Raw genomic sequence first — 54,465 nt, forward strand, 5'->3', positions numbered from 1 at the left:
CGCGAATGTCAGCCTGACACTGCAGTCGGAAAAACGACTCGCCCGCACAACACCACAACCGGCCGGTACACGATGAGCGGCCTCCGGAACAAAACCCAGGAGCCGCTCATCCATGCACTCTTGACAACCAGACCTACATATCAGTGCGTCAGGTCCTTGCCTTTGGTTTCCGGGATCGTGAAGGCGAACGCGATTCCGATGGCCAGCAGGATTACGGCGTAGACGTTGAACATGTTGGCCTGGCCGATGCTGCCGAGCCAGGTCTGCAGGTACGGGGCCGTCCCGCCGAAGACCGCGACGCAGATGGAATACGGGACGCCGACACCCACGGTCCGGATCTTGGTCGGGAACAGCTCGGCGTACACGGCAGGGACAATCGAGGCGCTGCCGGCAATGAAGAACAACATCACGGACATCGAAACGGCCAGCTGCCAGGGTGAATCCTTCAAGAGCCACGTCATGGGGAAGTGCAGCAACGCCGCACCTGCAGAGCTCACGATCAGCACGGGCTTGCGGCCGATGCGGTCGGACAGCTTGCCCCAGAACGGCAGCGACGCAATGAAAGCGATGTTGCCGATAACCCCGGCCCACAGGGCTGCTCCACGGTCCATCTTGAGTGTGCTGGCCGCGTAGCTCGGCGCCACGACGCCCCAGATGTAGTAGACAACAGTGAGGCCAACGGTCAGCCCGATAACCTGCAGGGCCTGCTTGCGGTACTTGACGATCTGCGGCCACATGGGCTCGCGCTTTTCCTTGGGCACCTCGGCTTCGAATGCCTCGGTCTCCTTCATCTTGGCCCGCATGACCAAGGCGTAGACGCCCAGGGCGCCGCCCACCAGGAACGGGACGCGCCAGCCCCAGGCGTTCATGTCGGCCTTGCTCAGCACACCGGTCAGGATGGCGCCCAGCAGGGTTCCGGCCAGGATTCCGGCGGTGCCGGAGGTGTAGATGAGCGTTGCCCAGAAGCCGCGCTTTTCCTTGGGTGCCATTTCGGACAGGTACGTTTGCGACGACGGCAGCTCGCCACCGTGGGCGAGGCCCTGGATGAGGCGGGCGACCAGGAGCATGACGGAAGCCAAGGCTCCGACCGCTTGGAATGTCGGAGCGATACCGATCAGCAGGCTGCCGACAGCCGCGAGGCCGACGGCGAACGTCATGGACGTCTTGCGGCCGATCCTGTCGCCGATCCAACCGAAGACGAAGCCGCCGAACGGCCGGGCCACGAATCCGACGGCGAAGATCGCCAGAGTGGAGAGAACCGCGGAGGTGGGGTCGGCACTGCTGAAGAGCGCGCTGGCGATGAAAGGCGAGAATGTGGCGTAGATGGCCCAGTCGTACCATTCGACGGCGTTGCCGATGCCGGTGCCGATGAGGGTTCGCAGATGGGATTTGTGAACCTGGACTGTGGCTGAAGTGCCAACGGTGGCGGTCATATCTTGCTCCAAGGCTGGGTTGATGGTTAGTTGCCGGCGGCGAGGGTGGCGATGCGGGAGACCGCGAGCTCTGCGTACAGCGCCGCACCATCGGACAGGACGCCGTCGTCGAACGTGGCGTACGGGGAGTGGTTGAACGCTGAGGTGGTGTGGTCCACGCCCCGCGGTACGGCGCTGAGGCCCACGAAGGTTCCCGGAACTTCGGCCAGGACCCGGGAGAAATCCTCCGAGCCACTGATGGGCGTGGCCCAGCGGGAGAGCCGCGAATCGCCGAACATGCCGGAGATGACGTTCTCGGCGGTGTGGGTCTCGTCCTCGTCAGTGACGGTCATGGGGTATTCGCCGCGGTAGTCGACGTCCACCTCCAGGCCGTGTGCGGAGGCGATGCCCTTGAGGAGCTGCGGGATGGCGGTCATCATCCGCTCGCGGGAGGCTTCCGAGAAAGTGCGGATGGTGGCTTCGAATCGGGCAGATTCGGGGATGATGTTGCGCTTGGTGCCGGCCTGCAGCACGCCCACGGTCAGGACTACGGGATCGAACATGTTGAACTGCCGCGTGATCATGACCTGCAGCGCAGTCACCATTTCTGCCGCTGCCGTGACGGGATCCTTGGCGGAATGGGGCGCCGAACCGTGCCCACCGGCACCCAGGATGGTGACGAAAAGCCCGTCTGAGGCGCTCATCATCACTCCAGGTTTGGTGCAGAACTGGCCATACGGTTCCAGGGAGGAGAAGACATGCATGCCGTAGGCGGCGTCAACACGGCGGCCTGCGGCGTCCAACACGCCTTCGCGGATCATGTGGCCCGCGCCGTCGAAGCCTTCTTCGCCAGGCTGGAACATCAGCACGACGTCGCCCGCTAGCTGATCGCGTCGCTCGGCCAGCAGGGTTGCAGCTCCGGCGAGCATGGACGTGTGGAGGTCGTGGCCGCAGGCATGCATCGCGCCGTCGATCTTCGAGGAGAACTCGACGCCGGTGCGCTCCTGGACGGGAAGTCCGTCCATGTCGGCGCGGAGCAACACAGCCGGCTTCCGGGCCGAAGCATGAGGCGCGCTGCCGCGCAAGACGGCAGTGACCGACGTCGTGCTCTCGCCAAGGGTGATTTCGTACGGGAGTCCGTCGAGCGCCTTGAGCACCTTTTCCTGGGTGCGCGGGAGGTCCAGGCCGATTTCCGGTTCCTGGTGGAGCTCGTGACGGAACCGGGCGATTTCTCCCTGCATCTCTTTGGCGTCTGAGGCGATCGACATCTGTTCTCCTGTTTCCTGAACGTTTGGTAGGTATCCATAGCCATTGTGAAGTGACTAGCCTCACAATCTTCAAAAGCACTGAAAAAATTCAGGAATATGCCAGAATTAACAGGAATCATGCATCACTTAGGAGAGGGTCGCTGATGGAACTCAGTGAAGAGGACCTCCGGTTGATCAATGCCCTCCAGATCTCGCCGCGGATCAGTTGGTCCGACGCCGCCGAGGTCCTGGACGTCCACGCCACCACTTTGGCCTCCCGATGGGACCGCCTGCGCGAGTCCGGAGCGGCCTGGACCACGGCGCACCTCATGGGCGACCCCAAGCATGCCTGCCTTGCCCTGTTGGACGTGGACTGCGAAATGCACCTCAGGCCCGAGGTCACGGCCGCGCTCGCAGCGATTCCGGAGATCATCACGGTTGAGGAGGCGGCCAGCAACCGTGACCTCATGCTCACCGTGATCACCCAAGACCTGAGTGAGTTCAGCAGCCGGCTATTGCCCCAGCTCAAGGAAATCCGGGGGCTCACCAAGTACCGGACCTCGCTCTGCACCCGCATCCACACAAGCGGCTACGCGTGGCGGCTCAACGTCCTCAGCCGGGCGGAGCAGCAGGCGCTGCGCGCCCTCGCCGGGCCGGAGGCGCTCAATCCGTCCGCCCCTTACGCGCAGGTCACCCCATTGCCGGAGAGCCATATGGCACTCTTTCCCTTCCTTGCCCGGGACGGGCGGGCGTCCGCAGCGGAAATCGCACGCGCCCTGGGACGGCACCCTGCTACGGTGCAGAGGCAGCTCGGACGCGTGCTCGCGAGCCGGATGCTGTCCTTCCGCTGCGAAATCGCCCAACAATTCTCCGGCTACCCCATGACGTGCCAGTGGTTCGCGAATGTTCCGGCAGGCCAGCACGAGGCCGCGGCTGCGGAGCTTCGGGCCGTCAGGAACGTCAGGTTCACGGCCTCCACCACCGGCAGCACCAACTTTGTGATCATCATGTGGCTGCGCTCGCTGGCCGAGGTCATGGAGATGGAACTCGCCATCCAGCAGCGCATTCCCGGGATCGAACTCGTCGAAAGCGTCGTGATGCTGAGCACGGCCAAGCGCGTCGGCTGGATGCTGAACCCCGACTCGACGGCGACTGGCGCCGTCGTGCCGACCGGCGCCGTCGTGCCGACTGGCGCCGTCGTTCCGACCGCCGCCGCTGTGCCGACCGCCGCCGCGAGCCCGGCCTAGAGGCCGGCGTTGTAGACGTCGAGTCCGAAGCGGTTCAGACCAGGGGTGCCTGCGTAGCCGAGGTACGGAAGGCCGAAGGTGTCTTCGATGCTGGCCAGCAGGCTGTAGTGGTTATAGGGCGTGGTGGACCAGGTGCCGCCCTTGGTGAACGGGGAGATGACCAAAGCGCCGACCCGGCCGCCGCCCTGTCCGACGATCCCGGGAAGCGGGGAGTTGGGTCCAGGGCCTTCGCCGCAGCAGGCGGAGGCATCCGATTGGGGGCTGTCGGATTCGTCGAAGGTGATCACCAGGACACCGTCTTGGCGGAATGCGGGAGACGAAGTGATCAGCGGAACGTACTGCTTCAGCCAAGCATCCGCGCTGGTCAGGCCGCCGGGCTGTCCGTCCACGCAAGGGGAGTCGTGCCCGTCGTGGCAGAGGTTCGGCGTGATCATCGACAGATTGGGCGTGGTGGAGACCGAAGCAAGATCGGTCTTGAGGGCTCCGAGGTCCACGTCGTTCTTGGCACAGTCCGGTGATCCAGTGATCCCTGCGAAATAGACAAAGGGATTGTGGCGGGCAGCGTACTGGTCCCCGACCTTGGCTTTCTGGGTGTCGTCGGGGGCGCCGAGGGCCGGGTGGCGGCACGACGTGCCCATGTCCTCCATGTAGCCCTTCCAGGTCTTCCCCGCTGCCGTTAATTGGCCGGCCACCGTAGGCACATCGGCGGGGAAGACGCAGCCATCTCCAACGGCCTGGCCAGGAGCTGCCGTGCCGGTCTTCACGAACGGAGAGTACGTCTGGCAATCTGCCTGCATCTGCGGATTGGGGCCTTGGCCGGAGATCTGGGCGACGTAGTTCGGTTGCGAGTTGTGTGCCGTGCCGAAGTATTGGTTCAACAGGACGCCTTGGTTGCGCAGCGTGGTGGAAAGGTACGGTGCCGCCGAACCGGGTCCCCACGTGGTGTCGTACCCCTTGTTTTCAAGGTTGATCACGAACACGTGCTTGGCTCCCGGGAGATATCCGGTGCTCTGGACGGTCTGGGGTTCGCTCGCTTGTGCTTCCGTCTGCTGCAATCCGAAGGCGATGAAGGAGGCGCCGAGCAGGACGACCAGCAGCGCAGCTAATCCGAGCCGCATCCTGGAAATGGCGAAGGTTTTGAAGGTCACGGCAGGATCCATCCGTCCGCAAGTGCTTTCTGTTTCAATCCGGCCCACTCTTCCTCGGCGGGGGGACCGACCGGGGAGCATGCCGGTCCGGCGGCATAAGGCGGCACGAGGTACGTCGGAGCGGTCAGGTTGGGCGCTGCTTGGAAATCGAGCACCTCGGCGATGTTGCGGGCGGCGTTGTCCCGCGGGGTCAGGGGTTGAAGCCCCCAGCGCCACTCGATGGCCTTCAAGATTGAGGTGTGGTCGTAGGTATTGTGAGCCACGTATTGCCTTCGGGCGCGCGGAGAAATGACCATGGACGGTACGCGGAAGCCGCGCCGGGCAGTGTCTGGATTGCTGTCCGCTGCTGTTTCCGGTGGCACGTGGTCGTAGAACCCGCCCCACTCGTCGTAGTTGACCACGAGCATCGTGTTCGCCCAGTTGGGGCTCTTGGTCACGGCGTTGTAGACCTCCGCCAGGAAAAGCTCACCGGAGCGGATCTCCGCATGCGGGTGGTCATCGCCGGAGGTTCCGCTGGACTCGTCCGTGAAGCGGGGATCCACGAAGGAAACCGAGGGGAGTTTGCCGGAACTGCAATCGCTGAGGAACTCAGCGTAGGGCCTGGAGATTCCGAGGTACTTTGTTCCCCATAGGGCGGTGAAGGGAATGTCGCCGTAGTAGTACTTTCCCTGCACCCCGGCTGCTGCCAGGCGGTCCCAAATCGTGGGCATGGTGCTGGTGACGGTCGAGTTATGGAGCCTGTCGGTGGCCGCCGAGTGCTGATAGAAGCGGTTTGGATACGTTTCGGCCAAGGTGGCTGCGAAGTAACGGTCGCAGACAGTCCAGTCGGGACCCGCTTGGCGCCAAAAGTCGAGGTCGCTCGAAGCGTAGTATCCGACGGCGAATTCATCATTCTCGCCTGCCCGCAGCCAGCCATCGTTCTTGCCGTTGTTGTACTGGATCCGGCCGCCCTCATAGGAATGATCGGGGTCGGGATGCCCGCAGCCCTGGTAGTCCGTCAGGTGGTGCGTTGTGTGGGGGATCCCGTAGCGGTCAACGAACGTCAGCCCGGCCTGCTTTCCGTCCGCGCCAGGCATCCACCCAAGGAAGTGGTCGAACGAGCGGTTTTCCATCATCACCACAATGATGTGGTCGATGCCCGAGGAACCGGGTTGGGGGAGGGCGGTCGTCGCAGCAGGCGCGGTCCCCGCGGAGGCGCCGCTGATAAGCGTCGCGGCCGTGGCAGATCCGGCAACTGACAGGAAGTTGCGTCTTGTGAAGTTCACGCCAAGCAGTGCATCACGGAATGATTACGGGAACAACCGATAGTTGGCTATTTAGTTCAGTGTTTGCCCAGAGTTAATTTCAGGTGAATGTTAATCACTTGAATGGATTTTATGGGTGGCCCCAAACTCGTTTGGCCTTCTAGGCTGGGATGATGACAAGCCACGACGCAACAGCAGGCATACTGCAACGCCCCTATCTCCTGGCGACAGCGGGTGCCTGCGCGTTGGTCTTCCTTGCAGCTTTCGAGTCCATGGCCGTCACCACCATCATGCCGCTGGTGAGCCGCGAGCTCGACGGTGCCGGACTCTATGCTTTGGCGTTTGCCGGGCCGCTCGCCACTGGCGTGATTGGGATGGTGGCCGCAGGGAACTGGGCGGACAGGCGTGGTCCCTCCGCCCCGCTGTACGCCTCCGTGGCGCTGTTCGCGGCGGGGCTGCTCATCGCCGGTACTGCGGTTTCCATGCCGATTCTCGTGGCCGGCAGGCTGGTCCAAGGCCTCGGCGGCGGCGCAATGACCGTGGCGCTGTATGTGGTGATCGCCCGGGTGTACCCCGCGAGATTACATGCCCAAGTCTTTGCCGCGTTCTCGGCGGCCTGGGTCGTTCCGTCGATGATCGGTCCCTTCGCCGCCGGCGTGGTTGCCCAGTTGAGCAGCTGGCACTGGGTGTTCCTCGGCGTCGTGGGCCTCGTGGTTCCGGCCTTGGCAATGATCCTCCCCGCGATGCGGGGCATGCGTTCCTCACCGGACGCGCGGGACGCAGGCTCCCGGAAGGCGGCCTCCCCGAAGGCGGCCGCCGGCGAGGCAAAGCCCAAAGGCGCCGGCGTTCCCTGGGCCTTCGGCCGCATGGGGTGGGCCGCGCTCGCAGCCGCTGCGGTTCTCGGCCTGAACCTCTCCGGCCAGGTGCCCGGCGTCGGCTGGGTGATTGCCGGCGTCGCGCTAGTCGTCGCAATGCTGGCGGTGCGGCCGCTGGTTCCGCGCGGCACGCTCGGCGCGCACCGCGGACTGCCGAGCGTCATCCTCATGCGCGGAGTCGCTTCTGCCGCGTTCTTCGGTACCGAGGTTTACGTGCCGTACCTCCTCACGGAGCGGTACTTGTTCACCCCGGCATTCGCCGGACTTGCGTTGACGGGATCGGCGATTGCCTGGGCGGCGGCGTCCGCCGTACAGGGTCGGATGGGTTCCCGGCTTGGCAATGCCCCGGCGGTCAGGATCGGGTCGGCGCTCGTGCTCGGTTCGGTGGTAATTGTCCTCGTGACCACGGTGTTTTCGTGGCCCGCCGCGGTGGCGATTGCGGGCTGGCTGTTCGCGGGCGCCGGGATGGGCCTGATGTACCCGCGGCTGAGTGTTATGACCCTGGCCCTATCCAAACCGGAGGACCAAGGCTTCAACAGTTCGGCAATGTCTATCTCCGATTCCCTTGGCGGAGCTCTCTCGCTCGCCGTGACGGGCCTCGTCTTCAGCGCGCTGACGACGACGGCGGGCTCCTTCGCGGGGGTGTTCGCGCTGACGTCGGTGATCGCCGCCGTCGGACTCATCATTGCGCCGCGGGTTGCGGCCCGGCGGCCTTCGGGTGCTGAACGTGCGGACGACGCCGAGCGGCACCGCGCCGCGGAAGCGGACGACGTGCGGGCCTGACCTCGATCCTTTTCACGAAGGGCTTGAATCTTGTTTATTCCTAGGAATATAGTTCCTGGGAATGAAAGGAGGCGCCATGTGCCGCTACACCACTTTCCTCGATGCCTTGGTTGGCTATGAGACCGAGCTGTGGAACACCGTTGACGCCCGGCTGCTGGCAGAGCACGGGATCAGCCTGGCCCGCCTGGACGCACTCCGCGTGGTCCGCGTCCATGCCGGTGCCTGCCGTGTGCAGGAGGTGGCCAACGATTTGGCCATCACGATCGGGGCTGCGAGCAAGCTCGTGGACCGCCTGGAGCGCGACGGCCTGGCGCACAGGGTTGCCCATCCCAACGACCGCCGTTCTTCCCTCGTCGCCCTGACGGAGCAGGGGGACGAAATGCATGACCAAGGATGCGTGGCCCTCGAGGATCAATTGGGTTCCCTGTTGTCGGGAAGGTTCAGCGAGAACGAACTGCCCGAGCTGACCGGCCGCCTTAACGTCCTTCGCGACGACCTTCGTGTTTCTGCGACTATCAACTAGCAAGGAGACCTTGATGAATTCCTCCCCCGTTATTGCCTCATTTAGCCTCGCCGAACTTCCGGAACGGGCAACGCTTCACTCGGTCACGGCCGCCCCGGTTGAAATCGCCGGCCGCACTGCGCTGCGTGTCGAACTGACAGATGCCGTGACGTTGACCGGGACGCCCGGCGTTGACTACATCGACATGCCTACCTTCGTGGCCATCCCGGCGGACTTCACGAACGGCATCATCGAGGTGGACATCCTCAGCCGCCTCAACGGCAAAGGTCCCGCCGACGCCCGCGCGTTTGCCGGCGTCGCCTACCGGATCGCCGACCCCATCGTCAGCTTCGAGGCCGTTTACCTGCGTCCCCTCAACGGGCGCAAGACGAATCCGTCCAGCCCCCGAGACCAGCGGGCAGCGCAGTACTTCGCCAACCCTTGCTGGAACTTCGAGAACCTGCGCGAACAATACCCGGACGGACGCTACGAAGCCGGCGCGGACATCGGGCCCGACGAATGGATGAGCCTGAAACTCGACATCGACGGCACCAAGGTGGTTGCGTACGTCAACGACGAGGAAACGCTCACAGTCACCGAGACCCTTGCGGCACCGTTTGGCGGCAGCCTTGGCCTGTTCGTCGACATCGGTACCGAGGCCTTCTTCTCCAGGCTCACTGTCATTTCGCGCTGACGGCTCCAGTGGGGTGCTTGCGCCGCGGGCACCCTCAGTGACCTCGGGTGGCCCGGAGCACGCTGTCGATGGTGGTGGCGTGTTGGCCCTCAGGACTCGTCACGGCGCGTTCCCGGGAATCGGCAACATTGATCCTCCACGAGCCCGGGCCGCGCGTGAGCGCCTCGACCAAGTCCTCGGGAGTGAAGAACTTGTCCTTCATATCCTTGTGCCCGCTCCACGGAGTCAAGCCATCCGGGTGATGCCCGACCACGAGCAAAGCGCCGTCGGGAGCCACGGCGGCCGCGGCCGAAGCGAGCGAATCGCGCCACGGAACAAGCGGAGAATGAAGGAATTGGGAAGACACGAGGTCGAATCCCTCTCCAGGGTGCCACGCGCCGAAGTTCCGCTGCAGCCAAGCGATCCGGTCCTGCAGTCCGACGTCGGCGGCATGGGCTTCTGCCCGTTCAAGCGCGACGGCGGAAACATCCACCGCGGTCACCGTCCAGCCGTGCTGGGCGAGCCAGATGGCGTCCGCGCCCTCCCCGCAGCCGAGATCCAGTGCGGTGCCGGGAGCCAGGCCCTTGGCTTCCGCGATCAGCTGCGGATTGGGATTGCCGCTCCACCGCTTCGCCTTTTCCAGGTACACCTCGTCCCAAAACTGCGCCGGGTCGGCGTCGTGGTCAGGTTCGTTGTGAAGGTGGGCTCCGCCGTCGTGGTCAGGTTCGTCGTGAAGGTGGGCTCCGCCGTCGTGCTGGTGCGTCATGGCTCAAGCGTGCCCTGACGTGCCCCCGCGAGGCAACGGCCGCCCACCAAACTAACTCGCAGTTGTTGTCATTATGAGCCGTCAAAGCGACAACAACTGCGAGTTAGTTGGGGGACGTCGGCTGCGTGAACCTGCCCTGTGGAAAGGCCGGCGGCCCGCGGATGCTAGAATGGGTTTACTTGATGTGCAGTGATGCCCGCTTAGTCCCCGAATTTGGCTTTGTTCCAGACTTGGGAAGTGGGCTTTTTTCATGTGAGAGGCACATCCTGCGTCGATGAACGCGTTTTCTCTGGTCCCGGCCACGGCTTATTGCCTACCGGTTGATCACTGACTTTTTCCTCGGCGAACCCTTGGCCCAACCGGCGTCGGGGGACGATGTCCGTTGGACACCGCCAGAAAGACCCTTGAAACACATGACTACTTTTGCTGCCCTTGGCACGCCCAAGGCCATCGCCGAGTCCCTCGCTGCAGATGGCATCGAAGAAGCTTTCCCCATCCAGGTCAAGACCCTCCCGGATACGCTCGCAGGCCGCGACGTCCTGGGCCGTGGCCGCACGGGCTCCGGCAAGACCATCGCTTTCGCTATCCCGCTTGTGGCACGTCTCGCCGAGCGCGAAGCCAAGCACTTCCGCAAGCCCGGCCGCCCGATGGGTCTGGTCCTCGCACCGACCCGCGAGCTGGCCACCCAGATCAACGCCACCATCGAGCCGCTGGCCAAGGCCATGGGCCTGAACACCACGGTCATCTACGGTGGCATCTCCCAGGCCCGCCAGGAAAAGGCGCTGCGCGCCGGCGTCGACATTGTCATCGCCTGCCCGGGCCGCCTGGAGGACCTCATCCGCCAGCGCATCCTGACTCTCGAAGCCGTCGAGATCACCGTCCTGGACGAGGCCGACCACATGGCCGATCTCGGCTTCCTCCCGGTGGTCAAGAAGCTCATGGACATGACTCCTACCCAGGGTCAGCGCCTGCTCTTCTCCGCGACGTTGGACAACGGTGTTGACAAACTGGTCAACCGTTACCTGTCCAACCCGCTGACCCACTCAGTGGACGACCCCCAGGCCGCCGTCACCACCATGGAGCACCACGTCCTGGTGGTCAACGACCAGACCGTCAAGAAGCAGCTGATCGTGGAGCTGGCCTCCGGTGCCGGCCGCCGACTCCTCTTCATGCGGACCAAGCACCACGCACGCAAGCTGGCCAAGACCCTGACCGATTGCGGCATCCCCGCCGTCGATCTCCACGGCAACCTGTCGCAGAATGCCCGTGACCGTAACCTCGCCGAGTTTGCCAGCGGCGAGGTCCGGGTCCTGGTGGCCACCGACGTCGCTGCCCGCGGCGTGCACGTCGACGACGTCGAACTCGTCATCCACGTCGACCCGCCCACAGAGCACAAGGCTTACCTGCACCGCTCCGGCCGTACGGCCCGTGCAGGTTCAGACGGCACCGTGGTCACACTGACGCTCCCCGAGCAGCAGTCCGACGTCAAGAAGCTCATGAAGGCTGCCGGCGTCGAGGTCTCGTTCGAGCGCGTCACGGCCAACTCCCCGTTGATCGCCGAGCTCGTGGGCCAGGTTGCCGACAAGGTTGATCCCCGCACCCGTGCGGCACTGCTCGCAGCGAAGACCCAGCAGACGGGCGGCGGTACCTCCACCGGTGCCAACGCCCAGCGCAAGCGCAACCGCCGTTCCACCCAGGCTGCACCCACTGCGGGTGGCCGTGGTGGTCGCGGTGGCCGTGGCAAGGTTGCCTCCGAGCCCGTGCGCACCGACATCAACCGCGCCGATCGCCGCGCAGCAGCGAACGACGACGTCGCCCGCAGCTCACGTGGACGCAGCAACGCTGCTTCCGCTCACCGCAACGACGTTCCTGGTGCACAGGGCCAGGGTGGTCGCAGCGGACGCCCGGCAACCGGTCAGCGTGCTGCCGCCGGCAACCGCTCGGCGTCCGCTCCGCGCACGGAATCCGCTACTTCCACGCGTACCAGCGGCAACAAGTCCGTATGGTCCTCGAACACGGGTGGCAACTCCGGTGGTTCCTACGGCTCCGGCTCAGGCAACTCGGCTTCCGGCCGTCCGGCCCGCGGCGGCCCGCGCCGTGCCTCGGCTCCGGCGTCGAACGAGCGCCGCAGCCGCTAGGCCACTTGTGGTCTAGTAACTCCACCGGACATGCTCAACGTTGGTGTCGGGGAGTGGACATATTCCTGATATGTCCACTCCTAGGCACGAAGAATGAGCATGTCCCTAGGGATTACCAGCCGCGCTCGCGCCATTCCGCAAGGTGTGGACGCTCTGCACCGAGTGTGGTCGGGTCTCCGTGGCCCGGATGCACCACGGTGTCGTCCGGGTAGGCCTCGAACAGCCGTTCGCTCACGTCGTTCAACAGTGAAGTGAAGCGGGCGGCATCGTTCTGCGTGTTGCCAACACCGCCGGGGAACAACGAGTCGCCGCTGAAAATGTGCGCGGGCCCTTCCGGGTCCAGGTACACGTAGGCGATCGAACCGGGAGTGTGGCCGCGCAAGTGCACCGCGGTGATGTCGAAACCGTCGAAGTTTCCCACATCGCCATGGCGCAGCTGCACGTCCACGGGAACCGGCAGCGCGTCGGCGTCGTCCACTCCGGCCGAGGTCTTCGCGCCCGTAGCTTCCACCAACCCGGGAAGCGCGCGGACGTGGTCCCAATGCTGGTGCGTCGTGGCGATCAGGGCCAGTTTCGGCGTGGCCGTGGTGTCCGCGGCCGAGTCTTCGATCATCTGTTGGATGGCCGGAAGGTCGTCCGCGGCGTCGATCAAGAGCTGCGCGCCGCTTCCCTTGGCGGTGAGCAGGTACACGTTGTTGTTCATCTCGCTGACCGAGATTCGCCGGATGGTGATGTCACGCAGTGAATGAATGAGTGAGTCCATTCGTCCACTCTACGGAAGCCGCCTGCGGCTTACCGCCTATTCGCGGCCCTGCGAAACCCAGGTGGGATCCGCGGACCGTGAGCCGACGACGGCGTCCGCGGCGCCGTAGAGCACGTCCAGTTGGTCGGCACTCAACTCGAGCGCCAAGGCGTCCAGGTTCTCATCGATCCGGTGCGCTTTGCGCGTACCGGGGATGGGGACCACGCTGAGCTGGAGGCGGCGGCCCTGGGCGAATAGCCAGGCCAAAGCCACCTGGGCGGGAGTTGCATCCCGGCCGGTGCTTTCGGACAGCTCGGCAGCCACGGTGCGCACTGCGGCAACACCCGCCTGGTTGGCGTCGAGTGCGCCGTCCGCAAAACGGGGAATGCGGTGCCGGAAATCGTTTTCGCCGAGTTGATCGGCGCTGACGGTTCCGGTGAGGAAACCCCGGCCAAGCGGCGAATAAGGTACGAAACCCACGCCCAGCTCTGCCGCGGTCGGGACGACGTTGCGCTCAACGTCCCGGCTCCAAATGGACCACTCGCTCTGCACTGCGGATATCGGGTGTACCGCGTTGGCTTCCCTCAGCTCCTCGGCTGTCACTTCAGACAGCCCAAGGTGCCGGACTTTGCCTGCCCGGACAAGCTCTGCCATGGCCTCCACGGTTTCCACAATCGGAACGCGGAGGTCGCGGCGGTGCATGTAGTAGAGGTCGATGACGTCGGTGCCCAGGCGGCGGAGGCTTGCTTCCGCCGCCTGGCCCACGTACGCGGTATCTCCCCGGACATCGGTGTAGCCTTCGCGCGGGTTGCCGACGATTCCGAACTTGGTGGCCAACTGGACCTCGTCGCGGCGATGCTTCAGCAGCTTCGCGATCAGTTCCTCGTTGTCGCCCGCGCCGTAAATATCCGCGGTGTCAATGAAGCTGATGCCGGCATCCACGGCGTGATGCAGCGTCTTGAGGGATTCGGCGGGATCCACCTCGCCGTATACCGGCGTCAATGCCATCCCGCCGAAGCCGAGGGGGCTCACGGTCAGGCCATCGCCGAGCGGGACGTTCGTGGTTTCCGGGCTCATGGTGCTTCTCCTTCGCCGAGGGTTTGTCTCATTGCTCGCAACTCCGAGGGGCGAGGGAGTATTCCGCGCATATGATTGGGCCGGTTCCGTCACTTCTTCACGCTTCTCCGTGGGAAGGGCCTTCAACCCGGCCGCGCAACCGACGATTCCCGCGATGAACAGCAGCTTGAGCGGGCTGGCCGGTTCGACGCCGGTGGCCATCGCCCAGCCGACCGTCAGCGCAGCGCCGATCCCGACCCAGACGGCGTAGGCCGTGCCCAGGGGAATCCGTTTTACTGCGATGCCGAGTCCGATCATGCTGAGGCTTGCCGTGATTGCGAAGACCACGGTGGGGAGGGCTTGGCTGAAGCCGTCGGAAAGTCCGAGGGCCGTCGCCCACACAGCTTCGAGCACGGCAGAGGCCAGCAGAACGGCCCATGCGAACTTGGCGGTCATGGCTACGCCACCACCTTCAAGCCGACCACGCACACGCCGATCTCGGCCAGCAGGAGCAGCCGGGCCGACGTCGGGCGCTCAACTTTGGTGATCATCGCGTAAGCCGCCGTGAGGACGACGCCGACTCCCACCCACACCGCATACGCGGTCCCGGTGGGAATGGATTGCATCGCGAAAGCCAGCCCCGCGGTGCTCGCGATGACGGTCACCAGGAAGATGGCGGAGGGGACCGGTTTGCGGAAGCCGTTGGAACGGTGGAGCGCTGCGGCCCAGACGGCCTCGAGCGCGCCGGACAGAATGAGGATTAACCACGACATGACAGATCCTTTGGCCAGTCTTGTCGCGTGCCGGGTACTGAACCGTCGTCCGGAGGTCCCTCTGCGGGCCTTCCTTCGAGGCTAGCAAATCCCGACGCCGGGTGGCCAGCCTTGGTGGCGAGCCTCACCAAGGGACATGCGCTGCTGCGGGCTTAACCAAGGGACATGTCCATTGGTGGGCTCAGCGAGTGGGCATATTGCTGTTGTGTCCAGTCCTAGGACCTAGGAGTGCGCATGCTCCACGCGGTCGATCGAGATGACGGCGAGGAATCCACGGCCCAGGATTTCCGGGCTGCGGGTGTCGGAACCCACTACCGCGTCGTAGCGGGCGAGTTCGATGGGCTCGGCGGTCGGCGCGGCAGCCTCCCCATCCGAGCTGCCCGAGCCGTCCGCGGGTGCTGTTTCCGTGGGCTCCGCGCCGGAACTAACTGAAGCCTTGCCCTCCAAAAGGACTGCCATCTGGCCTTCGAACACGGGGTGTGCGCGCTTCTTGGAGAGCTCGATGATGGACGTGTAGCCCTTGAATTCGCCGGCCCGGGCGATCACGTTGAGGTCCCGGATGTCGCCGGTCGGGAGTGCACTGGCAGAGGCCGCCTCGCCCGAAAACCGGAAAGGCCGGTACTTTTCCAGAGGGTGCTCTTCGCCGTCCACCGTGAGCAGCAGCAATTCGCCGTCGATCACCGTGATGACTCGCTCCATCCCTGGGAACGTCGAGAAATCGCCGGCCGATCCGACGTCGGCGATGCTGACCCGCCAGTCCCACGCTCCGTCTTGCGCCGACGCCGCTTTCGGATGGCTGGCGAGTTCGCGGGTCACCCCGCCTCCGTTGCGCCATGGTTCGGGTTTGAGCTCGGCAAAGCGGATGATCTCCATGCGCTCCAGCCTAGCCCGAGCCAACCTTTGGCAGGCTGAACGCTCGCGTAACATCGGTGCAATCTTGGCACGGTTCAACAATCCGGGAGGCCCTTGCTAACGTCGTAGGAAGGTAAACGGTTGGAGGCGCGGAATGTTCGTCAAAGTGTGCGGGTTGAGCACGCCTGAATCCGTGCAGGCCGCCGTCGAGTCCGGGGCAGACGCCGTGGGCTTCGTGCTGACGAAGAGTCCGCGCGAGGTATCGCCCGACCGTGCCCGAGACTTGCTGGTCCATGTACCGGAAGGTGTCACCGCCGTCGGGGTCTTCCGTCACGAGGCGGCCGCCGACGCCGTCGCAGCCGCCCGCGAAGCCGGTCTTGAATGGGTCCAGCTGCACGGAAGCCGCTCGCCGGAAGACGTTCAGACCGTGCACGAGGCCGGCATGCGACTCATCCGGGCCGTCACCATGGGTGCCGCTCCGGACGAGTTCGAGGCGTGGGGCGAGGAGCTTCTCCTGATCGACGCCGCCGTCCCGGGTTCGGGTGAGGCGTGGGACTATTCCTCGGTCCGGAAACTGGGCCTGGGTGCGCGACACTGGTTGTTGGCTGGCGGTTTGACCCCGTCCAACGTCGGAGCCGCTGCCCTCGAAGCCGAGGCATGGGGCGTCGACGTCTCCAGCGGCGTGGAGTCCTCGCGTGGGGTGAAGGACCTCGACCTCGTGCGCGCCTTCGTCCAAGCCGCAAAAGCCTGACGCCCGGGACGCTCGCTCACCTTTAACGTCCTTTCGCCAAGCGCTCGCTCACCTTTATCGCCCTTTGGCGGAACGCTCGCCCACCTTTAACGCCCTTTCGCCAAACGCGCGCTCAGATGATGTGAGCGAGGGTCTGCGGTTTTGACCTCAAAAGTGAGCGAGCGTCGCTGAAGAGACCCTTGACAGACGCCGTCCGGCGTCGCATATTTAATACATCGGTTAATTAGCCGAGTAGTTAAATACGAAGGCGCCAGCGATGTCCGCAGACCGGCTCAGTCTCATCTTCTCGGCTCTTGCCGACCCCACCCGAAGGGCCATTCTGGCGCGGCTTTCGGAGGGTGAGGCCACCGTGAACGAGCTTGCCGAACCGTTCGACATCAGCCTTCCCGCTGTCTCACGGCATCTCAAGGTCCTGGAAAACGCAGGACTGATCAGCCGGAGCCGGAATGCACAATGGCGGTCTTCCAAATTGGAAGCGGAACCACTGCGCGAAGCCACCGAATGGATGGACAAATACAGGCGTTTCTGGGATGCCAGCTTTACCCGCCTCGACGCCCACCTACGCAAGATTCAGCACGATTCAAAGGATCCAGGAGCTAAGCAATGAACACGGAACAGCACATCCTCACCATGACCCGCGAATTCGAAGCCCCACGCGAACTCGTCTTCCAAGCCTTCGTGGAGCCCGACCAGCTCGCCGCATGGTTCGGGCCGGTAGGCGTGGATTCGCCGCGCGACCGGATAGTCGTCGACCCCCGGGTGGGCGGAGTCTGGCAGCTCACCATGACCTGGGAGGAAAACGGCGTCGCCAAGGAATCACCCATCGACGCCGTCATCACCGCATACGATCCGCCCGCCCTGCTGGTCGCCACCCAGAAAGCAGAGCCCGACGCCGGGATCACACTCTTGCTGGAAATGCGCCTTGAGTTCGAGGTACTGGAGGACAGCCGTACGCGGCTTCATCTCACACAGGGTCCCTTCGACTCCGACGAATGGGTGGACATGACCCGCGAGGGATGGGGCACCTCGTTCACCAAATTGGACACCTTGCTGGTGCGGGAATAGGGAAGCGGTCTAAAAGGGGCCGGAAGTCAACTTGGAAGGCCAGGGCCCATTCGAGCTACACTCCACGGCGGGGACAGAATGCCATTGCTCTGGAGACCGAACGGTTCCGGAGAAAGACGATCAAGCAGAATGCGACCTTTGAAAATCCTTTCCAAACCTCTTAACGGCCCTATCCGATACCTGACAGTCGCCCTCTTCGCCGCATTGGCGCTGTCCGGCTGCTCCACACAGGGAGGGGGCGCCGCCGCGGCGGGCACGCCGTCGTCCTCTTCTGCGGGCGACTCCGCAACCGCGAGCGCAAGCCCAACTCCTTCATCTGGGCCATTCGGGGGCTTCGCTTCGGCAGCCGAAATGTGCTCCACCATCTCCAAAGAAGCCACGGGAGCCTCGTTGCTGCCAATGTCGGCGGCGCAGGGGAAGACCGCCGAGCTGGAGCAATACAAGGCCGAGCTCACGGCCACGGCGGATCGCGTCCCGGACGCACTCAAGGCTGATTTCACCAACCTCAAGGACACTGCAATCGCCGGCTTGAAAGACCAAACCGTCTACTCAAGCGGCAAGTTCGAAAAGGCGATGGCTCCCGTAACCACTTGGCTGAGCGCCAACTGCAAGTAGCCCTTTATCCACCTAAGCGAATGAACGGGTAGCGCGGTCCCGGTGCCGCGGCAAGAATGGCTTCATGCAGCTGCCAGTCATGCCCCCTGTCGCACCCATGCTTGCCAAGGCGGTTGGCGCCATCCCGGACGGCGCCATGAGCTACGAGCCTAAATGGGATGGTTTCCGCTCCGTCGTTTTTCGTGACGGTGACGACGTCGAAATCGGTAGTCGCAACGAGAAGCCCATGAACCGGTACTTCCCGGAGCTCATCGAGGCGTTGAAGGCAAACCTGCCGGAACGCTGCGTCCTCGACGGCGAGATCATCCTGGTGGGCAGGTCCGGTGACCGCTTGGACTTTGAAGCCCTCCAGCAACGCATCCATCCGGCAGCCAGCAGGGTCAAGCTGTTGTCCGAGCAGACGCCGGCGAAATTCGTGGCCTTCGACCTGCTCGCCCTTGGCGATGAGGACTTCACGGGACGGCCCTTCGCCGAACGGCGGGCAGCGCTTGAACAAGCACTTGCAGGCGCCGCCGCTCCCATCCACCTCACCGCGGCAACCCGGGACAAGGGAACGGCAGAGCAGTGGTTCAACCAGTTCGAGGGCGCAGGCCTGGACGGCCTGCTCGCCAAGCCGCTGGATGGTACCTACCAACCGGACAAGCGCGTGATGTTCAAGGTCAAACACCAGCGGACCGCCGACTGCGTTGTGGCCGGCTACCGGGTTCATAAGACCGGTAACGACCTTATTGGTTCACTATTGTTGGGGCTTTATGACGACGGCGGCCGGCTATCCAACGTGGGCGTGGTGGGATCCTTCTCGATGCACAGACGCAAGGAACTGTTCGACGAACTCCAACCCCTCGTGACTGCGTTCGATGGGCATCCCTGGGCATGGGCCGAGCAGGAGGAAGGCAGCCGGACACCCCGCAACGCCGAAGGCAGCCGCTGGAGCGCAGGGAAGGATCTGTCGTTCACGCCCCTGCGGCCCCAACTCGTTGTGGAAGTGGCTTACGACCATATGGAAGGGGAGCGGTTCAGGCACACCACGCAGTTCGTGCGGTGGCGGCCGGACAGGGAGCCGGAGTCGTGCACCTATGAGCAGCTTGAGGAACCCGTGAAGTTCGATTTGTCAGCGGTCCTGGACACTGGGAAACGATAAATCAGGGGGATTTCAGGGCGAACCCCTAGGCCCACTCCGCGTTCCGCAGGGGACAATGGGAAATATGAAAACGCTGCTCAACATCATCTGGCTCGTCTTCGGCGGCTTCGTCCTGGCCTTGGGTTACTTCATGGCCGGAATTGTCTGCTGCTTGTTGATCGTCACCATCCCGTGGGGCATCGCGTCGTTCCGGATTGCCTCGTACACGCTGTGGCCGTTTGGTCGCATGGTGGTGGACAAGCCCGGAGGCGGGGGAGTCTTTCCCCTCATCGGCAATGTCATCTGGTTGCTGGTTGCGGGAATTTGGATCGCGATCGGCCACGTGGTCACCGCCTTCGCCATGGCCATCACCATCGTCGGGATCCCGCTGGCCATCGCCAACCTGAAGCTCATTCCGGTATCGCTCATGCCTCTGGGCAAGCAGATCGTGCCCAGCAACCGACCGTTCGTCAGCACCTACCACTAACCGTCCCGGCGTCGGGCTTCAGGCGCCATGGACTGTTCCGGAGTAGCGTAGGCCGTGTCTGCACTGCCTCCCCTCGAAAGGAACAGTCCATGTCCGCCGCCAGGAACACTGTTGCCAAGAACATCGTCGCCACCCTCAAAGCCAACAACGTCCAGCGCGTCTACGGCATCCCCGGGGATTCGCTGAACGGATTCACGGACGCGCTGAGGGAAGAAGAGAGCATCCGCTGGGTGCATGTCCGCCACGAGGAAGCAGCGGCGTTGGCAGCCGCAGCCGAGGCGGGCCTCACGGATGAATTGGCGGTGTGCGCCGGATCCTGCGGCCCCGGCAACCTGCATCTGATCAACGGGCTTTACGATGCCAACAAGTCCAGGGTTCCCGTGTTGGCCATCGCCGCCCACATTCCCAGCGAAGAGATCGGCAGCCAGTACTTCCAGGAGACGCACCCCCAGGAGTTGTTCCGGGAGTGCAGCGTGTACGTCGAGCACGTTGCCCATCCTTCGCAGATGCCCAGGGTCCTGGAAATCGCGATGCGGACGGCCGTCGAGAAGCGGGGCGTCGCCGTCGTCGTGATTCCCGGCGATGTTGCCCTCGCGGAGTCGCAAAGCGAGCGGACAGCGGTGATCCGGGCCGCACGTCCGGAGATCCGGCCCAACCCGCAGGAGCTCGCCGAGGCAGCGGACATTCTCAATGCGGCCGGCAAAGTCACTATCCTGGCCGGCGCGGGCACCGCCGGCGCGCACGCCGAGGTCATGGCCCTGGCGGACGCACTGGGCGCGCCGATCGTCCACGCGATGCGCGGCAAGGAGCACATCGAATACGACAACCCGTTCGACGTCGGCATGACGGGCCTTTTGGGGTTCAGTTCAGGCTATCGGGCGATGGAGAGCTGCGAGGCCCTGCTCATGCTGGGCACCGATTTTCCGTACCAGCAGTTCTACCCGGACAACGCCAAGATCATCCAGGTGGATGTCAGGGGCGAGCAACTCGGCCGGCGGGCCCGGATCGATCTTGGCCTTGTGGGCACGGTCAAGGACACTGCGGCCTCGCTCCTGCCCCTGATCGAGCGCAAGGCGAAGCGAACACACTTGAGTACTTCGCTCAAGCACTACGCCAAGTCGCGCGCCAAACTCGATGACCTGGCCTCTCCGGCCAAGGACGGGCAGCCCATCCATCCGCAGTTCGTGGGCAGGCTCGTGGATGAGTTGGCGGCCCCGGATGCGGTTTTCACGTGCGACGTCGGGTCCCCCACCGTGTGGGCGGCCCGGTACCTGAGCATGAACGGCCGACGCCGGCTGCTCGGCTCGTTCAACCACGGAACCATGGCCAATGCGCTGTCGCACGGAATCGGCGCGGCCGCCGCGTACCCCGGTCGCCAGGTGGTGGCACTGGCCGGCGACGGCGGCTTGACCATGCTGCTCGGCGAGCTGATCACCTTGGTGCAGAACAACCTCCCGGTCAAAGTGGTGGTCTTCAACAACTCCTCACTGAACTTCGTGGAGCTCGAAATGAAGGCCGCGGGGTTCGTCAATTTCGGCACGGAGCTCGAGAATCCGGACTTCGCCAAACTGGCAGAAGCTCTGGGCATCCGCGGTATCCGGGTGGACAACTCCTCCGGGCTGAAGGCGGGACTGGCTGAAGCCTTCGCCCACGACGGTCCGGCCCTCATCGACGTCCGCACGGCTCGGCAGGAACTGTCCATTCCGCCGGCAATCAGCGCCGAACAGGTCAAGGGCTTCACGCTCTACGCAATCCGGACGGTTCTCTCGGGCCGCGGCGACCAGCTCATCGACCTCGCAAGGACCAACATCCGCCAAATCTTCTAGCCGGAATCGTTACCGCGCGGGACTAACCAGCCGCCACTGCTCCCGAGCGCAGATCCAAACTGAAGCTGCGCTCGACCACCCGGGCGCCGCCGTCGTACGCCACCCCAAAAGTCAGTTCAAGCGAGTCCCGCGCCAGATCCTCGTCGGTGACGGTGTACGCCGGCGTGAAGTACAGCGCTTCCGCGCCCGGTGCCAGATCGGCGGGCGGGAAGTCCGCCGGATTGGCGTGCGGTCCCAGGAGTACGACGCCGGTGGCCGGCCGGGTGCCCAGGTTGCGGGCGCGGCCGGTGAAGGCGAGGATGTCCCCGGCTTTGTAGCCCGGAATGACCGGTCCGTAGTTGAGGTCCTGGGCTTCGCGGGTGCCGAGGATCTGCGCCTGCTCCGCGGAGTAGCCTTGGCCCACTTCCTTCCAGGTCTGGACGTCCCAGTCGCCGTCGTGGTCCGGGGAGATGACGTGGAATTCGCCGGCGTTCTGCCACGCAGCGGGTCGGCCGGGCGTGATGGAGCGCAGTTCCATGTGAAACTCGAGGGCATCGGGCTGGGTTTCAGGCTTACCCGATCCGGCCGAGGCCGAAAGCTGCTCCGTCAGTTGCTCAGCCGGGACGGAAACGAAGACGATTTCGAGGTATCCCTGCCGCTCGTAGAGGACGCCGATGTTGCCATCCGGCAGCCGCGCCGCCGTCGAGTACGCCGAGCTGCCCTCGCACAGGACCAGCTTGGCGGGCCAGCTGGCCCCGTTGTCCGTGGACAGGCTGAGGACCGTGTTGCGTCGCAGGGACGTGTCCTGGTTGTTGCTCGCGATCAGCCAGCGGTTCGTGGCCGGGGTGGCCAAGGAAATCACGCTTGGCAGGCCGTCGAAGCGGACCAGGGAGCCGTTGTCGCTTGGGTCGGGGAGGTCTTCCACGGGTTCCAGTTGGCTCCACGTCTCTCCGCCGTCATTGGAGACTGCTGCCACCCGCCGGGGAGTCGCGCGCGAATGCAGGAGGAGGCGGCCGTCGTCGAGGCACGCCACCTTGTTCTCGTTGGGGCCGATCCCGTCCGGACCCTTTCCGATCAGTGAACCGAGCGTCCAATTCTCGCCGTGGTCGTCGCTGTACGCGGAAGCCGCCTTGATTTCGCCGTCCACGAGCACGACGAATTGCTGTACCAGGCGTCCTGCGAACGGACCGGTGTGCATCTGGATTCCCTGCCCGGCAGCGGCAAAGATCCCCGTGATGCCGCGGTCGCGAGCGCCCGCAACACTGCCCAGTTTGAGCTGATCGGTGAGCCGCCGATGCTGCCAGGTGACGCCGTTGTCGTCGGAGAAGCTGACGTCGCAGTGCTGCACGTCGTCATCCGGTTCCAGGCCGCCTACCGCCTCGAAGAAACCGGCATGCGTCCCCGCGGCGTGGAACATGAAAATCCGCCCGGTCACGGCGTCCACCAGGAGGCTCGGATCGCCGTAGCCATTGAGCCCCGGGCCGGTGCGGACCACCCGCTGTTCCTCCCAGTGGCGGCCATTGTCCGTGCTGCGCCGGAGCAGGAGATCGATCGGATTGGGCAGGTCGTCGAGGTTCGGCCGGCCGTCATAGGCGGCGAGCACTGTTCCCACCGTGGAGACAGCCAGCGCGGGGATGCGGTACTGCCGGTAGCCTCCCGCGCCGCGCACCGCCAGGACGTGCTCGACGTCGGGACGGGCTTGGGGGAGTGCGGCACCATTGCGCTGGAGGTAGGAGGTCACACGTCTATGATACGAGATGGCGCCTTCGGCCCCTAGCTGATCTTGCGCCGGTAGGCTGCCGTGGCGAAGAAGTACGCGAGAACAAGGATGCCCAGGCACCATGCGAGTGCGACCCATATGTCGCTGCCGATCGGCCGTTGTTCAAACAGATCCTGGATCGTGTTGACGATCGAAGTGACTGGCTGGTTCTCTGCGAAAGCGCGCACGGGACCCGGCATGGTGGTCGTGGGGACGAAAGCCGAGCTGATGAACGGCAGGAAGATCAGCGGGTAGGAAAACCCGCCGGCACCGTCCACGGACTTCGCTGTCAGGCCCGCAATGATTGCCAGCCAGGTGAGTGCCAGGGTGAACAGCGCCAGGATCCCGATGACAGCGAGCCATGACAGCAGGCTTGCCGATGTGCGGAATCCCATGAGGACGGCCACCAGCACGATGATCACGAGGGAAAGCCCGTTGGCAACGAGGGAAGTCAGCACATGCGCCCACAGCACGGACGATCGTGCGATCGGCATAGAGTGGAACCGCTCGAAAATGCCGCTCTTCATGTCGGTGAACAAGCGAACGGCGGTGTACGCGATTCCCGATGCAATCGCGATCAGCATGATCCCCGGCAGCAGGTAGTTGACGTAGTTCCCGGTGTCTGTCTTGATGGCGCCGCCGAACACGTAAACGAACAGCAGCATGAGGGCGATCGGCGTGATCGCGGTGGTGATGATGGTGTCCGCGCTGCGGAAGATGTGACGCATGGAGCGGCCCAGCAGGACGGCCGTGTCTCCGAAGAAGTGTGTGCTCATGACTGGTCCTTACTTGACGCGACCTTGCCCTCGTTCCCCACAAGTGCGAGGAAGATATCCTCCAGGGTGGGCTGCTTTTCGACGTATTCGACCTTCGCCGGTGGGAGTAGTTGCTTGAGCTCGGCGAGAGTGCCGTTCGCGATGATGCGCCCTTGATGAAGGATGGCGATCCGGTCCGCGAGTTGTTCGGCCTCGTCGAGATACTGTGTGGTGAGCAGAACGGTGGTGCCTTGATTCGCGAGCTCCTGGATTACCTGCCACACCTCGATGCGTGCTTCGGGGTCGAGCCCGGTGGTCGGCTCATCGAGGAAGATCACCTCGGGCTGCCCGATCAGGCTCATGGCGATGTCAAGGCGACGGCGCATGCCTCCTGAATACGCGGACACTTTTCGGGATGCTGCCTCGGAGAGGTTGAAGCGCGCCAGAAGATCATCCGCCGCTTGGCCGGGGTCCTTCAGGTGGCGCAATTTGGCAACCAGCACCAGGTTTTCCCGGCCGGAGAGGATTTCATCGACTGCAGCGAATTGTCCGGTGAGGCTGATGGATTCCCGGACCCGCAGTGCTTGGCTCACGACGTCGAATCCATTGACGGTGGCCGTGCCGGCGTCCGGACTCAGCAGTGTGGACAGGATTTTCACCATCGTGGTCTTTCCTGCGCCGTTGGAGCCGAGAAGGGCGAAGATGGTGCCCGGCGCCACATCGAAGTCCACACCGCGCAGTACGTGCAATTCCTTGTAGGACTTTTCCATGCCCTGCACGCGGATCGCGGGTTCGCGGGTAGTGGATGCACTGGTCATGATTACCTCTCCTTCCCATCGTCCCCGGCAGCGGCGTCGATTGCCTTGACCAGGCGTTCGCGCTCCTTGTTGATCCACTGACCTACCGTGTAGTTGCGCATGAACGTTTCGGCGAATTCCACCGGGTCGTCACCGACGATCGAGCGGATCGGCGTTCCATCCGCGGCGCTCTGCTCGAACAGATCGGTGAGATCACCGAGCATCTGCAGCAGGATCTCTCCTTTGGTGATGGCCCCGAAGTACATCAGGTACCGTTCCAGCGCGGTCGCCGCCGCGCGATAGTCCGCGGGAAGCTGCTCCACGCGTGCCTTGTTTTGCCGGTATTGCTTCTTCTGTTCGAGCGATCCCGTGAGCTGCTCGATCCACCCTGTGGCCATGTTTACTTTCCTCCCTTTCGGAGCTGTTCCAGTCGCTCGGACAGGAAACTCCACGTATTCCAGAATTCGTCCAGTTCCTTCTCGCCCTGCTCGTTGAGCGAATAGACCTTGCGCGGCGGCCCCTTCTCTGACGGCCGCTTCTCGACGTCGACTAGGCCCTTTTGCTCGATCCTGACGAGCAGCGCATACACGGTGCCCTCGGCGATCTCGGTGAAGCCCTGCCCCCGGAGCAGCGTCGTGATTTCGTACCCGTACGCGGGATTCCCGGTCAGGAGGGCGAGAACGATGCCCTCCAGGGTCCCTTTGAGCATCTCCGTCATTTGCCTGCCCATCGGACACCTCCTTTCACTACTCAGTGTTACTAGCTACTGGTACATAGTACCGCTAAGTAGTGGAAGCGCAAGCCCCTATGGAAACCGCACCGAAGCGCACTCAGGGCCGCTGGAACGCGCCGTCCCTCAACAGGGCCACAGCGGACCCGGCGTCAAGTTCGGCGGCGATCTCGACGTCGTCCGCGTACCCTGCGCCGATCAACTCACGGCCGCTGGAGCAGCCTCGCAGAACGTCATGAAGCCGGGGTTCGGCGGCGTTGAACACGGCCATCGCGGCATCAGCCTCCGGCGCGAAACCTTCCCTGCCGTCTTCCGGTGTGAAGCCGCCTCGCCCTGCGGCAGCGAGCCCGGCAATGAAGGCGCCGGCCCCGATCTGATCCTCCACGGCGGGCCGGAGCGAACCGCCGGGCCAAAGCTCGCCGGCCGCGATCACCGCCACCACCGCATCCGGGGGGAGTTCGGATGCCACCCAATCCGCGGTGGCCGCTGCGTTTCGCAGTGACACGGCTGCGATAAGGGGGATTTCCCGGGCGAGCTCGTACGCGATCGACGAGCCGTTGGGTGAAGGCAGCACGACGCGGCTCAACGTCCGGGCGTCCCGCAGGCTCGACGGCGAGAGGCTCAGGCCGCCTCCACCTCGCGGACCCGCCAGTTGGGCATCGTGGTGGGCGGCGAAATCCTCAGCCCCGGTGTCCTTCCACGGATAGGGGAACACCATGGCGCCCCGATCGACGGCGACACTGACGCATGTGGTGAAGGAGAGGACGTCAACCACCACGGCGAGGTCCGCTCCGGACGCGACCGCATGGGCGCCGTCGAGCCCCCATTCAAACCTCACCGTGAACGGAAGCTGCCGGTGCACCGTCCCCGCCATGGTCATGACAGTTCGGCCTCCAGGTTGCGGCGTGCGGCATCGAGCCACAGGCTTTTCGCCCGTTCGCTGTGGAAGAGCGGATCCAAGGCGAGTAGTTGGCGGACGACGGCGGCGCGGCCTGCCGCGAAGTCTGCATCGCCGACGTGCGCGTAGTCCTCGCGGACAGCAGCCAGGTAGCGGGCGTAAGCCTTGGGTTCTGCGCCGAGGACGGACAGATCGGCGTCGCATAGGAGGGCGCCGAGATGGTCTCCCGGTTCGGGGCTGTGGGTGGAGGTCAGCCTGACAAGCCGGGCAACGTCGTCGATCACCTGCCCGGGAAGTCCCGCAATGGCTAGTCGGTCCTCGGCCAGCCTGGCCGACTGCTCTTCGTCCTGCCCGGCGATTCCCTCGTAGACGGCATCGTGGAACCAAGCGGCCAAAGTTACTGAGCGCGCGGGCGGCCCGGGTTCGGTGAGGAGATCCAAGGCTTCCAGGACCGCCAGCAAATGCGTGCGGCTGTGGTACTTCCGATGGTCCTCGCCCCAGCGTTCGAGCAATTCGAAACCCAGCTCCTCGTGTCCCGGAAGTGTCGAATTCCAGCGCTCCAGCAAGGGCACGGTGAGGGCCTTGTTCCGTTGGCGGGCGGGGATCCGCAAGCCACTCGCGATCAGTTTGCGCACCAAAATCCGGGCCTCCACGGGGATGGCACCTGCGGAAAGGAGGTCCTGGTAGCGGCGTTCCGGGACGTCGTAGTGATCGCCGTCGAAGGCGCGCTCGGGAATCCCCTCAGCCTCGGCGAAGGCATGCAGCTCCTCGAGCGATGTGTCCGAGACGAGGTGGGAAAACACGGTCCCGTGCGCGGGCCACAGCGGCGGATCAACGTAGACGGCCATGGCCTGCGCCGAGAAACTACGGGTTTTTCCGCGTGGCTACCGCCGAGAGTGCGGTCAGGCCTTTCTCGAAGTCGCCGCCCACCATCTTCTCCATGTTCATGAACAAAGCGAAGATTTTGCCGAGGCCCTTGTTCTCGCCGGTCATTGTCCAGGTGACGCGGGTGCCGTCCCCTTCGGGCACGAACGTGAACCCCGTGGGGTTGATGGCCTTCATCGGCTTGGTGAATTCGAGGCGGATGTCGATCTTGCCAGGCTCTTCCGAGCTGACGATTTCCATGGTTCCGGTGCCAGCCTTGTTGTTGCCGCTCCAGGCATACTTGGCTCCGACGCCGGATTCGTTGCCCGAGTAGCTGCGGCTCAGCTTGGGGTCAACGGCTTCCCACGGAGACCATTTGGTCCACTCGTGGAAGTTGTTGACGAAGGGGAAGATGTCGGCGGGCTCGGCGGGGATCAGCGCATTGCGAGTGACTGTGAAGGGTGCCATGTGCATATCGTACGGCGCTTTACCGGGATCGTGGGTGCGGGCCGCGCTGCGTTCCGGCGCGCAGCGCGCGGCCCACACCCACGGTTTCGACGGCGGGAGCCGCGGTAAGCGGAGAAGGCTATAGACAGCAGTTTCGCCGTCGGCAAACATGGAGCAGGGGGGATGATTCGCCAAAGTTGAGCATAGTAGACTCAACTTTGAGAAACAGTCTACTCCCGAAAGGAGCTCTTCCATGGACGTCAAATTCACCACCAAGAGCCAGGAGGCTCTTTCCGCGGCGGCCATGAACGCCTCCACCGCCGGAAATCCGCAGCTGGAGCCGGCCCACCTGCTCAAAGCGCTCATGGACCAGCGCGAGGGCGTCGCCGTAGCCCTTTTGCGCGCCACTGGAGCGGACCCGGATGCCGTGAGCGTGCAGGCGAGCTCGGCTATCAAGGCCCTGCCGTCGTCGTCGGGCAGTTCCGTGCAGCAAGCGCAGCTTTCCCGTCCTTCGATGCAGGCCATCCAGACCGCCCAGAACGAGGCTGAGAAACTCGGCGACTCGTTCGTGTCCACTGAGCACCTCCTCTTGGGGCTCTCGGCCGGAAGCGACGCCGTGGGGAAGCTACTGCGCGACGCCGGCGCCTCCCACGAAGCACTGCTCGCCGCCCTGCCGGGTGTCCGTGGCGACCGGAAAGTCACCTCGCAAGACCCCGAAAACACCTTCCAGGCCCTCGAGAAGTACGGCATGGACCTCACCGCCGTCGCGCGCTCCGGCAAGCTGGATCCCGTGATCGGGCGGGACAGCGAAATCCGGCGGGTCGTCCAGGTCCTGAGCCGGCGCACCAAGAACAATCCGGTGCTGATCGGTGAACCCGGCGTCGGCAAGACCGCTGTCGTCGAAGGGCTCGCCCAGCGCATGGTGGCCGGCGACGTCCCGGAAAGCCTGCGGGGCAAGACCCTGATCGCGCTGGACCTTGCGTCCATGGTGGCCGGCGCGAAGTACCGCGGCGAATTCGAGGAACGGCTCAAGGCCGTGCTGGAGGAGATCAAGAACTCCAACGGGCAGATTGTCACGTTCATCGACGAAATCCACACGGTGGTGGGCGCCGGTGCCACCGGTGAAAGCGCCATGGACGCGGGCAACATGCTCAAGCCAATGCTGGCCCGCGGCGAGCTGCGCCTCATCGGCGCCACCACGCTGGACGAGTACCGCGAGAATGTGGAGAAGGACCCTGCCCTGGAACGCCGCTTCCAGCAGGTCTACGTGGGCGAGCCCAGCGTGGAGGACACGATCGGTATTCTCCGAGGCCTCAAGGAACGCTACGAGGCCCACCACAAGGTAGCGATCGCAGACTCCGCCCTCGTGGCCGCCGCGACGCTCTCCAACCGCTACATCTCGGGCCGTCAGTTGCCGGACAAGGCGATCGACCTCGTGGACGAGGCCGCATCCCGGCTGCGCATGGAAATCGACTCGGCTCCTGAGGAAATCGACCAGCTTCGCCGTGCCGTGGACCGTCTGACCATGGAGGAATTGGCCCTCGCCCGCGAGACCGACGCGGCCTCCATCGAACGCCTCGCTGCGCTGCGCGCGGACAAGGCCGACAAGAAGGAAGCCCTCGCGGCATTGAACGCCCGTTGGGAATCCGAGAAGGCCGGGCTCAACCGCGTTGGCGACCTCAAGGCGAAAATCGATGAATTGCGTTCGGCCGCCGAAAAGTACCAACGCGAAGGCGACCTTGAAGCCGCCTCGCGCATTCTCTACGGCGAACTGCCCGCTCTGGAGCGCGAGCTCAGCGCAGCAGCCGAGGAAGAGTCCGCCCGCGAAGCGCGCGGTGAAGCGAAGCCCGCCCTGATGGTCGCGGACGAAGTCACGGCGGACGATATCGCCGAGGTCATTTCGGCCTGGACCGGGATCCCCGCTGGCCGCATGCTGCAGGGAGAATCCCAGAAGCTGCTGCACATGGAGGAGGAGATCGGAAAGCGGCTGATCGGCCAGTCCAAGGCCGTGGCCGCCGTTTCCGATGCCGTCCGCCGCGCCCGTGCGGGCATCAGTGACCCCAACCGCCCCACGGGTTCGTTCCTGTTCCTGGGCCCCACCGGCGTCGGCAAAACCGAGCTCGCCAAGGCACTCGCTGACTTCCTGTTCGACGACGAACGCGCCATGGTGCGGATCGACATGTCTGAATACGGGGAAAAGCACTCCGTGGCCCGGCTGGTCGGCGCCCCTCCCGGATATGTGGGCTACGAGGAAGGCGGTCAGCTGACTGAAGCGGTCCGTCGTCGCCCGTACTCCGTGATCCTGCTCGACGAGGTGGAGAAGGCCCACCCGGAGGTGTTCGACATCCTCCTGCAAGTGCTCGACGACGGTCGCCTCACCGACGGGCAGGGCCGCACCGTGGACTTCCGGAACACCATCCTGGTGTTGACCTCCAACTCGGGCAGCCAGTTCCTTGTGGATCCAACGCTGGACGCCACGGCGAAGCGAAATGCGGTCATGGCCGTGGTCAACGCGTCCTTCAAACCGGAGTTCCTCAACCGGCTCGACGAGATTGTCCTGTTCGATCCGCTTAGCGTGGACGAGCTCGCCAGGATCGTCGAGCTGCACGTGGACGAGCTGACCAAGCGCCTGCACGACCGCAGGCTCACCCTTGAGGTCAGTGACGGCGCCCGTGCCTGGCTCGCGATGTCCGGTTACGATCCCGCCTACGGCGCCCGTCCGTTGCGACGGCTGGTTCAACGCGAGATCGGCGACCGCTTGGCCAAGGAGATCCTCGCCGGAGAGATCGCAGACGGCGACACGGTGCTCGTGGATACGGCGGCCGACGTCGACGAACTCACCATCGAGGGTCTCGAAGCTTTGACGGGTCCCGACGGCGGGGCTCCGGCGGGTAGCGGCCTGACGGTGAGGCGGAAGGAGTAACTACTTCTGCAGCACGGATTCCTTGAGCGTGTTTCCCGAGTTCACCACGATGAAGCAGTCCACGCGGCGGTCGCCGTTGTCCCAGCTGGTGGCACTCGGGTACACGTTCTGCTGCAGGAGCGCGTACTTCGTGGAGGCCTCGTTCAGCATCAGATCACGGCAGATTTCGCGGCCTTTGTCACGCAAGGCAGTGGCACCGGGGAAGGTGTCGTCAGCCTTGTACCGGAAGATGGCGCCCAGCTGGGCAGAATGGTCGGTGGTGCAGTCCACCACTTTGGACTTGGTGGCGTTGGAGTCGAAATCGGCGAAGCAATCGCCCAGCTGGTAGTCCTTTGCCTCGACATCAGCCGGGAGGGGGCCGCGGCTAGTGGACGTGGCCGGTGCGGGGACGGGCGCGGCCGCCGGGCGGTTGGCCAAGGCCCCAACGAGGATCCAGATCACTACTCCGATGAGGATCAATACAGCCAGCACAATGCCGCCAATGATGAGCCGATACCGCGTTATGGCGTCCAGGGCAGTCCGCAGGGACGACCCTTTTTCGGAGGGAAAGCCGTCCCCGGGCTCGGTTTGGCCAGGCATGCCAGTATCCGGGTAGGTGCCCGAAGTCCCCGGATACCCGGCCCCTGAACCAGGGTCTACCGGCGACTCGTTGTCGCCTGTACCGTTGTTTCCCGGGATCGTGTTGTCCTGGCCCATGTCTGAGTTAGCGCCTTTCATGCGTGCGGCCCGATATTAGGGCGACTCTACCCAAGTTTTTCATGCCGACGAACGGTGATACTGCCGTGTGGAAGTGTGACGCCGCTTTCGCGAGGTCGTGGCAAGCAGTTGCTCCAGAAAGCATGTAATCTAGACATACGACAAATTGACCAAACATTCCGGGGCCTCACCGATCGCCAAGGTGACCACCTCCGGTCCAAGTACAAAAGGGGGTCACGCCATGGGGCGCGGCCGTCAAAAGGCAAAAGCTACCAAGCAGGCTCGGGACATCAAGTACTACTCCCCGAACACTGACTATTCGGCCCTTCAGCGCGAGCTGACTGGGCCATCAAGTCGTGCGACGAGCCGATTCGCGGACGATCCGCCGGAGCCGGATTACTCGGCTTACGAGGACAAGTACGCACAGGACTTGGAAGACGATGACGACGAGGTAGACACCCGCCGTATCGGATAGCTGTAGCAACAATCAGGTGCCTTTCGGCATCGAGTTGCGTACCGCCGTCGTACACGAAGTGATTTGGCATCCCCAGATGCCTCCCGAAACACAGGGCCCGTAGGGCGCGCCGTGATTGGCGTGCGCTACGGGCTTTTTTCGTCCCCTTTTGCCGGTCAGTCCTTCTCGTGGCACAGATCCAGCAAAGGGATCAGTGTTTCGAGGTCATTGGCGCGGGCTGCAGCAAGGATCTTCCGGTGAGCGTCCGCCACGCGCTCAAGCTTGGTGTCATCCAAGGGATACGAACGGCTGATGAGCCGTTGAACGGGGTTGTCCCAGACGGATTCGAGCGTTTTCAGCAGGAATCCGTTGGGCGCAGGCGCCGCCAAGCCCAAATGGAACGCCCGCGTAGCGGTAAAGAGTTCCTCCGGGTCGGCGCTTGCTGCACCCTCGGCGATGAGCAGCTCGAGCCGGGCAAGCTGAAGGTTGGTGTACTTGGCCCCGCATTGTCTGATGGCCATGATCTCAAGGGCCTTGCGTACCTCATAGACTTCTTCGACGGCTGATCGGGTCAGCGTTGTCGCAAAATACCCGGAGCCCGGGACCAAAGTGGCGAGTCCTTCGTGCACCAAGCGGTTCAGTGCGTCGCGGACCGGCGTCCGGGAAACGCCGTATTCTTCGGCCAGTTGTTCCTGGACCAGGGGAGCGCCAGGCTCGACCACTCCGTTGACGATCTCATTGCTGATCCTGTCGTAGACGTGCTCGCTCAGCGGCCTCATCCCCTTGGCAGCTTGCGTGGCCATTCGCCCCATCCCCTTTTTGGTATCAAAACTCGTTCAATCCTACGTGCTTTACATCACAGGATTCACTGTATACAGTGAATCCAATTCTACCAACCCTGAGGAAAGGTGCCTATGAGCCTGCACATTCCACGCATACCCGGGATCGATTTTGCCGCCGTCGGCAAGCAGCTGGGTTACCTGGAGATCGAACATTCGGACAACGAGAACGACGCCGCTGTCATCCCCTCGCCGATCGCGGTCCTGAGTGGTGGAGACGGCCCCACGGTTCTTTTGATCGCCGGAACGCACGGTGACGAATATGAAGGCCAGATCCTGCTCCAGGAACTCATCCGCACTTTGAACCCGGATGAGGTAACAGGGAGACTGATCATCCTCCCTGCCCTCAACATCGCTGCCGTCCGCGAAGGAAGACGAGTGTCCAGCGTGGACCGGGTCAATCTGAACCGGGCACTCCCGGGCCGCGCCGACGGCGGACCAGCGCTGCAGATCGCCTCGATTGTGGCCGGAGAACTCATACCCATGGCCGACTTCGTCATGGACATCCACTCCGGGGGAATCGCCTCGGAGTACGTTCCGTCTGCCTTTGTCTACCAAGGACCGACCCCGGAGCTATGGGCTGAGAAGGCGGCGGCGGTGGCCGCGTTCAATGCCCCGTACTCCGTGGTGGTGAAGCCCATGTTGAAGTCGGGCTCCATTAGCGGCGCTGCCGATCGGGCGGGCGTGCCGATGATCTCGACCGAGCTTGGTGGCAGGGGAACCGTATTCCTGCCGATCCTCAACAGGGCGAGGACGGGACTTCGTTCGCTGCTTGGCCACTGGGGCGTTCTCAAGGACGCCGGGCCGGCCACCGCCAGAGCTCCGATCCAGTGGGTCGAACTCACTTCCCAGTCCCCGGTCCATTCCACGATGGCAGGCATCCTTGAGCCGGTCGTAGAACTTGGCCAGAAGGTTACGGCCGGAGACCTCGTGGCCCGGGTTCACTCAGTGGAAGAACTCGAGCGTCCCCCAAAAGACTTCTTTTCACCCATGGACGGGGTGGTCGCAATCGTTCGGCATCCCGCCCTCGTCAATGTCGGTACCACCGTGGTCAACATCGCCGTTGACCACGGAACAAGCTATGTGAAAGGCAATTCATGAACCGTCCTAGATACATCTCCACAGGCGCCCTGCTGCTGGCAGCCGCCGTCGGGCTCAGCGGCTGCACCACTGCATCACTCGACGCCGGCAAGGAAGCCGCGGCCAGTTCCATTCCCGGCAAAGACGCCGCGATTCCGGCGGCACCTTTCAACCAGTCCGCAGCGAATCTCTTGCCCTCGGACGTCAAGTCCAAAGGGACGCTGGTGGTTGGAACAGACCCCACGTTCGCGCCTTATGAGTTCTACGCCGCTGACAGCAAGACGGTTGTCGGTTGGGACGCGGACTTTGCGAAAGCCGTCGGCGAGACGCTGGGGCTCGAAGTCAAGATGGTACCCGCGACCTTTGACACCATCCTCCCGGGCGTGAGCTCGAACAAGTACGACGTCGGCATCTCGGGTTTCAACGTCACGGCCGAGCGCAAGATGAACGCCGATTTCGCCTCCTACCAAAGCAGTGGCTCAGGCCTTGCTGTCAAGGCGGGCAACCCCAAGAAATTGTCCCTCAACGCGATGAAGCTGTGCGGCACGAAAGTGGGTGGCGAAAAGGGAACCACGCAGGGGATCGAGACCCTTCCGGCGTTTTCGAAGCAGTGCCTCGACGCTGGCAAGGCGCCGATCGACATTCAGCTGTTTCCCTCCCAGAACGAAGCCAACCTGGCCCTCATCTCCGGGCGGGTGGACAGCGTTCTCTCGGGCCTTATTGGTATGGGTTACGCAAGCAAGCTTTCAGGCGGCGCTTTCGAACTCGCCAGCAACCAGGACTTCGAACCAACGCCGGTGGGTATCGCCATGCCCAAGGGTTCGCCGCTGACCAAGGCGATCGTCGCGGCCGTCAGGGCACTGATCGCGGGCGACGCGTACAAGGCGATCAACGCGAAGTACGGAATCCCGGACTCTGTGACCATCAGCGCTGATGCCGTGGACGCGAGTGGTGCGAAATGAGCAGCGTGATTACTGTCCCCAAGATTGGAACAACGGACCGCCGACAGTTCACCGTGGTCTCAGCCAAGCACCCCTGGCGATGGGTGGCTGGAACTGCGGTAGCCGCCGTCGTGATCTTGCTGCTTGTTTCCGCGGTGAGCAATCCCCGTTTCGGCTGGGACAAGGTGGCCCTGTATTTCCGCGACGTCGCCATCGTCAACGGGATTGGCATCACCCTGTTCCTGACGGTTGTCTGCATGGCTGTCGGGGTGGGGCTTGGCGTGGTGCTTGCGGTCATGCAGCTTTCGGCAAACCCCGTGGTCAAGGCCTCGGCAAGCGCCTACGTGACGATCTTCCGTGGCACGCCGGTCCTGGTCCAGCTGCTGTTCTGGTTCAACTTGTCGGCGCTGTATCCGGAGATCACCTTCGGTATCCCGGGGGTCAGCCTCGACGCCAACCAGATCATCACACCGCTCGCCGCAGCGATCCTTGGCCTGGGCCTCAACGAGGCCGCGTACATGTCGGAGATCGTCCGGGCAGGCATCCAGTCCATTGACCAAGGCCAAGGCGAAGCCGCGGGTGCCCTCGGCATGTCCCGCATCCAGACCCTCACCAGGGTGATCCTGCCGCAAGCCATGCGCGTCATCATTCCACCCACGGGCAACGAGTTCATCGGCATGCTCAAGATGACCTCGTTGGTCAGCGTCCTGGCTGTCCCCGAGCTCCTGTACTCCGCCCAGATCATCTACTCGAAGAACCTGCAGGTTGTCCCTCTGCTCTTGGTGGCCAGCATCTGGTACATCGTCGTCACCACGGTGTTCACGGTAGGCCAGGGCTACCTGGAGAGGCACTTCGCGCGGGGCACGTCCCGTTCCGTCCCGCCGACCGCCGCCGAGCGGTTGAGGAAATTCTTCAGGATTCACTCCGTGCAGGGCGCAGGAAAGGGCAAGCAGTCATGACCATCGACACGAAGGAAAGCCGGAAGGCACCGGAGGCGCTTCCGCTGGTGCGCGCGGAAGGAGTGCGCAAGAGTTTCGGCGACAACGAGGTCCTCAAGGGAATCGATCTCCACGTCCAAAGCGGCGAAGTGGTCTGCCTGATCGGCGCCTCCGGCTCGGGGAAAAGCACCTTCCTGCGGTGCGTGAACCACCTCGAGAAGATCGACGGCGGCCTGCTGTGGGTTGGAGACAGGGCCGTGGGCTACCGGATCAAGGGGGACAAGCTCCACGAACAGTCCCACAACGAAATCTGCGCCGACCGCACCGATATCGGGATGGTCTTCCAGCACTTCAACCTTTTCCCGCACATGACCGTGCTGGAGAACCTGATGGAAGCCCCGCTCAGGGTGCTCAAGCAGCGCAAGGCGGACGTCCGCCGTCGGGCATTGGATTTGTTGGAGAAGGTGGGCCTTTCGGAGAAGGCGGATGCTTATCCGAGGCACCTCTCGGGCGGGCAACAGCAGCGGGTGGCGATCGCCCGGGCGCTGTGCATGCAACCGAAGCTGATGCTGTTTGACGAGCCGACGTCGGCGCTGGACCCTGAGCTGGTGGGCGAAGTCCTCAGGGTGATGAAGGACCTGGCCCGGACAGGAATGACCATGATTGTCGTGACGCATGAAATGGGCTTCGCCCGCGACGTGGCGGATCGAGTGGTGTTCATGCACGGCGGCCGGATCATTGAGGAAGGTCCCGCCGAAGAGGTCATTGGCAACCCCCGGCATGAACGGACCAGGGCGTTTTTGTCCGCGGTTCTGTAGTCGTTGATAGTGCGCTCTCGGAAGTGATTGACAGAATGCGTTAGTGGCGGCTAACGTATTAATCATGCTCGACCCACTGGAAGTTGCCGCGGAGCCGAACAGGCGGCGTCTGTTGCACCTGCTTGCGGCGGGCGAGCGCACCGTGACGGAGCTGGCAGCCGAATTCACGGTGAGCAGATCCGCCATCTCGCAGCACTTGTTGCTGCTGGAGCAGGTAGGCCTCGTTGCTGCCCGCAAAGAAGGACGCAACCGCTTCTACCGCTTGGACAACGCCGGCATGAGAGAACTCCGGATGCTTTTTGAGCAGTTCTGGACCGCTGAGCTGGACATGCTCCTCGCTGACGCACAAAACTTCACCACCGACCGCCTTCAAACAACAGAGGAATCATCATGATTTACGACAAGACCGTTCTTCTTCCCCTCAACGTCGACCAGGCGTTCGAACTCATCACGCAGCCCGCACGCCTCCGACGCTGGCAGACCGTTGCCGCGCGCGTCGACCTGAAGGTCGGCGGCGAGTACCGCTGGACCGTCACTCCGGGCCACCACGCCGCCGGAACCTTCACCGAAATCGAACCGGGCAAGCGCGTGGTCTTCACGTGGGCCTGGGAGCAGCCCGAGGCCCCGGCGGACAACGTCTCCACCGTAGCCATCACCCTTGAGCCAGCCGACGGCGGGACCACGGTGCGCTTCGTGCACGAAGGCCTTCCGACGCCGGAAGCCGTCGCAGCCCACTCCGAGGGCTGGAACCACTACCTCGACCGTCTCCTCGCCGAGGCCTCCACGGGCGACGCAGGTGCCGACGAATGGGCCGCTGCCCCCGCCGATCTCAACGAGCTCACCTCTGCGGACGCCACGCTCGCCATCGTGCAGCGCGTGCTGGCGCACGTCACCGAGGCCGACGCGCAGACCCAGACTCCGTGTGCCGATTTCAACGTGTCCCAGTTGCTTGACCACCTTGCCGGCTCAATTGCTAACATCGCCAAGGCCCTGGGCGCCGAAGTAGCCGACGACGCCGGAAAGTCGCCTGAGGTGCGCATCGCCGACCTCGCCCAGCCCACGCTGGAGGCTTTCTACCGCCGCGGCCTCGAAGGCACCATCGACATGGGTTTCGCCGAATTGCCGGCCACGATGGTCGCCTCGATCCTCAACCTCGAGTTCCTCGTCCACGCTTGGGACTTCTCCAAGGCCCTGGGCCTCGAGGTGTCGGTTGCGGATGAGCTCACCGATTACGTCGAGGTCCTCGCGCAGAACACGATCAGCGAGCAGGTCCGCGCAAGCGGCAGCTTCGCCCCGGCCCAGGAAGTCGCCGAGACGGCATCCAGCCTTGAGCGCCTGGTCGCTTTCACGGGCCGGGCTGTTCACGCATAAGGGTTCCAACGCCGCTCTTGAGGGGGTCCGTCCGCGCTGGCTGTTGTCGGTGTCGGACCCCCGTACTACTTTGAACGTGGTATCCGCTGGCGTAAGCCGGCTACTCAACGAAGGGATAGCAATGCCGCAGGTTGATAGCTACAAGCAGGGAACTCCGTGTTGGGTGGACCTGTCGTCGTCGGACATCGAGGCTTCCAAGGCCTTCTACGGTGATCTGTTCGGCTGGGAACTGGACGCGATGGACGCCGGTAACGGCATGACGTACTACATGGCCAAGCTGCAGGACCGCTACGTTGCGGGCATGATGCAGCAGATGCCGGACATGGCTGCGGCCGGTGCGCCGTCCTTCTGGGCCAACTACCTCGCCGTCGATTCGGTCGACGAGGCTGCCGAGCGCGCGACGGCGGCCGGCGGCAACATCGTCTTCCTGCCGGACAGCGTCCCCAACGGGAGCGGCCGGATGTTCTTCGCCGCCGATCCGACGGGTGCGCAGATTGGTTTCTGGGAGGCCGGAAGCCACCACGGCGCCGGGTTGGTCAATGAACCGGGCACGGTGGTCTGGAGCGAACTGCAGACAAACGACGTTCCCAAGGCCATGGCGTTCTACGAATCCGTGACGGGATGCTCCAGCGAGACGGCTGCGGCCGGCGATCTGCAGGAATACACCCAGTTCGTGGTGGACGGGAAGTCCGTGGCCGGCGCCATGAAGCAGCCCATGGAGGGTATGCCGCCGTTCTGGATGACCTACTTCAATGTTGCGGACGTCAATGAATCCGTGGCGAAGGCCTTGGAACTCGGAGCCCAGGTCTTCGCGCCTGCCTTCGATGTCCCCGGTGTCGGCCGCATGGCAGTCCTTGGCGATCCCGCCGGAGCAGCCTTCAGCGTGATGGCCGGCGAAAGCAACTAGGCCTTAAGTAAGAGTGCCCACCAGCTTGCCGGATCGGCAATTGGGTGGGCACTCTTTTGCGTTGGGAACCCTTAGGCGTAAGCGTTCACGAGGCGCACGGCGCCGCCGTCGACACCCTTGGCGCCCTGCACGTAGTCCGGGCCGCTCTTAATGATCGAGTCGGAGTCCGCAGCCACGGTACCCATGACCCACGACGGGAGCCCGCGTTCGTTGAGGCGGGCCACGGCGGCGTCGGCGATTTCGGGGGACACGATGGCCACCATGCCGACGCCGAGGTTGAGCGTGCGCTCGAGGTCGGCCAGCGGAACATTGCCGAGCTCGGAGACCAGCTTGAAGATGGCCGGCAGTTCCCACGTGGCGCGGTCAACCGTGGCCACGAGGCCTTGCGGCAGCACGCGGGCCAGGTTGGCTGCGAGGCCGCCGCCGGTGACGTGGCTGAAGCCGTGCACGGCGCCGGGCGCAGTACCCAGGCCGCTGACCGGGAACGCGCGGGCGAGGTCCAGGCAGTCGGCGGCGTAGACGCGGGTGGGTTCCAGCAGTTCTTCGCCCAGGGTGCGGCCGAGTTCGGAGACCTGGCGGTCCAGGGCCCAGCCGGCGTGGTTGATCACGCGGCGAACCAAGGAGTAGCCGTTGGAGTGTAGGCCCGAGGAGGCCATGCCGATCACGACGTCGCCGGCGCGGACGCGGTCCGGGCCAAGCAGGGCGTCGGCTTCGACAACACCGGTAGCTGCACCGGCGACGTCGTACTCGTGCTCACCCAGCAGGCCCGGGTGCTCAGCGGTTTCGCCACCCACCAGGGCAGTGCCCGCCACGGAACAAGCGGCCGCGATGCCTCGGACGATGTCCGCGATGCGCTCGGGGACAACCTTGCCACATGCGATGTAGTCGGTCATGAAGAGGGGCTCGGCACCCACCACCACGATGTCGTCCACCACCATGCCAACGAGGTCGAATCCGATGGTGTCGTGGATGTCCATGGCCTGGGCTATGGCCACCTTGGTGCCGACGCCGTCAGTGGACGTGGCCAGCAGGGGCCTCTTGTACGTGAGCAGCTTCGAGACGTCGTACAGGCCGGCGAAACCGCCGACGCCGCCGAGCACCGAGCTGTTATGGGTCGCCTTGACGGCGTCCTTCATGAGTTCGACGGCGCGGTCGCCCGCTTCGACGTCGACGCCGGCAGACGCGTAGGTGATGCCGGTTGTGTTCTCAGCGGCGGAGGATGCGGAGGTCATACAGACTCTTTCTTATCGGCGTCGGTCAGCAGGTTCTCAAACTCGGCGTCGGGTCCGGGATCGCAGCCCGTGGCGCCGGGCTTGTTGGCCGGGTCGTCCGAGTCCGCGGTCGCGGCTTCGGCGGAGATGCCCGACGTCGGCAGCCCGCCGAGGTCGGTGCGCTCCAGGAGGTTCTTGCCCAGTTTGTCCGAACCCGGAAGCGCGATGGGGTACTGGCCGGTGAAACAGGCGGTACAGAGGCGTTCGCGCGGCTGCTGGGTGGCGCCGATCATGCCGTCTTCGGAAATGTAGGCCAGCGAATCCGCCCCGATGGCCTGGGAGATTTCCTCGATGGTGGCACCGTTGGCGATCAGTTCAGCGCGGGACGCGAAGTCGATGCCGTAGAAGCAGGGCCACTGGACGGGCGGGGAGGAGATCTTGATGTGGACGGCTGCGGCGCCGGCCTCGCGGAGCATCCGGACGATGGCGCGCTGGGTGTTGCCGCGGACGATCGAGTCATCGACCACCACCACGCGCTTGCCGCGGATCACGGATTCGAGGGCGTTGAGCTTGAGCCGGATTCCGAGCTGGCGCAGGGTCTGCGAGGGCTGGATGAACGTGCGTCCCACGTAGGAGTTCTTGACGAAGCCGTGCGCGAACGGGATGCCGGATTCCTCGGCGTAGCCGACCGCGGCCGGAGTTCCGGATTCGGGAACGGGGATGACGATGTCCGCTACCTGGGTGTTTTCGCGGGCCAACTGGCGGCCCATTTCCACGCGGGATTCGTACACGGAGCGTCCGGCAATCGAAGCGTCGGGGCGCGCAAGGTAGACGTATTCGAAAACGCAACCGGCCGGCGTCGCTTCCGCGAAACGCTGGGAACGGACGCCGTTCTCGTCAATGGCGATGAACTCGCCGGGCTCGATCTCGCGGATGAAGCTCGCACCGACAGTTGCCAGGGCGGACTGCTCCGAGGCGACAACCCAGCCGCGCTCGAGGCGGCCAAGGCACAAGGGGCGGATGCCGAAGGTATCGCGGGCGGCGTAGAGGGTGCCTTCGTCCATGAATACGAAGCAGAAGCCGCCCCGAATCTTGGGAAGCAGCTCAAGCGCCGTCTGTTCGAGGGTCTTGCCCTCTTCGCCTTCGAGGAGGGCGGTGACCAGGGCGGTGTCCGAGGTGTTGCCCTGCTTCATTTCTCCGGTCAACTGGCCGCCGTTGAGCTCGAGGATCATTTCCCGGAGCTCGGCAGTGTTGGTCAGGTTGCCGTTGTGCGCGAGGGCAACGGTGCCGGTGGCGGTTGCGCCCAGGGTGGGCTGTGCGTTGGCCCAGTGGCTTGCTCCGGTGGTGGAGTAGCGGCAGTGGCCGACGGCAAGGTGCCCGGTGAGGGTGTTCAGGGTTGTCTCGTCGAAGACCTGGGACACGAGGCCCATGTCCTTGTAGACATTGATGCGCTTGCCGTCACTGGTAGCAATACCAGCCGATTCTTGTCCGCGGTGCTGCAACGCATACAGCCCGTAATAGGTGAGTTTTGCTACTTCTTCGCCCGGCGCCCAGACCCCGAAGACGCCACAAGCGTCCTGAGGTCCTTTTTCGTCGGGGAGAAGATCATGAGAAAGTTTTCCGTCGCCACGTGCCACTGGTCAATTGTCGCATGATGTTGGCGTGGTACTTTCCCTCACGCGACATTGTGACCGGGATCCTATGCCCCGGCGTCGTCCTCTGCGGGGCCGGGTACAGACTCGACGACGGCACGCCGGGAGCGCCGCACGCTGACCTTGTCGAGAACGAGGGCCGCGATGGCACCCAGCAACACGCCGCCCGCGGCAAAGGACACGAGGAAGAACCCGAAGACGGCCCCGGTGTCGAAACTCTCGTCGCCGGGGATCCCGTAGGCCACGAACGCGGCAACGACGATGCCGAGCACGCCGCCCAGGCCCATGAAGGGAACGAACTTCGGCGCACGGCGGACCGTGATCCCGCGGCGTTCCGGAGTGCCGTTATGTGCCGCGGCGTTGTGTGCCGTGCTGTTGTGCGACGTGCCGCTTTGTGACGTGCCGTCGGCGTTTGAGTCCTCAGAAACCATGCCTTCCAGCCTACCGTTTCGAGAAGGTTGGTTTGTGGTCTGAAGTCAGACCATTGACAGATTGATGTGAAGTGAGTCACTATCGATGCGAGCGGTGTCGGCCCGTTCCCCCCTTCCGTTTAGAAAGAGAATAATCATGAGTGATCGTTCTACGGCAGCGAAGGTGCAGGCTGTGCAAGATGCAGATGCTGCGGCCCTCGCCGAGCTTGGCTACAAGCAAGAGCTACATCGCGGCATGTCCGGCTTCTCCAACTTCGCAGTCTCGTTTTCCATCATTTCGATCTTGGCTGGCTGCATTACCTCCTTCAGCATTGCGCTCAAGTCCGGCGGTCCGGCTGCCATCAACGTGGGTTGGCCGATCGTTGGCCTCCTGGTCCTGTGCGTGGCTCTTTCCATGGCCGAGGTTTGTTCGCGATACCCGACAGCCGGTGGCCTTTATTTCTGGGCCGGCAGGCTCGCCAAACGCAACAAGCGGGCCTGGGCTTGGTACGTCGGTTGGTTCAATTTCCTTGGGGAAGTGGCCGTCACAGCGGCAATCGACTTTGGCTGCGCCACAACAATGATGGCTTTCGCGGCGCTGACTTTCGGCGTCGAGCCCACCGCAGGCGGTACGTTCGCGCTGTTCGTCGTCCTGATGGTCATCCACGCCCTGCTCAACAGTTTCGGCGTCAAGATTGTCAGTTTCCTGTCCAATGTCTCCGCCTGGTGGCACATTGTGGGCGTCGCGATCATCGTCGCGGCGCTGTGGATCATGCCCACGAGCCACCAGTCCTTCGACTGGACAATGACGGCGTGGCACAACGAAACCGGCTTCACCTTCGGACCGTATGTCTTCCTCATGGGCCTGCTCATGTCGCAGTACACCTACACCGGCTACGATGCTTCGGCCCACGTTGCCGAAGAGACCAAGAACGCAGCCATCGCGGCTCCCAAGGGGATTGTCATGAGCGTGGTCATCTCCATCATTGGTGGCTGGATTCTGCTCTACTCACTCGTCGCCGCGATCCCGAACGGCTCGGAGGAGGGTCTGACCACCCTAGGTGCCACGCCAACCGGTTTGCCTCCGGCACAGATTTTCCTGGATGCACTCGGCAATCCTGGCGTAGCGAAATTCCTGCTCGCCATCGTGGTAGGCGCACAGTTCTTCTGCGGCATGGCGTCAGTGACCGCCAACTCACGCATGACTTACGCTTTCTCCCGCGACAATGCACTGCCAGGCTCCCGCATCTGGGCCAAAGTCAACGCCCGGAGCGGCACCCCCACAAATTCCATCTGGCTCTGCGTTGGCTGCGCGATTGTGCTCGCCTCACCCGCCCTGTTCAACACAACCGCCTATTTTGCCGTGACGAGCGTCGCCGTCATTGGGCTCTACATCGCGTATATCACCCCGGTGTTGCTCCGCAGGCTCAACAAGAACTTCGTACCGGGCCCGTGGCACCTCGGGAAATGGAGTCCCATTATCAACTGGATAGCGATTGTGTGGGTCGCCATCATCGTGATCCTCTTCGTCCTTCCGCCCGTCGCAGACATCACCATCGACACCTTCAACTACGCGCCTATCGCCGTCGTGGTCGTCTTCCTCCTCGCCACCGTGCTTTGGTACACCACGGGGCGCCGGACGTTCATGACGAGTGCCGAACAGGAGCATCTGACGATCGACGCGGATAAGCTGCTCAACTAGCACAACCATGGGCCGCCGGCGGTTCTTCGCCGGCGGCCTCCCAGCCAGGAAGGTCGCCATGTTCCTCGTTGAACCGATTGAATCCCCCCTACTGGAGACGGTCCTGCTCCCCGCGCGTGGACATATGGCCTTCGAGTCGTGCGTCGAGCATTTGGGATCGGCAATTCAGTTGGGGATCTTCAAGACCGGCGAGCGACTCCCGCCCGAGCGCGACTTGGCCGAGCGTATGCAGGTCTCCCGGGCGACGTTGCGGGAAGCGATCAGCGCACTACGCGCAGCCGGGTTCGTCACGACCGTCCGGGGGAGGGGCGGCGGAACCATCGTGGAACCGGTCGGCAACGCGCGGCCGCCTGAGCGTCTCGGCAACAAGGACCGGCAGGAGGAAATCAGCGACATCCTCATCTTCCGTTCGGTGATTGAACCAGGGGCCTGCCAGCGGGCGGCCTCGATGCGGCTCAGCGAGGATCAGCGCCGGCTTCTTACTGATTCGTTGGCCGAGGTCGAAAACGCGGGTTCACCGGTGGAATACAGGCAAGCGGACGCCCGCCTTCACCTGGCGTTCTCCGCTGTTGCGGGATCGTCCGAACTCAACAAAGCCAGCACCACCATCCAGACAAAGATCCACGAATTCCTGGCGGAAATCCCCTTTCTGCAACGGAATATCGAACATTCAAACCAAGAACATCGATTGATAGTGCAGGCCATCCTCGACGGCGAGCCTGCAGCGGCCCGAAGCGTCATGGAATTGCACTGCGAGTCCACTGCCGCACTACTCAAGGGACTACTGAAATGAGCAGCACCATGAACGACATTTCGAACACCGTGGATACCACCGCTCACCCTCGCAATGACCGTATGCTCACCGTTGAGCAACTCAAGGCGCAGATTGGCGAGGGCGCCATAGACACCGTGATTCTCGGCTTCACCGACATGCAGGGTAGGCTGCAGGGCAAGCTCCTCCACGCGCAATTCTTCCTGGATTCCGTCCTGGAGCATGGCACCGAGGGCTGCAATTACCTCCTCGCCGTTGACACCGAAATGAACACCGTGGATGGCTATGACATTTCCTCATGGGAAAAGGGCTATGGAGACATGCTCTTCGACATGGATTTGGACACCATCCGCGTCCTTCCCTACCGCGAGGGGAGTGCGCTGATCCAGTGCGATCTGTCCATGACCGACGGCACTCCGGTCTCCGTTTCACCCCGCGCCATGCTCAAGCGCCAGACGGCCAAGGCGGCCGAGCGCGGTTGGAAGGCACTTGCCGGAACCGAGCTTGAATTTGTGGTCTACAACGACTCCTACGAGCAGGCATGGGACCTGGACTACAAGCACCTCACTCCTGCCAACCAATACAACGTGGACTACTCGCTCCTGGGATCCGGCCGTGTGGAACCCCTGCTTCGCAGGATCCGGAACGAGATGTACGCAGCCGGGATGACCGTGGAATCGGCCAAAGGTGAATGCAACTTCGGCCAACACGAGATCGCGTTCAAGTACGACGAAGTGGTCACCACGGCGGACAACCATTCCGTCTACAAGACCGCGGCCAAGGACATCGCCCATGACATGGGCCAATCCATTACCTTCATGGCCAAGCCCAACGAGCGCGAGGGCAATTCCTGCCACATCCACCTGTCCCTTCGCGGACTCAACGATGAGCTTGTTTTCTGGGACAAGGCAACCGGCGCCCGCACCAAAACCTACGATCACTTCATCGCCGGAGTGCTGGCCACGATGCGGGAATTCACGCTCTTTTACGCTCCCAACATCAACTCCTACAAGCGGTTCGTCAAAGGCTCTTTCGCCCCGACGGCGGTGGCTTGGGGCCTCGACAACCGCACCTGCTCGGTGCGCCTCGTGGGGCATGGCCAGAGCGCGCGGCTGGAAAACCGGCTGCCCGGTGGCGACGTCAACCCGTACTTGGCACTGTCGGCCATGCTTGCCGGCGGCCTTTACGGAATCGAAAATGAGCTCGAACTCGAACCGGCAACCCTTGGCAACGCCTACACCTCGGGCGCTCCCACCGTGCCGACGACGATGCGGGAAGCGCGGGATCTGTTCGCCAGCTCCGTGATCGCCAAGGAAGTCTTCGGTGAGGAAGTGGTGCGGCACTACGTCAACTACGCCGACGTCGAACTGGCAGCTTTTGAGTCCGCCATCACGGACTGGGAGCTCCGTCGCGGGTTTGAAAGGCTGTAGGGGCGATGGCTCGGAATCAGACGCCGGCTCCAGATCCAGTCCGACGGCCCCGGATCGCCCTGACCACCTATCTGCAAGACGCGAAATGGGGGGATTGGGACGCGCGGGCAGCCGTGCTTCCGGCAACATATTTGGAGGCCGTGGTGGCAGCGGGCGGCACACCCCTGCTCCTGCCGCCCATCGGCACGGATACCTCCGTACTTGACCTCGTCGACGGCCTGATTGTGGTGGGAGGCAGCGACGTCGACCCCGGAAATTACGACGCCGAGCCTCATCCGAGCACCCGCAGCCAGCCCGCGCGGGACGAGCACGATATCGCTTTGACGCTGGCCGCGTTGGAGAAAGGGGTTCCGCTCTTCGCAATCTGCCGCGGCGCGCAAATCCTGAACGTTGCCTTGGGCGGAAACCTCATCCAGCACGTGCCGGACGTCCTTCCCGAGGCCAAATACCAACCCGCTTCGGGGGTTTTCGGCGAGGTGGAGTTCGGTACGCGGCCGGGGAGCATCATCGCGGAACAACTCGGCGAGCGGGCATCGGCGCCCGTCTATCACCACCAGATTCTGGACCGGGTTGCCGAAGGGCTCTGCGTCACGGCGTATGCGGCGGACGGCACGGTCGAGGCCGTCGAGTCGACCCAAGGAAGCTGGGTTTTGGGCGTTCAGTTTCACCCTGAACAAAATGGTTCCGACTTGCGCCTCTTTGAAGGATTCATTGAGGCCGCCAGAAGGTACCGGGACGGCGAACTTTACGCTGAGCGCTTCGACCCATCGACGGAATTCAAACCGACAGAAAAGAGCTGGGCGTGAGTGCCGCAACTTTTGACATCATCAATCCGGCCACCGAGGAATTCCTTCAAACTGTAGAACTGGCATCCCTCGCCGAGACCGACGCACTCATTGCCCGCGCGGCTGGCGCTTTTGAGACCTGGCGGAAGGTGTCGCCGTCGGACCGGGCATTGCTCTTGCGCCGGTTCGCGGCCGCCGTCGACGCCGATCTGGAGAACCTCGCACAACTGGAAGTCCGCAATGCGGGACACACGATCGGCAACGCCCGCTGGGAAGCGGGCAATGCACGCGACGTCATTAGTTACTACTCGGCGGCTCCGGAGCGGCACTTCGGTCGGCAAATCCCGGTTGCTGGAGGCCTCGATGTGACATTCCACGAGCCATTGGGCGTTGTCGGCATTATTGTGCCGTGGAACTTTCCCATGCCGATCGCGGCGTGGGGCTTTGCTCCGGCGCTCGCGGCAGGAAACACAGTGGTACTCAAGCCTGCGGAACTTACGCCGCTGACCGCGATGAGGCTGGGTGAGCTGGCGCGCGAGGCCGGCCTGCCCGACGGCGTGCTGACCATCATCCCGGGGAAGGGCTCCGTGGTGGGGGCGCGCTTCGTGACCCACCCCGCCGTGCGGAAGGTCGTCTTTACCGGCTCTACCGGGGTTGGCAAGCAGATCATGGCCGGTTGTGCTGATCAAGTGAAGCGGGTGACGCTCGAGTTGGGAGGCAAGAGCGCAAACATTGTGTTCGCCGACGCCGACCTTCAGGCCGCAGCTGCAGCAGCTCCCGGTGGTGCGTTCGACAATGCCGGCCAGGACTGCTGTGCCAGATCCCGGATCCTGGTGGAAAAATCGGCCTACGACGCTTTCCTTGAACTCTTGGAACCCGCCGTTCGGGCTGTCAAAGTCGGCGACCCGGCGGACGAAAGTACCGTCATGGGGCCGTTGATTTCCGCCCGGCAAAGGGAAACTGTCGCGGGCTTTGTGCCCTCGGGAGCGCCCATAGCTTTCCAAGGCGAGGTGCCCGAAGGGCCCGGTTTCTGGTTCCCGCCCACAGTCCTGGCCCCCGGCTCCTTCGACGACCCGGCGGTGCGTGAGGAGATCTTCGGACCCGTCGTCGTCGTCGTTCCCTTCAACGACGAGGCGGACGCCGTACGGATCGCCAATGACACCCAGTACGGCCTCTCCGGATCCATCTGGACCCAAGACATCGGCCGGGCCTTGCGCGTGGCCCGCGGAGTGGATGCCGGAAACCTCTCGGTGAACTCGCACTCTTCAGTCCGGTATTCGACGCCGTTCGGCGGCTTTAAGCAATCGGGCCTGGGCCGCGAACTGGGTCCTGACGCGCTCGATTCCTTCAGCGAAGTAAAGAACGTCTTCATCGCGCACTGAACCCCCCCCAACTTTGGAAGCCCCATCATTCAAGGAGAGATCACCATGACCGAATTCATTTCAAACCGCCTCAAGGACCGCACGGCCGTCATCACCGGCGGCGGCAGCGGGATCGGCTTGGCCACGGCAAAGCGTTTCGCCTCGGAGGGTGCCAACGTGGTCATCGCCGATATCGATCCGGCAGCTGGAGAAGCGGCAGCGGCCGCCGTCGATGGCATCTTCGTGAAGGTCAACGTCACCGACGAGCAGGAAGTCATCGACCTCTTCGCCGCAGCAAAGAGCCACTACGGCAGCGTGGATATCGCCTTCAACAACGCCGGTATTTCGCCGCCGGACGACGCTTCGATCCTGGACACCGGAATTGAAGCCTGGCGCCGGGTCCAGGAGGTCAACCTGACGAGCGTCTATTACTGCTGCAAATACGCACTGCCGTACATGTTGGAGCAGGGCAAGGGATCGATCATCAACACCGCGTCCTTCGTGGCCGTGATGGGCGCGGCAACTTCGCAGATCTCCTACAGCGCTTCCAAGGGCGGCGTGCTGGCAATGACCCGCGAGCTGGGCGTCGAATTCGCACGCAAGGGTGTGCGGATCAACGCACTATGCCCAGGGCCAGTCAACACCCCGTTGCTGAAGGAACTCTTCGCTTCCGATCCGGAGCGGGCAGCGCGCCGCCTGGTCCACGTGCCCTTGGGGCGTTTCGCCGAGCCCGAGGAACTGGCCGCTGCGGTCGCCTTCCTGGCAAGCGACGACGCCTCGTTCATTACCGCTTCGACCTTCATGGTTGACGGCGGAATCTCGGGAGCCTACGTCACCCCGATCGACTAGTTGCCCTTTCAGGTCCATCGATTGCTCCCCACCGGCTCCCTCGCCGGCGGGGAGCAATCGACGGGTTAGCTGCCCCGGTACGTGGAGAACGCGAAAGGGCTGAGCAGCAGCGGCACGTGGTAGTGCTCGCCGGCGTCGGACACCGTGAAGCTCAAGTCCACTTCCGGGAAAAAAGTGTCCACGCCCTGTGCCTTGTAATACGGGCCGGTCGCGAAGTTGAGGCGGTAACTGCCGCCGTCGACCCTTTCTGGGCCCAGGTCCTTGATCCGGCCGTCCGCATCGGTGGTGCCGCTAGCCACGCGCTTCCAGTTGTCGCCGTCGCGCACGGAGAGAACGACGGCGACGCCGGCCGCCGGCCTCCCGGAACCGGTGTCCAGGATGTGGGTGGTTATCTGGGAAACGCTCATTTGTTTGGCACTCCTTCGCTGCTGACACTGGCTTCGCTGATGACGCCGGCAAGGCGCAGCACCGCGATTTCGCGCAACTGGCCCGCCACGATGGCGTCTTCTTCTTCAGCGGTGTGGTTCAGGCGCTCTTGGAGGGAGGCCAGGATTTCGTTGGCTGTCCGGCCCGCCGCGCGGATGAGGAACACGCGGCCGAACTTGGCCTCGTACTCACGGTTGCATTCGGCCAAAGCGGTGACGACGCCGTCATCGCCGGGGTCGACGCCGGCCTGTTCGGAGCGGGACATCGCGGCTTCGGTGGTCTGTGCCTTGGGCCGTTCGCCGATCCGCGGGTGGTGGGCCATCGCAGCGGCCACTTCGTCGGACGTGAACGGCTCGGCGGTTTCCCGGGCGAAATCGAGCAAGGAGTCCAAGCCGCTGAAGGGGCGCGCATCGGCGACGTGCTCCACCCAACGCTGGATGTCGAGGCATGGACGGAGGACGTCGATGGCGTCCGCACGGTCCACGCTGTTGAATACTTCAAGCTGCATGCTTGTTCATTCCTCGTGCAAGTGCTGGCATCCATGGTGTTGGCTATGCGGAGCTCCGGCGATTTCTGCCGGATGGACCTGTGCGCCTCCGCACTCCAGGCCTTCCACATCATGGAACTGTTATTTCAGCATACGTAATAGTGAATCCAATGACTGCCGCGGTGTCAAGAGAATACCGCACCCCGGTCCTCCGCCCCGTCCGGCCCGCCCTGCCTGCCCTGTGACGCTCGCTCACCTATGTGGCTATTTTCCCCGACGCTCGCTCACCTTTGGTGGGTTCTACCGAAACGCTCGCTCACCTTTGCCGTCTGGTGGACAATGTCAGCAACGAGCCAAAGGAGTTCCGCCATGCCAGAGGTCCTGACTTCCCGGTATCTCTTCGGACCGGGTCCCAGCAATTGCTATCCGGAAGTGACCGCCGCGTTGGCGTATCCGGTGATCGGGCATCTGGATCCGGTGTTCATAGAGCGCCTGGACCGGACATGTGCCGGGCTTCGGACGGTGTGGGGGACCCGGAATGCCCGCACCCTGCCGTTGAGTGCCACCGGTTCCGGGGGCATGGAGGCTGCCTTCGTTAATACGGTGTCCGACGGCGACGTGGCAGTAATTGCCGTCAACGGGCTTTTCGGGGAGCGGATGTGTGAGGTTGCCCGGCGATGCGGCGCCATAGTGGTACGCGTCGACCATGAATGGGGCCAGCCCGTGGACGCGGAGCGGGTCCTCGCCGCGCACCCGCATCCCAAGGTGATTGCCGCCGTCCATGCCGAAACCTCCACAGGTGCCGTGTCCGACGTCGCGCCCCTTGGCGCCGGGAAAGGTGACGCCCTCCTGATCGTGGACGCGGTGACGTCCATTGGCGGGCTGGAACTCCTGGCTGACGACTGGGGGATCGACGTCGGGTATGCCGGGACGCAGAAGTGTTTGGGAGCGCCCCCTGGCTTGTCCCCCTTCACGGTGTCCGAGCGCGCGTTCGAGCGGCGCATCAAAGAGCCGCGTTCGTGGTACCTGGATATCGGCCTTCTGGGTGGGTATGTTGGTGCGGCGAGCGGCAGCCGGACGTATCACCACACAGCGCCGGTGACCATGATCGCCGGGCTCGAAGCCGGACTGGACCGCATCCTGGCCGAGGGGCTCGCGGCTGTTCAAGCGCGGCACCGTGCCGCCGGGGCCGAGTTGCGGGATGGCCTTGAAGCGATGGGGCTCGAGCTGTTTGCTGCGGAGGGCGCGCGGTTGCCGAGCCTCACAACGGTCAAAGTGCCCGACGGCGTGGATTCGACCGCCGTCCGCGCTTACCTTTTGGAGAACTTCAGTATGGAAATCGGCTCCGGAGCGGGTGCGTTTACGTCGACTGTTTGGCGGATAGGCATGATGGGGCCGAATGCCAACAGGGCGTCGGTGAAGCTCGTCCTTGGCGCGCTGGAAGAGGCGATCGCCAAAGCCTGATGCTCGCTCACATATGACGGTCAAATCCCAAACGCTCGCTCGCTTCTGGCCGGAAGGCGCCGAACCGTCCCGCAGGTCATCTGCTATGACGGTCAAATCCCAAACGCTCGCTCGCTTCTGGCCGGAAGGCGCCGAACCGTCCCGCAGGTCATCTGCGCGACGGTTCTGCGGCCTTGTTTGTGAGCGAGGGTCAGGCGGATCGGCCTTGTTTGTGAGCGGGCGTCGCGCCGGTTGGCCTTGTTTGTGAGCGGGCGTTACGCCGGGAGGCCTTGTTTGTGAGCGGGCGTTACGCCATTTGGCCTTGTTTGTGAGCGGGCGTTACAGACCGAGTTCGGCCTTCAGGGCTGCTACGTGGCCCTGGGCCTTGACCTGGTACTGGGTCAGCTTGACCTTGCCTTCGCCGTCGAGCACCACGGTGGAGCGAACCAGCCCGTCCACCACTTCGCCGTTCACGAGCTTCTCGCCCCAGGCGCCGTAGGCGAGGGCCACAGCGTGGTCTTCGTCGGAGAGGAGCGGGAAGGTCAGGGAGAAGTCGCCGGCGAAGTGTGCGATCTTTTCCGGGGCGTCGGGGGAGATCCCCAGGACCTCGTAGCCGGAGGACTGCAGGCTGGACAGGCTGTCGCGGAAGTCGCAGGCCTCGGTGGTGCAGCCGGGGGTGGCGGCTTCCGGGTAGAAGTACACGATGACGTTGCGTCCGCGGTAATCGGACAGGGAGACCTTCTGGCCTTCGGAGTTGAGCAGCGCGAAATCGGGGGCCTGGGTTCCGGCGAGGAGTTTCTGGGTCATGTTGCGATCCTTGACTTGTCGGGCAACCGCCGTGGCCGGCGATCAATCTATTGGTGTAACGGGCTGCCTAGATGCAGTATTCCGCAGGTCCGCGGACTGTGGAGCCTGGTCCGGGCACGAACTGGTAGCCGCCTCCACGCACTGTGGCGATGACATGGCGGGCTGAGCCCAGCTTGCGCCGGACGCGTCCAACATACACGTCGATGGACCGAAATGCCGCGCCGGGACAGTCAAGTGACTCCAGAAAGCGTTGCAATTCTTCACGTGGGATGGGGCGGGACAGGTTTTCCACGAGGTAACGGAGGAGGCTGTGCTCCATCGCCGTGAAGCTGACGGGGACCCCATCGAGGAGGACGGTGTTCGCGGCCAGGTCCACTGCCACGGTGCTGCGTCGGCCAGCCAAGGATACCGGCGGGTTGGCAGCGGCGGTGCGGCTTCCGGCGTCGGGCGCTTCCGAAACGGAAGCCTCCGTTCCCAAAGAATCACCGGACGTTGCAGCTCCGGCGGCGGGCCAAAGGAGGACTTCCGCCCCCGGAGCAAGTTTGCGGGCCCGGGCCAGGACTGCTTCAGCGGCCCGGGCCCAAACCTCGGGATCGATCTCGCGGCCTTCGCCGGGCTGTACCCACACGGCGAGTCCGCGCGGGTGCATCCCGGCCCGAACCAGCCCGGGCCGAAGCGCGGAAGGCCGGGCGGCGGGCTGGTGCCGCGAGGCGTTGAGCCGTGCGGGCAGTTGCCCGTACGGGGCATGGACGTTGACGGCCATGGCTGGCCTTACACGCCGCCGCGGCGAATCAGCTTGCCGCTGGGCGTCCGGCCGTCGATCTCGCTGCCGCGCAGGTACGTTTTGCGGACGACGCCGGAGAGCGCCTTGCCGTCGTACGGCGTGATCGGGTTCTTGTGCTTGAGCTTCTTGACGTCGACGATGAACGCGTCGTCGGGCGCGAAGATGGAGAAATCGGCGTCGTAACCGAGCGCGAGCTGGCCTTTGTTGTGCAGGCGGGCCAAGGCTGCGGGCTTCTCGGACATCCAGGAAACCACCTGCTCCAGGGTGATGCCGCGGTGCCGTGCCTCGGTCCAGATCAACGAGAGCCCCAGCTGCAACGAGGAGACGCCGCCCCAGGCCACTGCGAAGTCGCCGTTTTCCAGGTCCTTCAGGTCAAGCGTCGAGGGGGAGTGGTCCGAGACAATGCAGTCGATGGTGCCATCCTGCAGGCCCTGCCAGAGCAGTTCGCGGTTGGAGGCCTCGCGGATGGGCGGGCAGCACTTGTACGCGGTAGCGCCGTCGGGGATTTCCTCGGCCATGAGCGTCAGGTAGTGCGGGCAGGTCTCCACGGTGAGGTGGACGCCGTCGCGCTTTGCCGACGCGATCATGGGCAGCGCGTCCGAGGAGGAGAGGTGCAGGATGTGGGCACGGGCGCCGGTCCAGCGGGCGCGTTCGATCACCTCGGCGATGGCTTTGTTCTCGGCGCCGCGGGGGCGGGATGCAAGGAAGGTGGAGTAGTGGGCGCCGCCGGGGTGGGGTGCGTGGTCGATCGCGTGGGAGTCCTCGGCGTGGACGATCATGAGGGAGTCGAAGGACTTGAGCTCGGCCATGTCCTCTTCCATCTCGTCCGCGTCCAGGTGCGGGAACTCGTCGACGCCGGAGTGGAGGAGGAAGCATTTGAAGCCGAAGACGCCCTCGTCATGCAGCGGGCGCAGGTCCTTCTTGTTGCCCGGGATGGCGCCGCCCCAGAATCCGACGTCCACGAACGCCTGGTCCTCGGCGACTTCGCGCTTGAGCTTGAGGCCTTCCACGTTGGTGGTGGGCGGGATGGAGTTCAGCGGCATGTCGATGATGGTGGTGACGCCGCCGGCTGCTGCAGCGCGGGTGGCGGAGGCGAAGCCTTCCCATTCGGTGCGGCCAGGCTCGTTGACGTGCACGTGGGTATCCACGAGGCCGGGAATGAGGGTTTCGTCGTCGCCAAGCTCGATCACCTGAGGTGCCTGCAGGCCGTTCCCCAAGGGTTCGATCGCGACGATCACGCCGTTGCGGACGCCGACTTCGCGGGCGGTGATGCCGGCGGTGGTGAGGATGCGCTGGCCGCGGATGACCAGGTCAAACGGGCCGTGTGCTGTGGTGGTTTCTTCAGACATGGAGTTGCTCCTTGGTCTCGGTTCGCGCTGCGTCTTGGGTGGATGCCGCTTTTTCAGAGAGGCGCACGCCGATGTGCTTACCCAATTCTTCAAGCAGCGGCCCTGCTTCAGCTATACATTTCTCTACATTGGATTCGAGTTCGGTCAATGCGTGGACCGACTCGAAACCGGACTCCGAAAGTTGTTCCGGGCTCAGCGTACTGCGGCCGCAGACCGCAATCACAGGGATCCCCGAACGCGCCGCCGCTCGCGCCACGCCCATGGGCGTTTTGCCGAGAAGGCTTTGTTCGTCGAGGCTGCCTTCGCCGGTGATCACCAGGTCCGCGCCCGCCAGCCGCTGCTCCAATTCAGTGAATTCGAGTACGACGTCGATGCCCGGCCTGCGTGCCGCGCCCAGCGCCGCGATGGCAATGTAGCCGACGCCGCCTGCCGCGCCTGCGCCCGGAGCCTGTGCGGCGTCCTGGGCTTCGGAACCGATT

At 63.9% G+C, this 54,465-nt stretch carries 56 protein-coding genes, 1 pseudogene and 1 riboswitch (1 of these 58 only partly in view); of the genes and pseudogenes, 28 read left to right on the plus strand and 29 right to left on the minus strand.

Annotated features, from left to right (window positions below; all coding sequences use genetic code 11):
• Window positions 1–140: 140 nt before the first annotated feature.
• Window positions 141–1,433 carry an MFS transporter gene (locus AB4074_RS14655; RefSeq protein ID WP_441414029.1) on the minus strand — a complete coding sequence of 431 codons (1,293 nt, stop codon included), beginning with the start codon at window positions 1,431–1,433 and terminating at the stop codon, window positions 141–143.
• A gap of 26 nt (window positions 1,434–1,459) precedes the next feature.
• Window positions 1,460–2,680 (minus strand): M20 metallopeptidase family protein, encoded by a 1,221-nt coding sequence (locus tag AB4074_RS14660; RefSeq protein WP_441414030.1) that lies wholly within the window; start codon window positions 2,678–2,680, stop codon window positions 1,460–1,462.
• 143 nt (window positions 2,681–2,823) lie between these two features.
• On the opposite strand from AB4074_RS14660, the gene AB4074_RS14665 reads away from it, so the two are divergent.
• The gene (locus AB4074_RS14665; protein ID WP_441414031.1) at window positions 2,824–3,906 is read left to right on the plus strand and encodes an Lrp/AsnC family transcriptional regulator; all 1,083 of its coding nucleotides are present in this window, start codon (window positions 2,824–2,826) and stop codon (window positions 3,904–3,906) included.
• Here the strand turns inward: AB4074_RS14665 and AB4074_RS14670 are convergent.
• Both AB4074_RS14670 and AB4074_RS14675 read right to left on the minus strand, forming a co-directional pair.
• Window positions 3,903–5,054 (minus strand): alkaline phosphatase family protein, encoded by a 1,152-nt coding sequence (locus tag AB4074_RS14670; RefSeq protein WP_441414032.1) that lies wholly within the window; start codon window positions 5,052–5,054, stop codon window positions 3,903–3,905. The genes AB4074_RS14665 and AB4074_RS14670 overlap by 4 nt on opposite strands.
• Window positions 5,051–6,319 carry an alkaline phosphatase family protein gene (locus AB4074_RS14675; RefSeq protein ID WP_441414033.1) on the minus strand — a complete coding sequence of 423 codons (1,269 nt, stop codon included), beginning with the start codon at window positions 6,317–6,319 and terminating at the stop codon, window positions 5,051–5,053. The genes AB4074_RS14670 and AB4074_RS14675 overlap by 4 nt, the downstream gene beginning before the upstream one ends.
• 152 nt (window positions 6,320–6,471) lie before the next feature.
• Between AB4074_RS14675 and AB4074_RS14680 the strand changes: the two genes are divergently transcribed.
• The 3 genes from AB4074_RS14680 to AB4074_RS14690 all read left to right on the plus strand — a co-directional run bounded on the left by AB4074_RS14680 (window position 6,472) and on the right by AB4074_RS14690 (window position 9,152).
• Window positions 6,472–7,956, plus strand: a complete 1,485-nt coding sequence (locus tag AB4074_RS14680) for an MFS transporter (protein WP_441414034.1) — start codon at window positions 6,472–6,474, stop codon at window positions 7,954–7,956.
• 76 nt (window positions 7,957–8,032) lie between these two features.
• Window positions 8,033–8,479, plus strand: a complete 447-nt coding sequence (locus tag AB4074_RS14685; protein WP_441414035.1) for a MarR family winged helix-turn-helix transcriptional regulator — start codon at window positions 8,033–8,035, stop codon at window positions 8,477–8,479.
• A 13-nt stretch (window positions 8,480–8,492) separates the two neighbouring features.
• Window positions 8,493–9,152, plus strand: a complete 660-nt coding sequence (locus AB4074_RS14690; protein WP_441414036.1) for a hypothetical protein — start codon at window positions 8,493–8,495, stop codon at window positions 9,150–9,152.
• A gap of 34 nt (window positions 9,153–9,186) precedes the next feature.
• Here the strand turns inward: AB4074_RS14690 and AB4074_RS14695 are convergent, their stop codons facing one another.
• The gene (locus AB4074_RS14695; RefSeq protein WP_441414037.1) at window positions 9,187–9,897 is read right to left on the minus strand and encodes an SAM-dependent methyltransferase; all 711 of its coding nucleotides are present in this window, start codon (window positions 9,895–9,897) and stop codon (window positions 9,187–9,189) included.
• Between the two features lie 413 nt (window positions 9,898–10,310).
• Here AB4074_RS14695 and AB4074_RS14700 point away from each other — a divergent pair, with 413 nt between their 5' ends.
• Window positions 10,311–12,035 (plus strand): DEAD/DEAH box helicase, encoded by a 1,725-nt coding sequence (locus AB4074_RS14700; protein WP_441414038.1) that lies wholly within the window; start codon window positions 10,311–10,313, stop codon window positions 12,033–12,035.
• A gap of 112 nt (window positions 12,036–12,147) precedes the next feature.
• Here AB4074_RS14700 and AB4074_RS14705 read toward each other — a convergent pair whose 3' ends face one another.
• The 5 genes and pseudogenes from AB4074_RS14705 to AB4074_RS14725 form a co-directional block, all read right to left on the minus strand.
• Window positions 12,148–12,798 carry an MBL fold metallo-hydrolase gene (locus tag AB4074_RS14705; protein ID WP_441414039.1) on the minus strand — a complete coding sequence of 217 codons (651 nt, stop codon included), beginning with the start codon at window positions 12,796–12,798 and terminating at the stop codon, window positions 12,148–12,150.
• A 36-nt stretch (window positions 12,799–12,834) separates the two neighbouring features.
• Window positions 12,835–13,854: an aldo/keto reductase gene (locus tag AB4074_RS14710; RefSeq protein ID WP_441414100.1), complete on the minus strand. Its 1,020-nt coding sequence runs from the start codon at window positions 13,852–13,854 to the stop codon at window positions 12,835–12,837.
• Between the two features lie 165 nt (window positions 13,855–14,019).
• Window positions 14,020–14,289, minus strand: a pseudogene (locus tag AB4074_RS14715) (DMT family transporter); the annotation flags it as partial.
• 2 nt (window positions 14,290–14,291) lie between these two features.
• Entirely contained in the window at window positions 14,292–14,606 is a 315-nt protein-coding gene (locus AB4074_RS14720) for a DMT family transporter (RefSeq protein WP_441414040.1), read from the minus strand.
• A gap of 9 nt (window positions 14,607–14,615) precedes the next feature.
• Window positions 14,616–14,681, minus strand: a riboswitch (guanidine-III (ykkC-III) riboswitch).
• 147 nt (window positions 14,682–14,828) lie between these two features.
• Entirely contained in the window at window positions 14,829–15,479 is a 651-nt protein-coding gene (locus AB4074_RS14725; protein ID WP_441414041.1) for a HutD/Ves family protein, read from the minus strand.
• Window positions 15,480–15,612: 133 nt separating this feature from the next.
• Between AB4074_RS14725 and AB4074_RS14730 the strand changes: the two genes are divergently transcribed.
• From AB4074_RS14730 to poxB, 7 genes are all read left to right on the plus strand, one after another.
• Window positions 15,613–16,209, plus strand: coding sequence for a phosphoribosylanthranilate isomerase (locus tag AB4074_RS14730; RefSeq protein ID WP_441414042.1), 597 nt, complete (start codon window positions 15,613–15,615; stop codon window positions 16,207–16,209).
• Window positions 16,210–16,465: 256 nt separating this feature from the next.
• Window positions 16,466–16,816, plus strand: coding sequence for an ArsR/SmtB family transcription factor (locus AB4074_RS14735; protein ID WP_441414043.1), 351 nt, complete (start codon window positions 16,466–16,468; stop codon window positions 16,814–16,816).
• A complete protein-coding gene (locus tag AB4074_RS14740; protein WP_441414044.1) occupies window positions 16,813–17,274 on the plus strand; it encodes an SRPBCC family protein in 462 nt (153 codons plus the stop codon). Before AB4074_RS14735 ends, AB4074_RS14740 begins: the two co-directional genes overlap by 4 nt.
• 129 nt (window positions 17,275–17,403) lie before the next feature.
• Window positions 17,404–17,889 carry a hypothetical protein gene (locus AB4074_RS14745; protein ID WP_441414045.1) on the plus strand — a complete coding sequence of 162 codons (486 nt, stop codon included), beginning with the start codon at window positions 17,404–17,406 and terminating at the stop codon, window positions 17,887–17,889.
• Between the two features lie 64 nt (window positions 17,890–17,953).
• Window positions 17,954–19,030, plus strand: a complete 1,077-nt coding sequence (locus AB4074_RS14750; protein WP_441414046.1) for an ATP-dependent DNA ligase — start codon at window positions 17,954–17,956, stop codon at window positions 19,028–19,030.
• Between the two features lie 64 nt (window positions 19,031–19,094).
• Window positions 19,095–19,496, plus strand: coding sequence for a YccF domain-containing protein (locus AB4074_RS14755; protein ID WP_236813133.1), 402 nt, complete (start codon window positions 19,095–19,097; stop codon window positions 19,494–19,496).
• An 89-nt stretch (window positions 19,497–19,585) separates the two neighbouring features.
• A complete protein-coding gene (poxB, locus tag AB4074_RS14760; RefSeq protein WP_441414047.1) occupies window positions 19,586–21,322 on the plus strand; it encodes a ubiquinone-dependent pyruvate dehydrogenase in 1,737 nt (578 codons plus the stop codon).
• A 22-nt stretch (window positions 21,323–21,344) separates the two neighbouring features.
• On the opposite strand, the gene AB4074_RS14765 is transcribed toward poxB, so the two are convergent.
• The 8 genes from AB4074_RS14765 to AB4074_RS14800 all read right to left on the minus strand — a co-directional run bounded on the left by AB4074_RS14765 (window position 21,345) and on the right by AB4074_RS14800 (window position 27,572).
• Complete coding sequence (locus AB4074_RS14765; RefSeq protein WP_441414048.1) at window positions 21,345–23,042, minus strand: sialidase family protein; 1,698 nt, start codon at window positions 23,040–23,042, stop codon at window positions 21,345–21,347.
• 32 nt (window positions 23,043–23,074) lie between these two features.
• Window positions 23,075–23,836, minus strand: coding sequence for an ABC transporter permease (locus tag AB4074_RS14770; RefSeq protein ID WP_441414049.1), 762 nt, complete (start codon window positions 23,834–23,836; stop codon window positions 23,075–23,077).
• Window positions 23,833–24,633 carry an ABC transporter ATP-binding protein gene (locus AB4074_RS14775; protein WP_441414050.1) on the minus strand — a complete coding sequence of 267 codons (801 nt, stop codon included), beginning with the start codon at window positions 24,631–24,633 and terminating at the stop codon, window positions 23,833–23,835. Before AB4074_RS14775 ends, AB4074_RS14770 begins: the two co-directional genes overlap by 4 nt.
• Before the next feature lie 2 nt (window positions 24,634–24,635).
• Complete coding sequence (locus tag AB4074_RS14780) at window positions 24,636–25,010, minus strand: DUF1048 domain-containing protein (protein WP_441414051.1); 375 nt, start codon at window positions 25,008–25,010, stop codon at window positions 24,636–24,638.
• Window positions 25,011–25,012: 2 nt separating this feature from the next.
• A complete protein-coding gene (locus AB4074_RS14785; protein WP_059389920.1) occupies window positions 25,013–25,342 on the minus strand; it encodes a PadR family transcriptional regulator in 330 nt (109 codons plus the stop codon).
• A gap of 100 nt (window positions 25,343–25,442) precedes the next feature.
• The gene (locus tag AB4074_RS14790; protein ID WP_441414052.1) at window positions 25,443–26,222 is read right to left on the minus strand and encodes a 2-phosphosulfolactate phosphatase; all 780 of its coding nucleotides are present in this window, start codon (window positions 26,220–26,222) and stop codon (window positions 25,443–25,445) included.
• Window positions 26,219–27,088, minus strand: coding sequence for a DUF4031 domain-containing protein (locus tag AB4074_RS14795; RefSeq protein ID WP_441414053.1), 870 nt, complete (start codon window positions 27,086–27,088; stop codon window positions 26,219–26,221). Before AB4074_RS14795 ends, AB4074_RS14790 begins: the two co-directional genes overlap by 4 nt.
• A gap of 16 nt (window positions 27,089–27,104) precedes the next feature.
• On the minus strand, window positions 27,105–27,572 hold the full coding sequence (locus AB4074_RS14800) for an SRPBCC family protein (protein ID WP_441414054.1): 468 nt from the start codon (window positions 27,570–27,572) through the stop codon (window positions 27,105–27,107).
• A 232-nt stretch (window positions 27,573–27,804) separates the two neighbouring features.
• Here AB4074_RS14800 and clpB point away from each other — a divergent pair, with 232 nt between their 5' ends.
• Window positions 27,805–30,474 carry an ATP-dependent chaperone ClpB gene (gene clpB / locus AB4074_RS14805; RefSeq protein WP_441414055.1) on the plus strand — a complete coding sequence of 890 codons (2,670 nt, stop codon included), beginning with the start codon at window positions 27,805–27,807 and terminating at the stop codon, window positions 30,472–30,474.
• Here the strand turns inward: clpB and AB4074_RS14810 are convergent, their stop codons facing one another.
• Entirely contained in the window at window positions 30,475–31,191 is a 717-nt protein-coding gene (locus tag AB4074_RS14810) for a septum formation family protein (RefSeq protein WP_441414056.1), read from the minus strand.
• 220 nt (window positions 31,192–31,411) lie between these two features.
• On the opposite strand from AB4074_RS14810, the gene AB4074_RS14815 reads away from it, so the two are divergent.
• A complete protein-coding gene (locus tag AB4074_RS14815; RefSeq protein WP_028265518.1) occupies window positions 31,412–31,645 on the plus strand; it encodes a DUF3073 domain-containing protein in 234 nt (77 codons plus the stop codon).
• A gap of 155 nt (window positions 31,646–31,800) precedes the next feature.
• Here the strand turns inward: AB4074_RS14815 and AB4074_RS14820 are convergent, their stop codons facing one another.
• On the minus strand, window positions 31,801–32,427 hold the full coding sequence (locus tag AB4074_RS14820; RefSeq protein ID WP_441414057.1) for a GntR family transcriptional regulator: 627 nt from the start codon (window positions 32,425–32,427) through the stop codon (window positions 31,801–31,803).
• 111 nt (window positions 32,428–32,538) lie between these two features.
• On the opposite strand from AB4074_RS14820, the gene AB4074_RS14825 reads away from it, so the two are divergent.
• The 7 genes from AB4074_RS14825 (at window position 32,539) to AB4074_RS14855 (ending at window position 38,518) form a co-directional block, all read left to right on the plus strand.
• On the plus strand, window positions 32,539–33,564 hold the full coding sequence (locus AB4074_RS14825; RefSeq protein ID WP_441414058.1) for a succinylglutamate desuccinylase: 1,026 nt from the start codon (window positions 32,539–32,541) through the stop codon (window positions 33,562–33,564).
• Window positions 33,561–34,505, plus strand: coding sequence for an ABC transporter substrate-binding protein (locus tag AB4074_RS14830; RefSeq protein WP_441414059.1), 945 nt, complete (start codon window positions 33,561–33,563; stop codon window positions 34,503–34,505). Before AB4074_RS14825 ends, AB4074_RS14830 begins: the two co-directional genes overlap by 4 nt.
• Window positions 34,502–35,443: an amino acid ABC transporter permease gene (locus tag AB4074_RS14835; RefSeq protein ID WP_441414060.1), complete on the plus strand. Its 942-nt coding sequence runs from the start codon at window positions 34,502–34,504 to the stop codon at window positions 35,441–35,443. The genes AB4074_RS14830 and AB4074_RS14835 overlap by 4 nt, the downstream gene beginning before the upstream one ends.
• A complete protein-coding gene (locus AB4074_RS14840) occupies window positions 35,440–36,240 on the plus strand; it encodes an amino acid ABC transporter ATP-binding protein (RefSeq protein ID WP_441414061.1) in 801 nt (266 codons plus the stop codon). The genes AB4074_RS14835 and AB4074_RS14840 overlap by 4 nt, the downstream gene beginning before the upstream one ends.
• Window positions 36,241–36,304: 64 nt before the next feature.
• Window positions 36,305–36,634, plus strand: coding sequence for an ArsR/SmtB family transcription factor (locus tag AB4074_RS14845; protein ID WP_441414062.1), 330 nt, complete (start codon window positions 36,305–36,307; stop codon window positions 36,632–36,634).
• Window positions 36,631–37,611: a TIGR03086 family metal-binding protein gene (locus AB4074_RS14850; RefSeq protein ID WP_441414063.1), complete on the plus strand. Its 981-nt coding sequence runs from the start codon at window positions 36,631–36,633 to the stop codon at window positions 37,609–37,611. The genes AB4074_RS14845 and AB4074_RS14850 overlap by 4 nt, the downstream gene beginning before the upstream one ends.
• A gap of 121 nt (window positions 37,612–37,732) precedes the next feature.
• The gene (locus tag AB4074_RS14855) at window positions 37,733–38,518 is read left to right on the plus strand and encodes a VOC family protein (RefSeq protein ID WP_441414064.1); all 786 of its coding nucleotides are present in this window, start codon (window positions 37,733–37,735) and stop codon (window positions 38,516–38,518) included.
• 71 nt (window positions 38,519–38,589) lie between these two features.
• Here AB4074_RS14855 and purM read toward each other — a convergent pair whose 3' ends face one another.
• The 3 genes from purM to AB4074_RS14870 form a co-directional block, all read right to left on the minus strand.
• Window positions 38,590–39,750, minus strand: a complete 1,161-nt coding sequence (purM, locus tag AB4074_RS14860) for a phosphoribosylformylglycinamidine cyclo-ligase (RefSeq protein ID WP_236813108.1) — start codon at window positions 39,748–39,750, stop codon at window positions 38,590–38,592.
• The gene (purF, locus tag AB4074_RS14865; RefSeq protein WP_078107476.1) at window positions 39,747–41,366 is read right to left on the minus strand and encodes an amidophosphoribosyltransferase; all 1,620 of its coding nucleotides are present in this window, start codon (window positions 41,364–41,366) and stop codon (window positions 39,747–39,749) included. Before purF ends, purM begins: the two co-directional genes overlap by 4 nt.
• A 62-nt stretch (window positions 41,367–41,428) precedes the next feature.
• Window positions 41,429–41,812 carry a hypothetical protein gene (locus AB4074_RS14870; protein WP_441414065.1) on the minus strand — a complete coding sequence of 128 codons (384 nt, stop codon included), beginning with the start codon at window positions 41,810–41,812 and terminating at the stop codon, window positions 41,429–41,431.
• A gap of 136 nt (window positions 41,813–41,948) precedes the next feature.
• On the opposite strand from AB4074_RS14870, the gene AB4074_RS14875 reads away from it, so the two are divergent.
• The 6 genes from AB4074_RS14875 to AB4074_RS14900 are packed head-to-tail and all read left to right on the plus strand — an operon-like array spanning window position 41,949 to window position 48,690.
• Window positions 41,949–43,493 (plus strand): amino acid permease, encoded by a 1,545-nt coding sequence (locus AB4074_RS14875; RefSeq protein WP_441414066.1) that lies wholly within the window; start codon window positions 41,949–41,951, stop codon window positions 43,491–43,493.
• 58 nt (window positions 43,494–43,551) lie between these two features.
• The gene (locus AB4074_RS14880) at window positions 43,552–44,286 is read left to right on the plus strand and encodes a FadR/GntR family transcriptional regulator (RefSeq protein WP_236813102.1); all 735 of its coding nucleotides are present in this window, start codon (window positions 43,552–43,554) and stop codon (window positions 44,284–44,286) included.
• Window positions 44,283–45,695 (plus strand): glutamine synthetase family protein, encoded by a 1,413-nt coding sequence (locus tag AB4074_RS14885; protein WP_441414067.1) that lies wholly within the window; start codon window positions 44,283–44,285, stop codon window positions 45,693–45,695. The genes AB4074_RS14880 and AB4074_RS14885 overlap by 4 nt, the downstream gene beginning before the upstream one ends.
• A 5-nt stretch (window positions 45,696–45,700) precedes the next feature.
• A complete protein-coding gene (locus AB4074_RS14890) occupies window positions 45,701–46,501 on the plus strand; it encodes a gamma-glutamyl-gamma-aminobutyrate hydrolase family protein (protein ID WP_441414068.1) in 801 nt (266 codons plus the stop codon).
• Window positions 46,498–47,862, plus strand: a complete 1,365-nt coding sequence (locus AB4074_RS14895) for an aldehyde dehydrogenase family protein (protein WP_441414069.1) — start codon at window positions 46,498–46,500, stop codon at window positions 47,860–47,862. Before AB4074_RS14890 ends, AB4074_RS14895 begins: the two co-directional genes overlap by 4 nt.
• Before the next feature lie 45 nt (window positions 47,863–47,907).
• A complete protein-coding gene (locus AB4074_RS14900; protein ID WP_234754369.1) occupies window positions 47,908–48,690 on the plus strand; it encodes a 3-oxoacyl-ACP reductase in 783 nt (260 codons plus the stop codon).
• 65 nt (window positions 48,691–48,755) lie between these two features.
• Here the strand turns inward: AB4074_RS14900 and uraH are convergent, their stop codons facing one another.
• Together uraH and uraD are read right to left on the minus strand one after the other, a co-directional pair.
• Entirely contained in the window at window positions 48,756–49,097 is a 342-nt protein-coding gene (gene uraH / locus AB4074_RS14905; protein ID WP_441414070.1) for a hydroxyisourate hydrolase, read from the minus strand.
• Window positions 49,094–49,624, minus strand: a complete 531-nt coding sequence (gene uraD / locus AB4074_RS14910; RefSeq protein WP_441414071.1) for a 2-oxo-4-hydroxy-4-carboxy-5-ureidoimidazoline decarboxylase — start codon at window positions 49,622–49,624, stop codon at window positions 49,094–49,096. The genes uraH and uraD overlap by 4 nt, the downstream gene beginning before the upstream one ends.
• A gap of 348 nt (window positions 49,625–49,972) precedes the next feature.
• On the opposite strand from uraD, the gene AB4074_RS14915 reads away from it, so the two are divergent.
• Window positions 49,973–51,067 carry a pyridoxal-phosphate-dependent aminotransferase family protein gene (locus tag AB4074_RS14915; RefSeq protein WP_441414072.1) on the plus strand — a complete coding sequence of 365 codons (1,095 nt, stop codon included), beginning with the start codon at window positions 49,973–49,975 and terminating at the stop codon, window positions 51,065–51,067.
• Window positions 51,068–51,385: 318 nt separating this feature from the next.
• On the opposite strand, the gene bcp is transcribed toward AB4074_RS14915, so the two are convergent.
• From bcp to AB4074_RS14935, 4 genes are all read right to left on the minus strand, one after another.
• Complete coding sequence (gene bcp / locus AB4074_RS14920; protein WP_284991925.1) at window positions 51,386–51,853, minus strand: thioredoxin-dependent thiol peroxidase; 468 nt, start codon at window positions 51,851–51,853, stop codon at window positions 51,386–51,388.
• A gap of 67 nt (window positions 51,854–51,920) precedes the next feature.
• A complete protein-coding gene (locus AB4074_RS14925; RefSeq protein WP_441414073.1) occupies window positions 51,921–52,616 on the minus strand; it encodes a winged helix-turn-helix domain-containing protein in 696 nt (231 codons plus the stop codon).
• Window positions 52,617–52,624: 8 nt separating this feature from the next.
• On the minus strand, window positions 52,625–53,986 hold the full coding sequence (gene allB, locus AB4074_RS14930) for an allantoinase AllB (protein WP_441414074.1): 1,362 nt from the start codon (window positions 53,984–53,986) through the stop codon (window positions 52,625–52,627).
• A protein-coding gene (locus tag AB4074_RS14935; RefSeq protein ID WP_441414075.1) for a glycerate kinase crosses the window boundary here: on the minus strand, window positions 53,979–54,465 show its 3' portion. It continues 749 nt past the right edge of the window; only the last 487 of its 1,236 coding nucleotides appear in the window; its start codon lies off the right edge, out of view; the stop codon is at window positions 53,979–53,981. The genes allB and AB4074_RS14935 overlap by 8 nt, the downstream gene beginning before the upstream one ends.

It is taken from the genome of Arthrobacter sp. 2MCAF14 (genome assembly GCF_052115645.1).
GTDB lineage: Bacteria > Actinomycetota > Actinomycetes > Actinomycetales > Micrococcaceae > Arthrobacter.

Excerpts from the sequence above, each read along its gene's own strand:
- AB4074_RS14655 (WP_441414029.1), bottom strand. The coding sequence starts at position 1,433 with ATGACCGCCACCGTTGGCACTTCAGCCACAGTCCAGGTTCACAAATCC.
- AB4074_RS14660 (WP_441414030.1), bottom strand. The coding sequence starts at position 2,680 with ATGTCGATCGCCTCAGACGCCAAAGAGATGCAGGGAGAAATCGCCCGG.
- AB4074_RS14665 (WP_441414031.1), top strand. The coding sequence starts at position 2,824 with ATGGAACTCAGTGAAGAGGACCTCCGGTTGATCAATGCCCTCCAGATC.
- AB4074_RS14680 (WP_441414034.1), top strand. The coding sequence starts at position 6,472 with ATGACAAGCCACGACGCAACAGCAGGCATACTGCAACGCCCCTATCTC.
- AB4074_RS14685 (WP_441414035.1), top strand. The coding sequence starts at position 8,033 with ATGTGCCGCTACACCACTTTCCTCGATGCCTTGGTTGGCTATGAGACC.
- AB4074_RS14690 (WP_441414036.1), top strand. The coding sequence starts at position 8,493 with ATGAATTCCTCCCCCGTTATTGCCTCATTTAGCCTCGCCGAACTTCCG.
- AB4074_RS14695 (WP_441414037.1), bottom strand. The coding sequence starts at position 9,897 with ATGACGCACCAGCACGACGGCGGAGCCCACCTTCACGACGAACCTGAC.
- AB4074_RS14700 (WP_441414038.1), top strand. The coding sequence starts at position 10,311 with ATGACTACTTTTGCTGCCCTTGGCACGCCCAAGGCCATCGCCGAGTCC.
- AB4074_RS14705 (WP_441414039.1), bottom strand. The coding sequence starts at position 12,798 with ATGGACTCACTCATTCATTCACTGCGTGACATCACCATCCGGCGAATC.
- AB4074_RS14710 (WP_441414100.1), bottom strand. The coding sequence starts at position 13,854 with ATGAGCCCGGAAACCACGAACGTCCCGCTCGGCGATGGCCTGACCGTG.
- AB4074_RS14720 (WP_441414040.1), bottom strand. The coding sequence starts at position 14,606 with ATGTCGTGGTTAATCCTCATTCTGTCCGGCGCGCTCGAGGCCGTCTGG.
- AB4074_RS14725 (WP_441414041.1), bottom strand. The coding sequence starts at position 15,479 with ATGGAGATCATCCGCTTTGCCGAGCTCAAACCCGAACCATGGCGCAAC.
- AB4074_RS14730 (WP_441414042.1), top strand. The coding sequence starts at position 15,613 with ATGTTCGTCAAAGTGTGCGGGTTGAGCACGCCTGAATCCGTGCAGGCC.
- AB4074_RS14735 (WP_441414043.1), top strand. The coding sequence starts at position 16,466 with ATGTCCGCAGACCGGCTCAGTCTCATCTTCTCGGCTCTTGCCGACCCC.
- AB4074_RS14740 (WP_441414044.1), top strand. The coding sequence starts at position 16,813 with ATGAACACGGAACAGCACATCCTCACCATGACCCGCGAATTCGAAGCC.
- AB4074_RS14745 (WP_441414045.1), top strand. The coding sequence starts at position 17,404 with ATGCGACCTTTGAAAATCCTTTCCAAACCTCTTAACGGCCCTATCCGA.
- AB4074_RS14750 (WP_441414046.1), top strand. The coding sequence starts at position 17,954 with ATGCAGCTGCCAGTCATGCCCCCTGTCGCACCCATGCTTGCCAAGGCG.
- AB4074_RS14755 (WP_236813133.1), top strand. The coding sequence starts at position 19,095 with ATGAAAACGCTGCTCAACATCATCTGGCTCGTCTTCGGCGGCTTCGTC.
- poxB (WP_441414047.1), top strand. The coding sequence starts at position 19,586 with ATGTCCGCCGCCAGGAACACTGTTGCCAAGAACATCGTCGCCACCCTC.
- AB4074_RS14770 (WP_441414049.1), bottom strand. The coding sequence starts at position 23,836 with ATGAGCACACACTTCTTCGGAGACACGGCCGTCCTGCTGGGCCGCTCC.
- AB4074_RS14775 (WP_441414050.1), bottom strand. The coding sequence starts at position 24,633 with ATGACCAGTGCATCCACTACCCGCGAACCCGCGATCCGCGTGCAGGGC.
- AB4074_RS14780 (WP_441414051.1), bottom strand. The coding sequence starts at position 25,010 with ATGGCCACAGGGTGGATCGAGCAGCTCACGGGATCGCTCGAACAGAAG.
- AB4074_RS14785 (WP_059389920.1), bottom strand. The coding sequence starts at position 25,342 with ATGGGCAGGCAAATGACGGAGATGCTCAAAGGGACCCTGGAGGGCATC.
- AB4074_RS14790 (WP_441414052.1), bottom strand. The coding sequence starts at position 26,222 with ATGACCATGGCGGGGACGGTGCACCGGCAGCTTCCGTTCACGGTGAGG.
- AB4074_RS14795 (WP_441414053.1), bottom strand. The coding sequence starts at position 27,088 with ATGGCCGTCTACGTTGATCCGCCGCTGTGGCCCGCGCACGGGACCGTG.
- AB4074_RS14800 (WP_441414054.1), bottom strand. The coding sequence starts at position 27,572 with ATGGCACCCTTCACAGTCACTCGCAATGCGCTGATCCCCGCCGAGCCC.
- clpB (WP_441414055.1), top strand. The coding sequence starts at position 27,805 with ATGGACGTCAAATTCACCACCAAGAGCCAGGAGGCTCTTTCCGCGGCG.
- AB4074_RS14810 (WP_441414056.1), bottom strand. The coding sequence starts at position 31,191 with ATGAAAGGCGCTAACTCAGACATGGGCCAGGACAACACGATCCCGGGA.
- AB4074_RS14815 (WP_028265518.1), top strand. The coding sequence starts at position 31,412 with ATGGGGCGCGGCCGTCAAAAGGCAAAAGCTACCAAGCAGGCTCGGGAC.
- AB4074_RS14820 (WP_441414057.1), bottom strand. The coding sequence starts at position 32,427 with ATGGCCACGCAAGCTGCCAAGGGGATGAGGCCGCTGAGCGAGCACGTC.
- AB4074_RS14825 (WP_441414058.1), top strand. The coding sequence starts at position 32,539 with ATGAGCCTGCACATTCCACGCATACCCGGGATCGATTTTGCCGCCGTC.
- AB4074_RS14830 (WP_441414059.1), top strand. The coding sequence starts at position 33,561 with ATGAACCGTCCTAGATACATCTCCACAGGCGCCCTGCTGCTGGCAGCC.
- AB4074_RS14835 (WP_441414060.1), top strand. The coding sequence starts at position 34,502 with ATGAGCAGCGTGATTACTGTCCCCAAGATTGGAACAACGGACCGCCGA.
- AB4074_RS14840 (WP_441414061.1), top strand. The coding sequence starts at position 35,440 with ATGACCATCGACACGAAGGAAAGCCGGAAGGCACCGGAGGCGCTTCCG.
- AB4074_RS14845 (WP_441414062.1), top strand. The coding sequence starts at position 36,305 with ATGCTCGACCCACTGGAAGTTGCCGCGGAGCCGAACAGGCGGCGTCTG.
- AB4074_RS14850 (WP_441414063.1), top strand. The coding sequence starts at position 36,631 with ATGATTTACGACAAGACCGTTCTTCTTCCCCTCAACGTCGACCAGGCG.
- AB4074_RS14855 (WP_441414064.1), top strand. The coding sequence starts at position 37,733 with ATGCCGCAGGTTGATAGCTACAAGCAGGGAACTCCGTGTTGGGTGGAC.
- purM (WP_236813108.1), bottom strand. The coding sequence starts at position 39,750 with ATGACCTCCGCATCCTCCGCCGCTGAGAACACAACCGGCATCACCTAC.
- AB4074_RS14870 (WP_441414065.1), bottom strand. The coding sequence starts at position 41,812 with ATGGTTTCTGAGGACTCAAACGCCGACGGCACGTCACAAAGCGGCACG.
- AB4074_RS14875 (WP_441414066.1), top strand. The coding sequence starts at position 41,949 with ATGAGTGATCGTTCTACGGCAGCGAAGGTGCAGGCTGTGCAAGATGCA.
- AB4074_RS14880 (WP_236813102.1), top strand. The coding sequence starts at position 43,552 with ATGTTCCTCGTTGAACCGATTGAATCCCCCCTACTGGAGACGGTCCTG.
- AB4074_RS14885 (WP_441414067.1), top strand. The coding sequence starts at position 44,283 with ATGAGCAGCACCATGAACGACATTTCGAACACCGTGGATACCACCGCT.
- AB4074_RS14890 (WP_441414068.1), top strand. The coding sequence starts at position 45,701 with ATGGCTCGGAATCAGACGCCGGCTCCAGATCCAGTCCGACGGCCCCGG.
- AB4074_RS14900 (WP_234754369.1), top strand. The coding sequence starts at position 47,908 with ATGACCGAATTCATTTCAAACCGCCTCAAGGACCGCACGGCCGTCATC.
- uraH (WP_441414070.1), bottom strand. The coding sequence starts at position 49,097 with ATGAGCGTTTCCCAGATAACCACCCACATCCTGGACACCGGTTCCGGG.
- uraD (WP_441414071.1), bottom strand. The coding sequence starts at position 49,624 with ATGCAGCTTGAAGTATTCAACAGCGTGGACCGTGCGGACGCCATCGAC.
- AB4074_RS14915 (WP_441414072.1), top strand. The coding sequence starts at position 49,973 with ATGCCAGAGGTCCTGACTTCCCGGTATCTCTTCGGACCGGGTCCCAGC.
- bcp (WP_284991925.1), bottom strand. The coding sequence starts at position 51,853 with ATGACCCAGAAACTCCTCGCCGGAACCCAGGCCCCCGATTTCGCGCTG.
- AB4074_RS14925 (WP_441414073.1), bottom strand. The coding sequence starts at position 52,616 with ATGGCCGTCAACGTCCATGCCCCGTACGGGCAACTGCCCGCACGGCTC.
- allB (WP_441414074.1), bottom strand. The coding sequence starts at position 53,986 with ATGTCTGAAGAAACCACCACAGCACACGGCCCGTTTGACCTGGTCATC.